Genomic DNA, 55638 nt, shown 5'->3' with positions numbered 1-55638 from the left:
TTTCAGTGCAACTATGGATGAGCCGACAGGGAGTCGGCCCCGCGACGGAGGAGTTCCCCGAAGTGACCACCACCATCGAGCGCATCCACGTCGACCACGCCACCGCCAAGCGCCTGGGCCGCTGGACCGCCACCAGCGCCTTCGAGGTCAAGGCCCGCAGCGGAGCCGTCGTGCTCGACCTGCGCTCCCCCGAACTGCCCGCCGAGCTGGAGATCCGGATCGACCTGCAGCGCGCGATGCTCAAGCTGCTGGTGCCCGATGGGGCCGTGATCGACCACTGGGACGTGGCCTGGCCCGCTCGCGGCCGGGTGAAGGACGGCCAGGGCCCGACCGCCGGCTCCGCCGGCCCGCGGATCCGGCTGGTCGGCACCGCCGACAACAGCGAGGTGCGCGTCCACCGCGGCGGCATCGCGATCCTCTCCGCGATGTGCTCCCGGGAGTACCTGGACGACCTGCGCCAGGCCCACCGCACCGGCACCACCCCCACCATCGACGACCCGACCCGGGCCTGACCCCGCCACGACGGAACCCGCAACCGCAGAAGGAGAACCCGGACATGTCCCACCACATCAACACCGCCCTGGTCATCGGCGGCGGCGTCGCCGGCCCGGTCACCGCGATGGCCCTGCAGCAGGCCGGAATAGAGGCCACCATCCACGAGGCGTACCAGGGCACCGCCGACGGCGTCGGCGCCGGGCTCGGCCTGGCGCCCAACGGCCTGGCCGCGCTGGACGCGATCGGCGCCGGCGATCTGGTCCGAGGGCTCGGCGATCCGATGAAGTCGATCGTGCTGCAGAGCTGGAACGGCAAGCAGCTCGCCGAGATCGGCAACCCCGGCACCCTGGAGCCCACCCGGCTGGTCATGCGCAGCGACCTCTACCAGGCGCTCTACGCCGAGGCCCGCCGCCGTGGCATCCGGATCGAGCACGGCAAGCGACTGGTCGGAGTCCGGGAAAGCAGGGACTCCGTCACCGCGCAGTTCGCCGACGGCAGCACCGCCACCGGCGACTTGCTGATCGGCGCCGACGGGATCCGTTCCACGGTGCGGAGCTTGATCGACCCGGGCGCACCGCAGCCGCGGTACGCCGGACTGCAGGGCTTCGGCTCGGTGAGCGCCGCGGCCGGGGCAGTGCCGGACACCAACGGCAAGATGTTCATGACCTTCGGCAAGCGGGCCTTCTTCGGCTTGCAGGTGATCGGCGGCAAGGCGGTCTGGTTCATCAACCTGCCGCACCCGGAGCCGTTGACGCTGGCCGAGGCGGTCGCCCGCGGCGCCGGGCACTGGCTGGAGGTGCTGGCCGAGGCCTGCGCCGAGGACCACACGCCGGCGCTGGACCTGATCCGGCGCACCGATCCGGCCGAGCTGCTGATGACCGGGCCGATGGAGAGCATGCCCCGGGTGCCGCACTGGAACCGCGGCCGGATGGTGCTGGTCGGGGACGCGGCCCACGCGCCCTCCTCCAGCTCCGGCCAGGGCGCCTCACTGGCGATCGAGAGCTCGGTGGAACTCGCCCGGTGCCTGCGGGACCTGCCCCTGCCGCAGGCGCTCGCGCAGTACGAGGCGCTGCGCCGCCCGCGCGTCGAGCGGATCATCAAGCAGACCGAGCGCACCAACAGCAACAAGGCGGCCGGCCCGGTCGGGCGGGTGCTGCGCGACGCCCTGATGCCGATCGGAATGAAGCTGATGAACCCGGAGAAGTTCTCCGCGCACCTCCACCACCGGATCGACTGGGCCGCCCCGGCAGCCTGATGGCCAATCAGAAGCGGTTCAGCGGACGGAGCTTCGGCGCCACCGCCGAGTTCAGTTGGAGCAGCACCAGCAGCGCCACGCTCAGATATGTGCTCACCACACCGAGCAGCACCACGCCCGCGTACAGCAGTTGCGCCACCACGATGCGCCGCCGGGCCGACTCCACCAGCCCGTCCGGCGCATCGGCTCGCACCAGCCCGGCATCTCGCGCGTAGCGCAGGCTGGCGAGGAGCAGCAGTCCCAGCACCAGCAGGTGCAGCCAGTACACCAGCAGTGCCACCCGATAGGCCTCGTACTCGGCCAGCAGCGAGGTGGAGAACGGCATCAGCGAGATGCCACCGAGGAACGCCAGGTGCAGCCAGGTCAATTGGCGGTCGCTGCGGACGAAGTGGTCCAACTGGGCCTGCTGGCCCAGCCAGAACATCCCCAGGGTCAGGAAACCCAGCAGGTAGACCCCGAGCCGGGCGGCCAACGGCATCAGGGCGTGCAGCAGTTGGCCCTCGCCGTGCAGCGAGCCGGGCACCCAGAGCGGCTCGCCGGCGCGGAGCCGGCCGAGCTCAGGGACGTGCAGGTCCAGCACCAGCAAGGTCATCGCCACCGCGAAGATCCCGTCGCTGATCGCGGCCAGCCGGTGGACGCTTCCGCCGGCAATCCGGTGGTAGATCGTGGACATGATGGCTTCTCCCCCGGTACGTGGTGCAGGAGATCATCTGCACCGCCGCGGAGGATGATACGGAGGAAGGGGGAAGTCGGCCGAGCCGACTTCCCCCTCCGCGCACCTGGCAGGCCTCAGGCGTTCTCAACCTCCGCCGGCCGCTTGAACATCCGGGTCGCCGTGATCTCGCCGTGGATCACCGGACCGTCCGGATCCGGCTCCGGCGGCAGGCCCGGGCGCAGGTGCTCCTCGACCGAGATGTACTTCAACCCGGCGCGCAGGTCGGCGTCATTGCGCAGCCGGATCACCAGCGGGAACTCGGCGAGCGCGGTGGTGTCGAACAGGCCGGTGGTGTAGATCAGTTGGACGCCGAGCGCGTCGGCCACCGCGCGCTGGAGCTCCAACAGGTAGGTGGCGTTGGCGCGGCCGATCGGGTTGTCCAGGAAGAGCGTGCCGGCATGCCGCAGCTGCGACTGACCGCGGTCGTTGGCGCGCAGCGCGGCCATCGTGCAGTAGAGCGCGATGGCGGCCGTGAGCAGCTGGCCGCCGGAGAAGACGTCGGACATCTGCCCCACGCTGACCCGCTCGGCGCGCAGCACCGCGTCGGGCTTGAGGATCTCGACACTGACGCCCTTGGGGCCGATCGCCGCCGCCACCGCGCGCAGCAGCAGCGACATGCCGTCGCGGCGCAGGTCCGAGTTCTTCTTGACGGCGGACCGGGTGGCCTCGTCGATCACCTCGCCGAGCCGCTCGGAGAGCACCGCCTGGTCCGGGTCCTCGAAGCGGATCCGCAGGAACTCCTGGCCGGACCACTCTCCGAGACCCTCGGGCAGTCGGGAGAGCCGCTGGGCGGCGCGCAGGGTGGCGAGCGAGGACTCCACCAGCCCGCGCAGCCGGTCCACGATCGAGCCGCGGTTGCGCTCCAGCTGCGTCAACTCGTCGGTGAGCACGCGCAGTCGGGGTGCGAAGGCCTCCGCCCAGGCGGCCGCGTGCTCGGGCAGCGAGGCGGCCGGGAGCTCGCGGATCTGCTGCCGGGCCGGAGTGCGGACCGCCTCGTAGCGGGCGGCGTTGGCGTGCCGGACCAGCGCGTCCGAGGCGTCCCGGACGGCGAGGTCGGCGGCCGACAACTCGGCGGCGGCCAGGCGCAGCGCCCGGCGGGACTCGGTGGCGGCGGTGCGGGCCTCGGCCAACGAATCCAGGTACGGCTCGGTCGGGGCCTCGCCCTCCTCCGGAGCGTGGTCGCGCAGGCCGTCGCGCAGCTGGGCAGCCGCCTCGTCGAAGTCCGCGGCCGCCGACTGCGCGGCCTGCAGGGTGCGCAGCAGCTCGGTGTGCTCGATCCGGGCGTTCTCCAACAGGTCGCGCTTCTCGGCGAGTTCACCGGTGGCGATGCGCAGCAGCTGCTGGGCGTGCTCGGGATCGGCCGGCACCAGCTCCTCGGGCAGCTCGGTGTGCGCCTCGCCGCCGGCCGGGGCCGATCGCTCGACCTCGCCGCGCAGCCGGCCGAGCAGCTCGCTGGCCGCCTGGGAGCGGGTCTCGATGGTGGCCACCAGTTCCTCGGCGCGGGCCGCGGCGGCCTGCCGGGCCGGGCCGTCGGCGCCGTCGGGACTGGCCAGCAGCTCCTCGGCGCGAACGCGCACCTTGTTGGTGAGCCGGTCGAGTTCGGCCCGGGCCGCGGTCTCGTCGCTCTCCGCGCGGGCCTGCTCGGCGCGCAGGTCGGCGCCGACCCCCACCTTCTCGTAGAGCTGGGCGGCGGCCCGGTAGGCCTCGCGCAGCGCGGGCAGCGAAGCGGTGGGCAGCTCGTCGGTGACGGCCTCGGTGCCGGACAGTTCGGCCCGCTCGGCGCGCAGGGTACGGGCGGTGCGGCGGGCGTCGTCGGCGGCGCGCTGGGCGGCCCGGCGGTCCTCGTCGCAGGCCTGGGCGCGCTCGGCGCAGGCGGCCTGGCGGCGGTCGCACTCGGCGGCGTCCTCGGTGAGTTCGCGCACCGAGCGGTGCCAGGCCGGTCGCTCGCGCAGCCGGAAGGCGAGACCGGCCAGGGCGTCGGCGCGGCGCCGGGTCTGCTGGGCGGCCTCGCGGCGCTCCTCGTGGATCGCGGCGGCGGCGGCCCGCTCCTGCTCGGCCTCGGCGTGCGCGGCGCGGGCCGAGGCCAGCTGAGCGGTGGCGGTCTCGGCCTGCTCGGCGGCTGCTGACGCCGCGTCAGCCAGCTCGGCCAGGGTGCCGGGCGGGCAGGAGGAGCGCCAGGAGGAGAGCCGGGCGGCCAGCGCGCGGTCACCACCGAGCCGGGCGGCCAGCGTGCGGATCTGCTCCTCCCGGGCGCCGGCCCGCTCGCGCAGCTCGCGGCGCTCCTGGTCGGCGGCGCTCTCGTCGTGCATCGCGGGGTTCGGCGGGACCAGGAAGAAGGCCGGCTCGTCGGTGATCGGGGCGATCAGTGCGGCGGCCGCGCCGACCGCGACGGTGGAGCGCGGCAGCAGGGCGGCGGACTGCAGCGCCTCGCGGGCCCGGTCCAGCGAGTTCGGGTCGGTGATCACCACGCCGTCGACCAGTTCGGGGCGGGCGGCCAGGATCCGGTCGTGGTCCTGCGGGTCGACGGACTGCGCCAGGTAGCGCCAGCCGGGCAGCGCCGGGATGCCGTGCTCGCCCAGGTACTCCACGGCGGCCAGCACGTCCGGGCCGGGTGGCAGCAGGCCGCCGTCGCCGAGTGCCGCCAGGATCCGGGAGTCGTCGGCGGCGGCGGTGCGCAGCTCGAACAGGGTGCGCTCGGCGCTGGAGATCGCGCTCTCCAGCAGCTCGGCCAGGTCGTCGGCGGCCCGGTCCAGCACGTCGGGGGTGAGGCGGTTCTCCTCGTCCTCCTCGTGGTAGCCGGCGAGCCCGAGGAGCTCGGCCAGGCGCGGTTCGGCGGCGAGCTGGACGGCGGTGCGCTGCTCGGCGGCCAGCGTGCGCTGGGCGGCGGCGCGGGCGTCGGCGGCGCGGGCGGCGGCGAGTTCGGCGCGGCCCTCGGCGGCGGCGGCCTCACGGGTGCGGGCTGCCGCCTGCTCCGCGGCGGCGCGGGCCTGCTCCAGGCCGGCGGTGGCGGCCTGCTCGGTGTCGGCGGCGTGCAGGGCGGCGCGGGCCGGGTCGATGTCGCCGGTCGAGTCGATCCAGCCGGCGGCGACCGCGGCGTTCAACTCCTGCTCCACCTCGGCCAGTCGCTGGCGCAGGTGGTCGGCGTCGGAACGGGCCTTCTGCCCGGCGGTGGCGGCGGCCAGGCCGTCGGCCTGGGCCCGGGCGCCGTCCTGCTGCAGGTCGGCGGCGCGGGCCTCCTCGGCCTCGGCGCGCTCCTCCGCGGTGCCGGCGGCGGCCTCCAGGGCGTGGGCCAGGGCGCCGGCCGCCTTGGCCCGGGCGGCCAGCGCCGGTGCGGCGTCCAGCTCGGCCTCGCGGATCGCGGCGGCCACCCGGGCGGCGCGGTCGGCGGCGGCGCGGTGGCGCAGCACGGCCTCGGCGGCCTGCCAGGCGGAGTACAGGGTGCGGGCGTCGAGCAGTTCGCGGCGCAGCGCGGCGGCCTCGGTGGTGGCGGCGGCCAGGCTGAGGGTGGCGTGGCGGTGGGTGAGCTCGGCGGTGATCAGCGAGTGGCGGGTGCGGTCGGCCTCGGCCGCGGTGACGGCGGAGGCCGCCGCGGCCACCTCGATCGCCAGGTCCTGGGCCCGCTCGCGCTCCGCGCCGGCCCGGCCGGCCAGCGCATGGGCGAGCCGGCGGGTGCGGCGCTCGGCGGTGCGGTGGGCTTCGCGGACCGACTCGCGGGCACCGGTGGCCTCGACGATTCGCTCCAGCAGCTCCAACGATCCGGCGGTGAAGTCGCGTTCGGCGGTCAGCTCGGCGCGCCGACCGAGCTTGGCGGCGAAGCCGTGCACCAGGTCGGCCAGGCCGTCGGTGTCCCGGGTGTCGGTGACGGCGCGCAGCAGCAGGTCGGTGAAGTCGGCATCGTGCTTGACGGCGAACAGGCCGGCCGCCTCGCCCTCGTCGGCGTTCATCTCGCGCTGGTAGCGGAACAGTTCGGGGTCGAGGCCGAGTTCGCCCAGGTGCTCGGTCCAGCGGTCGTGGCCGTCCTCGAAGGTGAGGTCCAGGTGCGGATGGGCCTTGGCGGCCTCGGTCATCGCGTCCCGGAAGCCCTTCATGGTGCGGCGGCGGCCGCGTGGGCGGGGGGTGGGGTCGCCGAGGTTGGCGCGCTCGGCGACCGGCAGGGCATCCAGGGTCAGCCCCGGGCCGGGCCGGAACGAGTACCAGGTCTCGGCGAACTTGCGCGGGTCGGAAGAGACTTGGCGGCCGCGCCACTCGCTGACCTTGCCAACCACGATCAGCTCACCGGTCACCGTGTGCTGCCACTCCAGCGCGACGTGCCCGCAGTCGTCGGCCAGTAGGAACTTGCGCAGCACGCCGGAGCTGGCGCCGCCGAGGGTGTTGCGGTGGCCGGGCAGCATCACCGAGAAGATCAGCTTGAGCAGCACCGACTTGCCGCCGCCGTTCTCCAGGAAGAGCACGCCGGCCGGGGCGGGGCGGCGCTGCGGGCCGGCCGGCTCCTCGCCGAACATGCCCAGCTGGAGCGGCGCGGGGTTGGCCACCGGCTCACCGACGCCCCGCAGGTCCAGCACGGTGTCGGCGTAGCGGGCGCCTGCTGGACCGATGGAGTAGAGGCGGATCCGGTTGAGCTCGTACATGTGCGGCCTTCGAGAAGTCTTCGAGAAGTGACGAGGGTTCGGGCGGTCAGTAGTCGGACGGTCGGGCGATCAGCTGGTCGGGCGGTCAGTAGTCAGGCGGTCAGGCGGTCAGGCGGTCAGGCGGTCAGGCGGTCAGGCGGTCAGGCGGTCAGGCGGTCGGGCGGTCAGAGGGAGTGGAACGGCAGGCCGGCGTCCGCGACCAGTTCCTCGCTGTGGTCGGCGGGCAGCAAGGTGGCGGTGCCGTCGCTGACCGGGACCACGCCCAGTTCCAGCAGTTCGGACATGGCGGCGCCGGCGGCCAGCTCGCGGACCTGCAGCTGGTAGCGGGCGGTGGTGCGGTAGGTGCCGCCGGCGTCGTCGGAGGCCTTCTGCAGGAAGCCGGAGTCGACCAGGAAAGCCACCGCCTTGCCGGTGATGCCGATGGTGGAGCCGGCCAGGCGGCGGGCGTCCTTGGTGGCGCCGGTGGTGGAGCGGCGGGCCCAGACCCGCCAGGCAGCCTCCAGACCGGGGGCGTCGCTGGTGGGATCGGTGTTGTCACCGGCGGCCTCGGCGCGCTCCTCCAGGCGGCGGCAGGCCTGGCGGACGAACGCGTCCACGCCGTTGACGGTGATCCGGCCGAGGTAGCCGTCGTCGGCCAGGTCCTCGGGGCGCGGGAAGGCCATCGCGGCGACCGCGAGGTGGGCCAGGCCGTGCAGGAACCGGTCGGTGGTCTCGGAGGCGGCACGGCGCGAGTAGTCGCCCATCTTGACGGCGAACACCGAGTCCTCGGCGCCGGCCAGCGCCATTCCGGCGCGCGGCGAGACCTCCAGCACCACCAGTCCGAGGCCGGTGGCCACGGCGTCGGCGAGCCGGGCGAACGGCGGGTCCTCCCGGTAGCGCCGGACCAGCTCGGTGTACTCGGTGTCTCGGGCCGGCAGCAGTTTCGCCTGCAGGCCGAAGGAGACCAGCCGGGCGGCGTCGGCGACATCGGCCGCGGTCACCGTCGGGGTGGCCGACGTGTCCTGGGGGGTGGTCATTCCTGGGGCTCCACTTGCGTACTGACGGGCGGTCAATGCAGGCGATTAATGCAGGCAATTAATCGCGATGATTAATGGCGGCGATCAACGGGCTCGGTCGTGCAACAGGTCCGATCAGAGCGCTGCGAACTGTTAATGCTAGCGATTAATGGAACCGATTACCGCCGGTCCGCAGCCATCCCCGCCGCATCCAGCAGGGCGCTGCCGACGATCAGGTCGGCCCCGCCGAACTCCGGATCGCGCAGCTGGGTGCCGTCGTCGACGGCGAACAGCAGCCGCTCCTCGCCCTGCCGGTAGGCCGTGCCGACCGGCGGACTGGCCGCGTGCACCGCGAGCAGGGCGACCAGATAGGGCAGTTCGGGATCCTGCTTGCGGGCGTCGGCCAGCAGACCCGAGAGCCGCCGCGGCGCGTCGGCGGGCAGGTCGAGCAGTTGCAGGGCCGCCTCCAGCTGGACCTCGGAGAACCGGCTGTCGTCCGGAGTGGCGATCAGGTCCGGATCGGGCAGCTCCACACCCAGGTGCTCGCGTTCCACCGGCGGGGTGAGCAGCAGGTCCACCAGGTCCGTCAGCCGCACCACGGCGGGGCTGCGCAGCCCCGTGCCGCGGCCGAAGAAGGCGTCGGTGGGCCGGATCGCCCGCTCGACCGGCAGTTCGAGCACCGGGGCGAGCAGCTGGCCGTAGAGGTCGATGCCGGAGCGGGCGGAGGGCGCGGCGAAGGCCTGCCGGTCCTGTTCGGCGCGGAACAGCGGCCCGGCTTCCAGCAGCCTGGTCTGCAGCTGGGTGTGCCGGCGGATGCAGTCCTTGACGATGTCGACCAACTCGGCGGCCTGGCGCTTGTGGTCGGCGCCCTCGGCCTCGTCCCGGGCCCGGCGGATGTTGGTGAGGATCGCGTTCTCGTGCCGGTACCGGTCGGCGATGTGCTCCAGCGCCTCGTCGATCAGGTCGGGGACGGTCTGCATCCAGTCGACGGCGCGGACGTTGCGACGGGTGGCCTCCAGGGCACGGCGCAGCGTCTCGGCGTACTGCACGGTGCGGTAGCGGGCCTGCTCGGCGGCGAGCTGGGCGTCGGCCAGCCGGCCGCGCCGGATCAGCACCTCCAGCTTGACCTCGGCGGCGATCTGAGCGGAGGTCACATCGGTGTCCAGAGCGCCGACCAGGACGTTGACCGCCTCGTCGGTGGTGCGCAGGTAGACGCCGCCGTCCGGGCCCGGCACCTCCTCGATCAGCTTGAAGTCGTAGTCGCGGCGCACATAGGCACCGTCGGGGCCGAAGGTGCCGTAGACCGCGCGGAAGCCGCGGTCCACGCTGCCGACGTTGATCAGCGACTCCAGCACCCAGCGGACCACCCGCTGGTGCTCGGCGGCCGGGCGCTCGGGGTGCTGGGCGGCCACCCGGGGCAGCAGGCGGGAGAGCACGGCCTCCCGGTCGGCGCCGGTGTCGAAGTCCATGTGCAGGGTGACCAGGTCGATGGCGGCGAGCCCGACTTCGGCCATGGCGTACCCGCCGTACTCGCCGGCCAGGTTGACCTTGCGGCTGTCCAGGTCGTGCAGCGGGGCGGTGCAGGCCAGCGCCTTGAGGCGGCGGGCCAGTCCCTCGTCGGCCGCGGGCCCCGGCGCGGGGCGGGCGGCCACGGCGGGCCTGAGCTCGGGCTCGGCGGGCTGGGCGGCGATGACAGTCACGGAGGACAAGCCTAGGGCCAGCCGGGGACAGTGTCCGAAACGGGGGTTCTGTACCGGTTCACCCAGGGGCCATGCGGAGTTGAACGTGTTCAAATTCAGGTCTAGGGTGCCGAGTGTCCACTCGGAGGGGTGGTCATCGACGGAGGGGGCTTGTGATGGGTGGGACGGCGGACGACGAGCTGCGGCGGGTGCGGCGCTGGTTGTGGATCTTCATCGTCTGCTTGGTGCTGAGCGGCCTGACCGCGTTCCCGCTGCACGCCGAGAGCACCCTGCTGGTCGACGCCGCGCACCGACTGCCCACGCCCCGGCCGGTGCTCGACTGGCTGCAGCGGATCCACTCCGGGATCACCGAGACCGACCGGCGCTACCCGTTCCTCGCGTACGGCACCGACTGGCTGGCGTTCGCCCACCTGGTGATCGCCGGTGCGTTCTGGGGGCCGCTGCGCGATCCGGTGCGCAATGTGTTCGTGGTGCGGTGGGCCCTCGGGGCCTGCGCCGGGATCGTGCCGCTGGCACTCATCTGCGGGCCGGTGCGCGGCATCCCGTTCTTCTGGAGCTGCGTCGACATGTCGTTCGGGGCCGTCGGGGCGGTGCCGCTGCTGCTCGTGCTGCGCGGCATCCGGCGCCTCGAAGTCGGGCGGACGGCCTCCGGCGCCGCGACCGCCTGACAGACTTGCCGGCCCGACGGACTGCCGGCCTGACGGACTGCTGGCCTGACGGACTTGCCGGCCCGACGGGCTGCCGGCCCGACGGACTTGCCGACCCGACAGGCTTGCGGCCCGAGAAGCTTGCGCGCCTGACGGGCCGTCGGCCGACGGTCCGCCAAGGGAGTGGCCGCGGCGGTCCGGGAGCCCCGGGAAGCCCTACGATCCCCTCAGGCGATCCGCAGCAGCTCTGACAGTGGGAGGCAGTCGGCGTGACCGGTGCGGTGATCGATCTCAACGCGGACCTCGGTGAGGGGTTCGGACGCTGGACGCTGACCGACGACGAAGCCCTGCTGTCGGTGGTCACCAGCGCCAACGTGGCCTGCGGCTTCCATGCCGGCGACCCGTCCACGATGCGCCGGGTCTGCGCGCTGGCCGCCGAACGCGGGGTGCGGATCGGCGCCCAGGTCTCCTATCGCGATCTGGCCGGCTTCGGTCGCCGCGCGATGGAGGTGCCCCCGGATGAACTGGCCGACGAGGTCGCCTACCAGATCGGGGCACTCCAGGTGTTCGCCCGGGCCGCCGGCTCCCGGGTCAGCTACGTCAAGCCGCACGGCGCCCTCTACAACCGGGTGGTGGCCGACGGCGATCAGGCCGAGGCCGTGGTGGCCGGCGTGCTGCGGGCCGGAGCGGTCTGCGACGGCCCGCTGCCGGTGCTCGGGCTGCCGGGATCCCGACTGCTGGAGGTCGCCGAGGGAGTCGGCCTGCCGGTGGTCACCGAGGCCTTCGCCGACCGCGCCTACTCGTGGTCGGGCACCCTGGTGCCGCGCAGGGAGCCGGATGCCGTGGTGCACGACCCGGAGGCGGTGATCGCCCGCGCGGTCGGGATGGCCAGGGACGGCCTGGTGACGGCTATCGGCGGCGAGCCGGTGGCGATCGACGCCCGCTCGCTCTGCGTGCACGGCGACACTCCCGGGGCTGCCCAGCTGGCCTGGCGGGTGCGCGGCGCGCTGGCCTCCGCCGGGATCCGGGTGGAGCCGTTCGCGTAATGAGGACCATTAATGGCTGACATTAATGGCGAAAATTAATGACCGCCATTAGCAGCGCCCGCTACCAGCATGAGCGGCAAGGACTCATGGCGGCGGCCCTAATGTCCGCCATTATTAATGGCCACGATTATGAATGGGGGGCATCATCGGAGCCCAGGACCTGACCATTCGCCGGATGGGCGAGCACGCCCTGCTCCTGGAGGTCGACGACCCCGAACAGGTCGGCGCGCTCTACACCCGGCTGCTGGCGGCCCGGGCGGACGGCACACTGGGCGGCGGGCCGACGGAGATCGTGCCGGCCGCGCGCACGGTGCTGCTCGACGGAGTGCCACAGCCGGCCGCGCTCGCCGAACTGCTGGCCGGCTGGTCGGTGGCGGCGGCCACGCCGACCGACGGCCCACTGGTGGAGCTGCCCACCGTGTACGACGGCGCCGATCTGGTCGGCGTCGCCGCCCACTGGGGCGTCAGCCCTGCGGACGTCGTGCGCCTGCACAGCGCCATCGAGTACCGGGTGGCGATCTGCGGCTTCGCGCCGGGGTTCGGCTACCTCACCGGCCTGCCGCCCGAGCGCGCGGTGCCCCGCCGCGCGACCCCGCGCCCCTCGGTGCCCGCCGGCTCGGTGGCGATCGCGGGACGCTACACGGGGGTGTACCCGGGCGCCTCACCAGGCGGCTGGCAACTGCTCGGGCGCACCGACGCCAGGCTCTGGGACCCCGCCCGAGTGCCCGCCGCCCTGCTGGCCCCGGGCACTCGGGTGCGCTTCGTCCCCCGGAAGGGGTCCACCCGTGCCTGAACTGCTGGTCGCCCGCGCCGGCCCGCTCACCACCGTCCAAGACCACGGCCGCCACGGCACCGCCCACCTCGGCGTCCCCCGCGCCGGCGCCCTCGACCGTCCCGCCTACCTGGCCGCCAACCGGCTGGTAGGCAACGCCCCCGAGGCCGCCGTCCTGGAGACCACCGTCGGCGGGGTGGCGGTCACCGCGAACGGCGGTCCGCTGCTGCTCGCCGTCACCGGCGCCCCCGCCCGGATCACCGTCGACGGCCGACCCGCCGCCTGGGGCGCGCCGGTCTTCCTCCCGGCCGGTGCGACCCTGGACGTCGGCCCCGCCGACGCGGGCGTCCGCAGCTACCTGTCGGTCGCCGGCGGCCTGCTCCCGCCACCGGTGCTCGGCAGCCGCTCCACCGACCTGCTGGCGCACCTCGGCCCGCCACCACTGCGCGACGGCGACCGGCTGCCGGTCGGCACCACCCACGGCCCGCCCGCCACCGAGCTGGTGCCACTGCCCGCGATGCCCACCGAGCTGGTGCTGCGGCTACTGCCCGGTCCCCGGGCCGACTGGCTGCGGCCGGGCTCGCTGGTCGCGCTGGCCCGGTCCCGCTACCGGGTGGCCGGCGCCAGCAACCGGATCGCGCTGCGCACCGAGGGGCCGGCCCTGATCCGGTCGCGCCACGGCGAGTTGGAGAGCGAGGGCATGGTGCTCGGGGCGGTACAGGTGCCGCCGGACGGTCAGCCCGTGGTCTTCCTGGCCGACCATCCGACCACCGGCGGCTACCCGGTGATCGGCGTGGTGCCGGAGGCCGACCTGCCGGCCGCCGCGCAGGCCCGGCCGGGCACCCCGGTACGGTTCGTGCCGACCACCGGTTGACCCTCCCCCAGGGTGAGGGTTCAGCATGGGCGGCAGCTGAAAGGGGGGAACGGGTGGCGGAGCTGACCATCGGGGCGTTCGCGCGGGCCTGCGGGCTGTCCACGAAGGCGCTGCGGCTCTACGACGAGCTGGAGCTGCTGCGGCCGGACCGGGTCGACCGGGTCTCCGGCTACCGCTACTACCGGCCCGAGCAGCTCGAAACCGCCCGGCTGGTCGCCCACCTGCGGCGGATCGGCGTGCCCCTGGCCCGGATCCGCCGACTGCTGGAGCTGGCACCGGAGCGGGCCGCCGACGACCTGGCGGACTACTGGCGGCAGGTGCTGGTCGAGACCACCGCCCGCCAGGACTTGGTGACCCACCTGGTCGACCACCTGCGCGGCCGCCCTCCGGTGCTGACCGGCGACCTGACGCTGCGTTGCGCCGCCCGGAGCGACCCGGGCCGGGTCCGCGAGCGCAACGACGACACCGCTTACGCCGGCCCCGGCCTGCTCGCGGTCGCCGACGGCTACGGCGGCCCGGGCGCGGGCGGCGCCGCGATCGCCGCCCTGCGCGCCGTCGACCCGGCGGCCCTCGGCCCGGGCGGGCTGCTGAACGCACTGGACCAGGCGGTACGGGCGAGCGTCGCCGGCACTCCCGAGGACATCGGCACCACCCTGACCGCGCTGCTGGCCTGCGGCGACCGGCTGGCGCTGGTGCACATCGGCGACTCCCGCGCCTACCTGCTGCGGGAAGGCGAGCTGTTCCGGGTCACCCACGACCACACCCTGGTGCAGAGCATGGTGGACGAGGGCCGGCTCACCCCGGCCGAGGCCGCCTCGCACCCGCAGCGCACCCTGCTGCTGCGCGCGCTGACCAGGACCGCGCCGGGCAAGCCGGACCTGACGCTGCTCACCGCGCGGGCCGGCGACCGGTACCTGCTCTGCTCTGACGGCTTGAGCGCGGTGGTCCGCGAAGAGCACCTGCACACCGTGCTCAGCACGGTCGCCGACCCGGAGCGGGCCGTGCAGCAGCTGGTCGACCTGGCGAATCGGGCGGGCGGACCGGACAACATCGCCTGTGCCCTGGCCGATGTGCTCCCCGGCGCTCAGGAACACGAGCCGCCCACGGACCGACATGCCTCCCAACGCCCCGGAACACCAGTCGCCCACGGGCCGACGTGCTCCCCGGCCCGGAACATCGGCCGCCCGCAGGCCGACGTGCTCCCCGGCGCCCCGGGCTACCCGCCACTCCCGGGCCCCGCCCCGCGGCTGCACCGCGCCGAGCGCTCCGGCCGGCCGGAGCCGGTGCTCAGGGTCAGCGAGGGGTGAGGAGGCAGAACTCGTTGCCTTCCGGGTCGGACAGGACCCTCCAGGGGAGTGCGGACTGGTCGATACCGGGGTCGGTGGCACCCAGGGCGCGCAGTCGGGCCTCCTCCGCTGCCAGGTCGTCGCCCGGGTAGGGGCGGACGTCCAGGTGGACGCGGTTCCACCCGCTCTTGGTGTCAGGGGTGCGGATGAACTCCAGGTAGGGACCGACGCCCTTGGCGGAGCGCATGGCCGCGCGGTCGTCGGTGACCTCGTGCAGCGTCCAGTCCATCGCCTCGCCCCAGAACCGGGCCATCGCTCGTGGATCGGTGCAGTCGACCACCACCGCGGCGATCGGCCCGGTGCCCTGGTAGATCGGGCGGGGCTCCAGGACGCAGAACTCGTTGCCCTCCGGGTCGGCCATGACCGTCCAGGGGACGTCGCCCTGACCCACGTCGGCGAGCGTCGCACCGAGATCCGTCAGGCGTCCGACCAACTCCGCCTGATGGGCGGTCGAGCTGGTGGCCAGATCGAGGTGCACCCGGTTCTTCACCGTTTTGGGTTCCGGGTGGGCGACGATGTCGATGCAGACGGCCACCGGGTCGGGGTAGTCGAAGCCCACGGGTTCGAGGTTGGTCACGCCGGGGCCCTCGCTGTCGACGCCCCAACCGAGTGCCTCCGCCCAGAACCGGCCGAGCGCGGAGTCGTCCCGGGCCTTCATGTTGATCTGCACAAGTCGTGTTGCCATGCCGCAGATCCTAGGAGCCGCCGCCGGCCCGGGCCGCCGCGATCAGGTGGGCCTTCCGGGTGGTCGGGCGCCACGTCTCCGCTGGGAGTCGGCACGCCGGATCTTCGGCGGGCTCGGGCGCCACTTGGCGTGATGGGGCGTGAGATGCCAACGGACGCTGCTCAAGCAGCGCGCCGCCGGCCGGCCGGCTCGGCGAGCGGCCGGCTCAGGAGCCCCCGGGCCCACCGGCGACTCCACCACGGAGCCACCGACGGCGCTCGCTAGCGGTCCCGGGCCGTGAGGCGCCCTCGTACCGCGGCGTGCACTTCGGCCTCCTCGGCCGGGTCGGCGGCCAGCCGGCGCAGGCGCTCCAGCACCCGGGCGTCCCCGGTGGTCACCACGTGGCGGGCGGCCAGCTCACGGGTCGCCTCCTCGCAGTCCCACAGGCACTCCACGGCGGGGCCGCAGGCGAAGTAGGGGTCGGTGAGGGCCAGCGCCTGGGCGGCCCGACCGCGCAGGTCCGAGGAGGCGGCCTCCCCGTAGACGTGCCGCAGCGCGGGCACGGCGTCGGCGGCGGCCAGCCGCCCCGCACCGTCGACCAGCGAGGCCAGCCCCGCGCCGCGCACCCCGTGCGCCTGGAGCCAGCGTCGCAGCCCGTTGACCACCGCGTGCGCGACGCACGCCACGCCGATGTCGGCGAGCAGCAGCACCGCGGCCTCGCTGAGCGCGCTGTCCGCGCCGCCGGTGGCCGGGTCGGCCCAGCGGCGGGCGGCCGGCAGCGCCTGCGCGCCGCGCATCCGGCCCACGGTGTCCAGTGCCGCGGCGACCACCCGCTGGTCGGCGGCGGCCACGGCGGCCTCGATCAGCGCGGGCAGCGCGGGGTCGTCCTGGTCGGCCAGGTAGCGCAGGGCGGCTCGGCGCGGGCCCTCGGCACCGTCGCGGGCGGCGGTGTGCAGCAGTTCGCGGTCCTCGGGTCGGGCGACGGCGGCCAGGCAGCGGGCCGCGGCGGCGGCCCGGCGCTCCACGGCGCCCGGCTCCGGTTCGCACTGCTCGGCCCAGGCGAGCACGTCGGCCACGCTCCAGCCGGGCGTCACCGCCGGGCGCTGGAACTGCCGCTGCCACACGTCGAACGGGGACTGCTCACTGGCGGCGGCGACCCGGGGGTGGTGGCCGGCCCAGAGCCGCCAGGGCCGCGGTTCGTAGGCGCCGCGGATCGCGGCCCGCAGCTCGGCGTCGCCCTGCGGGTCGGCGGGGAACCGCCGCAGCACGGCGGGGGCCAGCGCGAGCAGTGCCGCGTCGTCGTCGCGCAGCGCCAGCTCGTCGAGCGCCCAGGTCCAGTTGCTGCCGGTGGCCGCGTACTGGCGCAGCAGCAGCAGCGCGTCCCGGCGGCCGTAGCCGGCCAGGTGGCCGAGGACCGAGAGGGCCAGGCCGGTGCGGTGCTCGTCGGGGTCGGTGAGGTCGTCGGGGCAGGTGAGATGCCGCTCGATGCCGCCGAGCGGAGCTTCCAGGTCCATGTAGACCCGGGCGTAGTAGAGGGAGCGGTTCTCGACCTGCCAGTCGGTGCGCGGGTCGCTGGTGACACACTCCTCGAGGGCGGCGATCGCTTCGTCACGGTCGGCTGCGAGCGCATGCAGCTGCCCGTCGCCGCGTCCTCTTTGGAGCAAGCCGAGGAGGCTGGCACTGGGGGCTATCACGGGCTCGAACATGAGGTCAGCATCCGTTGCGGCGGTCGTCGTGGCAACGGGATTTCCGTCGCCGGGGTCTGTTTGGTCTGGTCGTGCGGGCGCCCGGGCGCCGGAAGCACCGTAGGTTACCGCCTGCCTGCCCGGTATGCACACAGTGCCGCGCGCAGTCGGATCCGGGACGTTTGGCATATGCCAGATGAGTTTTCCAATCAGCTCTGTCATTCTGTCCACACGCTGCGTGATCTTGTGAGACAGTCGTCTCACGGCAATCCGCGATCCGAACCTCACCGACGGGACGGCTGATGAGCCACCATCCGCTGCGTACAGCGGCCGCACCGGCCCCGGTCCAGGAGACGGCGGCCGTCGAATGGGACCTGGTCCGGGACGCCGTGCGGTGGTCCCCGGCCGCCTACCGGCTGCTGGCCAGGGACCCGGCGCTCGGCCCGCTCACCCTTGACGAGCTGCCCGGTCAGCTGCTGGCCGAGGACCGCCCGGTGCTGCGCCGGATGGTCACCGAGGCCCTGGTGCACGGGCGCCCGGTGGCGGGTGTGCTGCGGATCGCCGACTCCCCGAGCGCCCGGGCCGTGGCCTGCACCGGCCGGGCCGACCGAGGCGCGGACGGCCAGGTGGTCGCGCTGCGCATGGTGCTGGGCGCGGTCTGACCGAGACGCCCCGCGAAGCGGGCGGCACGGTGCCGCGCACCCGTCGGATCCGTGTGCCGCACCTCCTCGAACGCCTGCCGCGCCTCCGCCGCGTCCCTGCCGCCAACCCCCTCGAACGCCTGCCCACGCCTCCGCCGCATCCCTGCACCGCACCCCCTCGAACGCCTGCCCGCGCCCCCGCGCAATGCTTGCCGAACAGCGCACATATGCTGTCGGCCGCAGTGTCGGCAACAGGGCGGACCTGCACCAAGGGAGGACCGTTCCGATGGACAAGCAGATTCTTCACAAGGCCGCGTTCCTGCTGCACGAGTGCCACGAGCCGGAGAACGTCGTGGTCGAGCGGCTGAAGGAGTACTTCCCGGCCCTGTCCCTGGTGGAGCGCGAGCGCTACGTCCAGGAGGCCTGGGACCAGGTGCACACCGCGGGTGTCGACAGTCTCTGAAGCCCGGGGGCTATTCGGCAGGGCGGCGGCTCGGCGGAACCGCCGCCCTGATCTGTGCCCGCAGCTCGGCCACCGGCCGCTCCCCCGCGTACCGTTCGGAGAGCCGGTACATCTGGCGCAGCCGGTCCCAGGTGCGGCGTGACGAGGTGTCACCGATCTTGGCCAGCGCGGTGGTGGCCGTCTCCCGGGCCGCGTCCGGCTCCCCGGCGAGCCACTGCACGGAGGCCAGCGTCACCAGGTCGAGCAGGGTGGACCGCTCCTGCCCTTCGGTGGCCCGCAGGCCCATCGCCGCCGCGGCGTGGGTGAGCGCCGGCCGCACCGCGCGCGGGTCGTGCTCCGCCAGGGTGCGGTGGACGAGGAACTCCATCCCGTGCAGCTCGGACTCGTTGAAGGACTGCATCCAGACCGGCTGCGGCTCGTCCGAGTCGAGCACGAAGTACTCCTCGGCCTCACCGAGGAGCCGCGCCACCTCCTCGCGGTTGCCCAGGGTGGCCTGGGCCCAGGCCTCCACGGTGTTGAGCATCGCCCGGGTGCGCGGTGCCATGCCGTCGCCGGCGGTCCGGGCCAGCCGCATCAGCTCCAGCGCCTCGGCGCCCCGGCCGTGGTGCAGCAGTTGGCGCGCGGTGCGGGAGATCGCCTCAGCGGCCCGCGGGCGGTCGCCGGCCTCCTTGGCGGCCTGGGCGGCGATCACGAAGTACCGCTGGGCGGTGCGCTCCAGACCGACGTCGTGCGACATCCAGCCGGCCAGCACCGCGAAGTTGGCGGCCACCAGCCAGAGCCGGCGGGCCAGCTCGGGCGGGTGATGGTGGGTCAGCAGGCCGCCGACCTCGTTGAGTTGGCCGATCACGGCCTTGCGCTGCAGGCCGCCGCCGCGTGCGGCGTCCCAGGCCCGGAACACCTCGTAGGAGTGCTCCAGCGCCGCGACCTCCTCCGGTCCGGCTGGGCCGGGTTCGTAGACGTCGGCGATCAGGCGGGTGGCGGTGGGGGTGATCAGCTGCCGCGGTCCGGGGCGCGCGGCGACCCAGGCGACGGAGGCTCCGGAGAGCCAGGAGTAGAGCGAGTCGGGGATGACGCCGGTGCCCGGCAACTCCGGGCCCGCTTCGATGTGTCCGCGTCGATTGAGCATGAGATCCATTCCGGTGTACTCGGTGAGGATCTCCGCCGTGCGATCCGGCTCAGGGGTCGCGCCCCCGGGTGCGGGGGTCGCAGTGGTCCGCTGCCGCCGGGCCAGGCCGAGGTCCTCGATGGAGACGACACGGCCGAGTCGCTCGGTGAACACGGCGGCCAACAGCATCGGTACCGGATCGCGCGGGACCTCGCCCCGTTCGATCCAGCGCCGCACCCGCGAGGTGTCGGTGGACAGTTGCTGCTGTCCGATCGCCGCACCGCGCCGGTTGACCAGCCGAGCCAGTTCACCCTTGGACCATCCGGTCAGTTCGAACAGATCGGCGAGTCGGGTGTTGGGTCCCTTGCCCACTCTCAAGCCCCCAGGGTCTCGGCTGAGGCCGAGCCTAACGAGCTGTCATGTGCCACGCGAGCATTCGCCAGGCTTCGCCAGGCCGCGCCAACTGGCAAGCCAGCCCTCCCTGGGTGTCAGGTAGGAATGCGCCACCACGCACCGGGTCAACTGGCCCGGGAATGCGGGCCCCACGGCCTCTCGGGGTCGCCCGCGGACCGCTTCGGCGGCCCGGGGGCAGGGGTGGCGCACAGGGGTGGCGCGCCTGGCGCCGCTCCCGGCCGACCGGTCCGACCGGCGCATTTCCCCAGGGTGCGCCGAGCGGTCCGGCCGGCCGGGGTCGACCCGGGTGCCCGCCCCGGCGCGGTCGCCCGCCCACCCCACCCAGCGCGGGTGGCGACCGCTCGGATCCGCACTCCTTGGTGCGCCGGCACACTCCCCTGTGGCCCCGGCGTACGCCGCCAGTCGACCTCGCCAGGGCCCCCGCCTTGGCTGTCATATGCCATCGGCAAGGAAGGGAAATCCGCCCCCTCATGTACTCCTCAGCGACTTCCCCCACCGCGTCCCGGGTCGGCACCGCGCCACGGCCGCCGGCCGCCGGGACGGTGCGCCGGCCCGGACTGAGGCCCGCACTCCCCCCGGCCCGCCCAGTGGGGCGCATCGAGGCACCGGGATTCGTCCCGCGCGCCGGTGAGCGCCTGCTGCGCCCCCGTACGCCCCAGTCCGTTCCGGTGTCCGAGGGGTGGGGCCGGGTCGACAACGCCGCACTGGCGGCGCCGTCGGTGCGGTCCGCGCTGGCCCACGTCACGCGGATATGTCCCGCGTTCTCGGCGCGTCAGGTGCTGCGCGAGGACGCCGCGCACATCCTGATCACCGGGCTCATCGGGCGGACCCCCGTGGTCGCCAAGTGCCTCTCCCCGCAGGCCGTGCAGGGCGACAACCGGGCGCTCCTGGTGGAGCGGTTCCGCCGCGAGGTCGCCGTCTACCGCGCCTTCGTGCGGCACCGCCCGCCGGTCCGGATGCCCCGCCTGGTGGCCGCCGACCACGACCGCTGCGTGCTGGTGATCGAGCGGATCCCCGGCCGGATCGCGGCACTCGAACGGCACCCGGCCGACGCGCCGACCCCGGGCGAGGTGCGGGCCGTACTGGGCGCGGTGCGGGCGTTCAACCTGTGGCGCCCGCCGACCGACGTCTTCCAGCAGCCGCTGGACTACCAGTTCGAGATCGGCCGCTACCACTCGGTCGGCCAGCTGACCGACCGGGACGCCGGCGATCTGCGCCAACTGCTGCACGGCCTGTCGCACACCGGCTGGCAGCTCTGCCACGGCGACGCCCTGCTGAGCAACATCATGCTGGCGCCGTCGGGCCCGGTCCTGCTCGACTGGGAGCAGGCCGGCTGGTACCTGCCGGGCTACGACCTGGCGGTGCTGTGGAGCGTGCTCTCCGCGGACACCGCCGCCCGCCGGCAGATCAGCCAGCTGGCCCAGTCCGGCGGCACCCTGGCCCGGGACGCGTTCCTGGTCAACCTGGTGCTGGTGCTGATGCGCGAGCTGCGGATCTACGACGTGCCGGGCGCCGGTGAGGAGCAGCGGCTGATGATCCGCCGGCTGTACGACGACGCGGCGCTGGCGCGGCGCGCGGTCCGGGCCGCGGTGGGGACCCGCTGACCGGTCCGGTCAGGAGCGCGCCCGTGCGCGGTCCAGCGCGGCGCGCCCGGCGGTCTCCAGCACGGTCTGCGGGGGGCGACCGTGCATCGGGCCGCTGAGCGCGTCGCGCAGCTGGCGTTCCAGCGGCTGACGGCGGCTCAGGCCGGTGCTGCCGGTCAGCTCCACGGCCGACCGGACGGCGTCGACCACCGCGCGGCAGACCAGCAGGTGGGCCGGGCCGCTGCGGGCCACTGCCGCCTGGTCACCGGCGTCGATCCGACCGGCAAGCCCGGCCACCATCTCCTCCGCGCCGATCAGCGCGCCCTCCAGCTCGCCCAGTGCGGCCTGGTAGCGCGGCAGCGCGCCCAGGGGCTCGGCGGAGCCGTCCGGCGTGCGCCGGTTCAGGAAGCCGACCAGCCAGTCCCGGGCCGCCCGGCCCACGCCGATCTGCACGGCGGCCAGCGCCAGCTCCCGCCAGGCGGTGGTGGTCGCGGAGTCGGCGTCGTCCGGGCCCGTTCCGGTCACCAGCTCGGCGGGCACCGACACCTCGGTGAAGAGCAGTTGGTGGCAGGTGGCGGCGCGCAGCCCGAGCTGGTCGCCGACCGGGTCGACCTCCAGGCCGGGGCTGTCGGCGCGGACCAGGAAGGTGCCGGTGCGCGGCTGCGGCTCGGCGGTGCGGGCCCGGACCACCAGCCAGGCCAGCGCTTCGGCGCCGGGGCAGCCGGCCAGTCGGCCGCTGAGCCGCCAGCCTCCCCCGGTCTTCGGCCGGAGCGCCCCTGGCGGACCGGGTCGGGCGATCAGCGGTGCCGCGGTGGCGTCCACCGCGGCCAGCAGGGCCGGGCCGCGGCGCGATTCGGCCAGCAGGCGTCGGTAGACGGGATCCGGCCACCCGCCGGTGCGGGCCTGCTCGGCGTGGTGCAGCAGGGTGTTGGCGGCGAGCAGGGCCACCGAGGCGTCGCCGCGGCCGAGTTCGGCCAGCACCTCGACGACCTCGGCCAGGCCGGCCCCGGGACCGCCGTACTGCTGACCGACCGTCAAGGTCAGCAGGCCTATCTCGTGCACCGCCTCGACGCCCTGGTACGGGAAGGTCGCGTCCCGGTCGTGCTCCTCCGCGCGGGCCGCCAGCAGGTCGACCACCCGCGGCAGTCCGTGGAGCGTCACCGGCAGGGTGGCCGGGGGGCGGGTGTCGGTCTGGGGGTTGGTCATCGCTCGCTGCCTCCGGGGGCCGGCTGGGGCGCGACGACCGACCCGGGGGCGCGCCGCGCGGTGGTGGGCGTACGCATGACGGGGGCGTGCGGAATGGCCGAAAGGCGCGCAGCGGCCCCCCGACCCCGACTCGTCCCCGCCGTCAGCCCTGCTGGAAGAGATCTGCCGGCAGCGGCTTGAGCAGCTGGTACAGATCGTCCGCGATCGGGCGGTCCCAGGAGGCGATGGTGACCTGCACCTGGTCGCTGCGGTCGAACTGGGCGCAGAACACCCGCTCCTCGGAGACCTTGATCTTCTTCACGATCAGCAGGTCGTCCCGGAGCATCACCGGGAAGTCCTCCGCCGAGACGAAGTCCACCGGCTCCTCGACCTCCAGCGCCGCGAGCAGCTGTCTGACCTCGAACGGGACGCCGTCGGGGGTGTCCCGGGCCGGCGAGCCCTCCGGCAGGTTGCCGATGAACATCGCGGGACCGCGGCCGCCGAACAGGTCGTAGCGCAGGAAGATCCCCTGGCAGGAACCGTCCGGGCCGGACATCACCGCGGCACCGAAGAGCCCCGGCCAGTCACCCGGGTCCATGGCGAGCACGTCGAAGTCCGGGCCCGCGGGGGTGCCGGAACGTCGGCGGAGAAAAGACATGCCGCCATGGTACGTGCCCGCTCGGCGCGCGCTGCACCGGGCGGGCCGAACCGGCTTGTTCGAACCACGTTCGAAGACGGTTCACCCATGGGTTGGCTCCACGCTCCGAGACGAATGTTGACGCTGAGCAACCGTCCGGGCTACGGTCGCGATGTACGGCAGCTGCTGTGGACCTGTCCATGTGGGGGTGGCCTGCTGTGGCGCATTCGCGTGCGCCCACGTCCCCCCGCTATGGCACATCGTCGTGCGAAGGCTGCAAGTTCAGCACACCATTCACCTGAAGCACCCTTCACCCAAAGCCTGGTTCGTGGGTTCCCCGACTCCGTCGCACCTGCGGACCACGCCCGGGACACCGACGCGTGGGGGCGTTCGGATCCCGAGCACCGGCGGCCCCGGGCTCTGCCCCGCCGCCACCTCCCGGCGACGGTCGGCTGCGCGCGCAGCCGACCCGGGGAACCGCGGGAGAACGCCCGGTATCGCGAACCGGGCCGCACAGCAGACGCCGTGCACGACCGCGTGGGGGCGGTCGGCACGGCGTCTGCCTGTCCCACCCACCAGGAGCCGGGCGCCTGCTCGTCTCGCCCGCTCGGGCAACTGTCTCGCCCGCTCGGGCACCCGTTTCAGCGGCTCGGGCACCCGTCTCGCCCGCTCGGGGTCAGCCGACCGCCGGACGCACCTGCCCGGACCGGCGGCTGCCGCAGGCCGACTGACGGGGTGTCAGCCGGCCCGGGCCCACCTCAGCCGGCCCGGGCCAACCGGGGTCAGTCCAGGTCGAACTCGCCGTCCCGGGCGCCGAGCACGAAGGCGTCCCACTCCGCCTGGGTGAAGACCAGCACCGGGCCGTCCGGGAACCGCCCGTCCCGCATCGCGATGTAGCCGTCCACGAAGGCGATCTGCACGTCGCCCGGCGAGCCGTCCTCCTGCCTGGCGGAGAGCCACTCCGCGCCCGTGGTGTCCAACTTGGGCTTGGCGGACGGGGCGACGGCCCCGGTACCCGCCGCGGTCGCGCCGCTACCCGTTTCCGTTGCCACTGGTGATGCTCCTCCCGCGCGGTGTTCAGGACCGCCAGGGTATCGGCCGATCACCGGCCGGCGTGCGGATTCCCGGCGCTCCGGCGCGGGCGCGGGATCGGGCGGGTCCGGTTTGGGAGAGTGGCCCTGGCATAACTGGTCGGCAGACGCGGCGGAACTGGACGCGGCAGAACTGGGAGCAGCCGATGGGGCAGATCTCCCCGCGAGGCGGGGCCGGTGCGGACGTGATCCCGATCGGGGAGGCGCCGTCGGCGACCCGGGTGCCGAGCCAGGCCCCGATCCGCTCGGCGGCCCTGGGCCGGGTCGGCGTGGTGCTGGTCTCGCACAGCCGCGAGCTGGCCCAGGAGACCGCCGACCTGGCCCGCGCGCTGACCCGCACCGACGACCCGTCAGCGGTGGTCGCCACCGGCGGGCAGCCGGGCGACGGGCTGGGCAGCAGCGCGCTGCTGATCGCCGCCGCGGCCCGCCGGGTGGACCAGGGGCACGGGGTGGCGGTGCTGGCCGACCTCCCCGGGGCGGTGCGCACGGTGCTGGCGCTGCTGGCCCGGGCGGACGAGCACGGGCTGCCCTTCCCGGTGCGGTTCGCCAACGCGCCGTTCGTGGAGGGTGCGGTCGCGGCGGTCGCCACGGCCTCGGCCGGCGGCGACCTCGCGGCGGTGGTCGACGCGGCCGAGGAGATGTACCGGCAGCGCAAGGTCTGAGACTGCCGAAAATGTCCGCCCCGGCGCGTACAACCATCCGCGAGGCGCAGGAGTCAGCACTGCGTCGAGGGATCACCCGCCGGGTCAGCCCGGCCTCGCCTGGGGAGCAACGTGCCGCGATCGGACACCACCACTCCGGACCTGACGTCCTCCGCGCCGCGTGGCAGCGCGCTCATGCCGCTGCCCGCGCCCGCCCGCACCGGCGTGCCGGCCGCCGACCGCCTGGTGCACTGGCTGCGCCACTCCCCCGCCCATCCGCTGTTCCGCGCGCACGCCGCCCGCCGGCTGGCCGTGCTCGCCTACAGCCGGGTCACCGACCAGCGGGCCTTCGGCGCCCAGCTGGACCGGATCTGTCAGGTCGCCGTGCCGATCTCGCTGCCGGCCCTGGAGCAGGCGGTGGCGGTCGGGCGGCCGCTGCCGCCGCGCAGCGTGCTGATCACCTTCGACGACGCCGACCGGAGCGTGCTGGAGCACGCCCTGCCCGCCCTGGCCGCCCGCGGACTGCCGGCGGTGGCCTTCGTGGTGACCGAGCTGGTCGGCACCGACCGGCCGTCCTGGCGTGACGAGGCGGTCTTCCTGCTGGCCCACCGCGGCCAGGCCCGGGCGCTGGCGCCGGACGCCCGGTACAGCCGGCTGGAGCAGTTGGCCGCACTGCCGGACCCGGACCGCCGGCGCAGCCTGCACGAACTGCGGATCAGCGCGACCGCGCAGGCCCCGCGCCGCCAGCGCCTGACCCCGCAGGACCTGCGGCGACTGCTGGCGGGGCGGGTGGCGGTCGGCAGCCAGAGCCTGGGGGCGCCGGAGCTGGGCCGGTGCGACGACGAGACGGTGGCGACCGAGCTGCGCAGCGCGCACCGGGAGCTGACGGCCTGGCTGGGCGCGGCGCCCACCGCGTTCGCCTATCCGGGTGGTGGGCACGAGCCGCGGGCCGCCCGGGTGCTGTCCGAGCTGGGCTACCGCGCGGCGTTCCTGACCGACCATCGGCTGAGTCGGCGGCTGCCCAGGGAGGCGCTGCGGGTGAGCCGGTTGTCGGTGGACACCAGCTGTCCCCGGGAGCACTTCGAGGCGGTGCTGTCGGGGCTGCAACCGGCCGTCAGGCGCTGGCGCGGCATGTAGGCGCCCGCCGCCCGCCTGCGAGCCAAGCACCGGCGCGCACCCCTGCGGGTAGGCGCCCGCGCCCGGCCGCTGGGTCAGCGCACCGGGACGGCGAGGAGCGCCCGTCCCTCGGGGTAGGCGGCGGCCGCGGCCGGCAGGGTGCCGGGACGACCGCTGCGCAGCACCGTCAGGGTGCCGCCGCCGGTGCCGGCCAGCGTCTCGGCCGGCAGCCGGCGAAGGGTCTGGGCGGCCACCGCGGCGGCCGAGCCGTGCATCACCAGGTCGGGCACGGCGATGCCGGCCAGCGCGGTGCGGATCCGGTCGGCGACCAGCTCGTAGTGGGTGCAGCCGAGCACCAGGGTGGTGGTGCCGACCGGGGTGAGCGCGGCGGCGGCGGCGATCGTCCGGTCCATGGCGGCCTCGTCGGCCGTCTCGACCGCGTCCGCCAGCCCGGGGCAGGGCACCTCGGTGATGTCCGCGGTGCCGCCGAACTCGGCGATCAGGCCGCGCTGGTAGGCGCTGCCGGTGGTCGCGGGGGTGGCCCAGATCGCCACCGCGCCGCCGGACGCGGCGGCCGGCTTGATCGCCGGGACCGTCCCGATCACCGGAATCCGCGGCTCCAGTTCGGCGCGCAGGGCGTCCAGCGCGTGCACCGAGGCGGTGTTGCAGGCGACCACCAGCGCATCGGGCTCGAGCGCGGCGGCCGCGCGGGCGCACAACAGCGCGTGCTCCGTCAGGTCCTCCGACGTGCGCAGGCCCCAGGGCATGCCTTCCGGGTCGTTGGTGATCACCAGGTCGGCGTCAGGGCGAAGCTCACGAATGGCGGCAGTGGCGGGCAGCAGCCCGATTCCGGAGTCCAGCAGTGCGATCTTCACAGTGGTTGACCCTAGCCGATCCCGCGATGTGCCCCGTCCGGGCCGCGCCGCTGCGGCAGACTGCGGGGATGACGCTGTTCTGGATCACCCTGTCCCTGCTGTCCGCCGCCTGCTGGTGCTGGCTGACCCTCGGCCAAGGCTTCTTCTGGCGCACCGACCAGCGCCTGCCGCCGCACCGGATCGACCCCGACAGATGGCCGGAGGTGGCCGTGGTGGTCCCGGCCCGCGACGAGGCCGCGGTGCTGCCGCACAGCCTGCCAGGCCTGCTGGCCCAGAAGTACCCGGGCCGGGCCCGGGTGATCCTCGTCGACGACCACAGCGGCGACGGCACCGCGGAGACGGCCCGCCGGCTGGCCGGGGCGGGCGGCCTGCCGCTGACCGTGACCACACCGCCGCCGCTGCCGTCCGGCTGGACCGGCAAGCTCTGGGCGGTGCGGCACGGGGTGGAGCTGGCCGGCGAGGCGGAGCTGCTCCTCCTCACCGACGCCGACATCGCGCACGGCCCCGGCGTGCTGGCGGCCCTGGTGGCCGGCGCCGAGACCGCGAGGCTCGACCTGGTCTCGCAGATGGCCCGGCTGCGCACGGAGACCGGCTGGGAGCGGCTGATCGTGCCGGCCTTCGTCTACTTCTTCGCCCAGCTCTACCCGTTCCGCCGGAGCAACCGGCCCGGCTCCCGGACCGCCGCGGCGGCCGGCGGCTGCTCGCTGGTCCGCCGCGACGCGCTGGAGCGGGCCGGCGGGGTGGCGGCGATCCGCGGTGCGGTGATCGACGACGTGTCGCTGGCCCGGGCGGTCAAGGGCTCCGGCGGCCGCACCTGGCTGGGGCTGGCCGAGCGCGACCCGGAGCTGACGGTCCGCAGCGTGCGGCCCTACGTCGGGCTGGGGCCGCTGTGGCGGATGGTCTCCCGCAGCGCCTACGCCCAGCTGCGGCACTCGCCGGCCCTGCTGCTGGGCACGGTGCTGGGCCTGGCGCTGGTCTACCTGGTCCCGCCGGTCGCCACCGTGGCCGGGCTGGCCACCGGCCGGCTGCCGGTGCTGCTCGCCGGTGCCGCCGCCTGGCTGCTGATGACCGCCACGTACCTGCCGATGACCCGCTACTACGACCGGCCGGCCCCGGCCGCGCTGCTGCTGCCGTTCACCGCCCTGCTCTACCTGCTGATGACGGTGGACTCGGCGGTGCAGCACTACCGCGGCCGTGGCGCGGCCTGGAAGGGGCGCACCTACTGACGGGCCGTCAGCGGGGCAGCCGGTCCAGGAAGGCGGCGACCAGCGGGGCGATCTCGGGCAGCTTCTCCTCGAGCGCGAAGTGGCCGGTGTCCAGCAGGTGCAGCTCGGCGTCCGGGAGGTCCCGCAGGTAGGCGCGGGCCCCCGCCTCGACGGAGAACGGGTCCCCCAGGCCCCAGACGATCAGCACCGGCGGGCGGTCGGCGCGCAGCCACCGCTGCCATTCGGGGTACCGGGCCAGGTTGGCGTGGTAGTCCAGGGCCGGCTCGACCTGGTTCTCCTTGCGGCCGGGCAGGTCGAGGAAGTGCTGGTCGACGGTCCAGCCATCGGGGCTGGACCAGGCTGGGATCGCCGGTGCCGCCGTCGTACTGCTCGCGGGTGGCCGCCGCGGTGAGGATCTGCCGCACCGCCTGCTCCGCCCCGGGCGTGCCGGGGCGGATGGCGGTCATGGCCCGGGCGGCGGGCGACAGGCCCTCCAGGTAGGCGTTGCCGTTCTGCACCACCAGGCCGGTGATCCACTCGGGGTGCCGGACGGCCGGCCGGAAGCCGACCGGCGCCCCGAAGTCGAAGGCGTAGAGGGCGAACCGGTCCAGGTCGAGGGCCTTGCAGAAGCCCTCGATCGCGTCCGCCAGGCTGTCGAAGCGGTAGTCGAACACCGCCGCGGGTCCGGGCAGTCGCTGTGCCCGAAGCCCGGGCAGTCGGGGGCGACCAGGTGGTGGTCCGCCGCCCCCTGGACTCGAAGCGTCGTTCCGACACCTCGAAGCTAACCACTGAAACTCACTTGGGCGGTAGGCCCGACTTCATCGGCACCTGGTGCTTCTGGGACTGCGTCGACAGCTGGGACACCAGCTGGTCGACGACGGGCACCATCTGCTCGGCGCCACCGGCCCGGCTCGGGGTGGTCTGGTTGGCGCCCTGCACGATGGCGGCCGGGATCTCGTTGACCTCGTACCGGGCCATCTCCTGCGGCGCCCGGTCGACCTCCTGGGCCACCTCGGGCGACTCGTAGGCGGCGGCGAACCGGCCGCGGTCCACCTGGTGCTGCTCGGCCCACTGGGCGGCCGCGTCCTCGGTGGTCAGGTCCGCGCCCTGGTCGCGCACCGCCTGGAAGACCGCCAGCTGCAGCCGGTCCACCTGGCCGAGGCGTTCGAGTGTGTAGTACAGGCGGGCGTGCGCACGCTCGACGTCCTGGTCGGGCGCGCCCGACCAGACGACCGGGATCCGGCGCAGCACCACGTCCTTGGGCTGCTTGGCGATCCAGTCCTCCAGCGGCTGCTCCAGCGCCTGGGAGTGGCTGCAGCCGTACCAGAAGAACTCGACGACCTCACGGGTGTCGGTCTGGGTCACGGGTTGGGGGTGCTTCAGCGGGGCGTAGGTGCCGTCGGCGGCGGCCTGGGCCGGAACCCCGGCGAGACCGATGACCGCGGTGGCCAGCAGGGCGGCGGCACGAGCAACAGGAGTCATGGCCGCACGGTGCCAAACCGCCCGCCGGGCCTCCAGGCGACATTCCGGCGTTCGCCCGAACGGGGCAGCCGATCCGCCCGACCGCCGGACGGCGGCGGCACCGGTGGCCGGTCCGGCGCGTGCGTGTCCGAAGCATCCGACGCGCCGTCAACTACGGCGCGCGGAAACCACTGGCACGGGTGACACGAGGTGGACCGGCGCCCCGGCCGTGGCCAGGATGGCCGCTGCAGAGCGGGCGGCCAGTCGCCCCGCACAGACTCCTGGAGGGCGCCGTGCTGAAAGGCTTCCGCAGTTTCCTGCTGCGTGGGAACGTGGTCGACCTGGCGGTCGGCATCGTCATCGGGGCGGCCTTCACCGCCGTGGTCACCGGGTTCGTCACCGCGTTCCTGACCCCGCTGGTCGGTGTGGCCTCCGGCGCCGTGGGCGACTTCTCGAAGGAGTCCTTCACGGTGGCCGGCACCACCTTCCCGTACGGCGCCTTCCTCAACGCGGTGATCAGCTTCGTGCTGGTCGCGGCGGTCATCTACTTCGTGGTGGTGGTGCCGGTGACCAAGCTTCAGGCGAAGCTGGAGAGGCCCAAGGCGCCCGCACCGGCGAAGGTGGACTGCCCGCAGTGCCTGAGTCGGATTCCGGCCGCGGCGGTGCGCTGCTCGTTCTGCACCTCCGAGCTGGCGGGGCTGCCGGGCTTCCCTGCTCAGACCGCTCAGCGCGGCTGATCGCGCGCCGGTGTGCGCTCCGGAAGCGCGGGGCGCGCACTCCCAGGAAATTCATAGAATGTCCGGAAAGCGCTGACGATATGTCCGATCTTGGACCATACGGGAGCTTTGCACTGGCGAAGAGTGCGTAAACATCTCGAACTACCACCCCTCCCAGTCTCCTCAGGGGCGCTTTCTGGGCTTACGGTATGCCCCATGACCTCGCCCCGCTCCTACGACGGAAGCGGCTACTACCCTCCGTCCTTCTCGTCGGGCACGCCCATCTACGACAGTCTGGTCGCAGAGCGCGGAGTCCCTCAGATCGCGCCGATCAACGTGCCGGCCGCGCTGCCGCCGGCACCGGCCGCGACCCCCTCCTACGCCCCGGCGATGGAGTCCACCAGCCTGCTGCCGGCGCTGCCGCCGGCCCGGCTCGCGCTCGGCCCGGGCACCGGTGGCGGCTACCAGCCCGCCCCGCCCATGCCCGGCTACCCCGGCCAGTCCTATGTGCCCGCGCCGCGGGTGCCGGGTGCACCGCTGCCGCCCGGCTATCCGCAGCCGGCCGCGCCGCAGGGCTGGGAGCAGCAGCCCGGCCAGTTCCGTCCGGCCATGCCCGGCGGCCCGGCGCCGATGGCCCCGGTCCGGCCGATGCCGCCGCAGCAGTACTTCCAGCAGCCCGGCCAGCAGCAGCCCCAACCGCCGCAGCCGACCATGCAGTTCGGCCAGCAGCAGCCCTATCCGCAGCAGCAGCAATACCCGGGGCAGGTCTACTGACCGACGACACGGTCAGCTGACCGAGGGGGACGGTCATCGAGGGACCGCCCGGCGCGCCGCACAGGCCTGCCGGGCGGTCCTCGCATCTGGGGCCTCACCCGTGGAGAGCACGCCGGGCGTCCTGTTCCACGGGTGAGGCCCCGGGCACTGCTGCCGGACCCGCTACGCGCGTCACCCGGCGACGACTCGACGAGCCTAGCCTGGCAGGATGTCGACATGCCCGCACTTCTCGAACTCCACCGATACCCCGTCAAGTCCATGTACCGGCTGAGTCCTCGGGAAGCGGTGGTCGAGCCGTGGGGCCTGCGCGGCGACCGCCGCTGGATGCTGGCCCGGCCGTCCGGCGCCGCCGTCACCCAGCGGGACCAGCCCGCGCTGGCCGGCTTTCGCCCCGAGCTCGCCGAGGACGGCAGCCTGCTGGTCACCGCCCCCGACGGCGCGACCCTGCGGGTGCCCGCACCCCGCACCCCGTCGGTCCGCGGGGAGGTCTTCGGCTGGACCTTCGCCGCCGCCGAAGCCGAGGAGAAGGCCCAACTCTGGTTCCGGGAGCGGCTCGACGACCCCGAGCTGCGCCTGCTGCACCTGCCCGACCCGCGGGCCCGGGAGATCGATCCGGCGTTCGGCGAGCCGGGCGAGACCGTGAGCCTGGCCGACGGCTACCCCCTGCTGGCCGTCACCACCGCCTCCATCGCCGCGCTCAACGACTGGCTGGTCGCCGGCGGCGGCGAGGCGCTGCCCGTCTCCCGGTTCCGGCCCAGCGTGGTGATCGACGGTACCGAGCCCTGGGAGGAGGACCACTGGCGTCGCCTGCGGATCGGCGAAGTGACCTTCCGTGCCGTCAAGTTGTGCGGCCGATGCGTGGTCACCACCACCGACCAGGAGGCCGGCGAGCGGCGCGGTGCCGAACCGCTGCGGACCTTGCAGAAGCGCCGCCGGTTCGACAAGAAGGCGGCCTTCGGCGTCAACCTGATCCCCGAGCGACCCGACGGGGTGACGGGCGACGCACTCGGCACCCTCCGGCTGGGCGACGAGGTGACCGTGCTCTCCCGCGGCGAGCGATTGCCGGCGGCATAGCCGACTCAGCCGAGCACGCTACGGTGGGCCGGACGAAAGCACAGGTCGAGCAGCGGGAAGGCGGTACGACCGAGCGTCATGAGTGAGAACCGGGTCCGGGTCACGCAGGACAGCGGCTCCCGCTGGCGGCGGCGCGCCGGGGAATACGCCACGCTGACCGAGGCGCTGGCGGTCGCCGAACCGGGTGACACGATCACCGTGCGGCGGGGTGTGTTCCGCGAGAACGTGGTGGTCGACAAGCCGGTGCACCTGGTCACGGCCGAAGGCCCCGGCACCGTGCGGATCGACCCGCCCTCCGGCACCGCGCTCACCGTCACCGCCGGCGCCACCGTGCGCGACCTGGTGGTCGAGGGCTGCGACAGCTCCGCACCCGCGGTGCGGATCGCCGGGCCGAGGGCCACCGCGAGCCTGGTCGGCTGCCGGGTGGACGGGCATGCCGCGGTCGGCATCGAGGTGACCGACCGGGCCGAGGTGCTGCTCACCGGCTGCACCGTGGCCAACCCCTCGGGCCTGGGACTGCGGCTGCGCGGCGAGGCGGTGGCGCGGTTCGAGGACTGCGAGGTGTCGGCGGCCGGGCAGGCCGGGCTCGCCGTGCTGGAGGGCTCCGCAGCCCGGCTGCACCGCTGCCGGCTGCACCACGCGGCCGGGGCCGGCGTGCTGCTCAGCGACGCGGGCAGCCTGGCGGAGCTGACGGGCTGTGAGGTCTTCGAGATCCGCGGCAGCGGTGTGCAGGCGGAGTCCCGGGCGGTGGGGCGGCTGACGGACTGCGAGGTCCACCGGGTCACCGGCAACGGGCTCACCCTGGACACCGAGGCCGAGCTGCAGCTGACCGAGTGCCGGCTGCACGACCTTCCGGAGAACGCCGCCGACCTGCGCGGCCGGTCCGTGCTGACCCTGGAGCGCAGCACCGTGCGGGCCTTCGGGCGCGGCGCGCTGTCGATCTGGGACCCGGGCACCCGGGTGACGGCCACCGGCTGCGAGATCGAGGACAGCACCGGTGACTACCCGGCGATCTGGGTCAGCGACGGCGCCCAGCTGACCCTGACCGACTGCACGCTGCACGACCTGCCGGACGCGCTCTTCGTGCTCGACCGGGACTCCCGGGCCACCGTCACCGACACCTCGTTCAGCCGGATCCGCAGCTCGGCGGTGTCGGTCAGTTCCGGCGCCACGGTGGAGCTGGCCCGCTGCCGGGTGCGGGAGGCCGGGACGGGGCTCTGGTTCCGCGACCACGGCAGCGGCGGGCAGCTCACCGACTGCGAGATCGCCGAGGTGGCCACCGGCGTGATCGTCACCAAGGGAGCCGACCCGGTGCTGCGCGGCTGCGTGGTGCGCGGCAGCGCGGAGGCCGCGGTCTACGTCTCGGCGCAGGGCCGGGGCAGTTTCGAGGAGTGCCGGGCCCTCCAGGGCCGGGGCTTCGGGTTCCACGTCATCGACGGCTGCCGGACCGTGCTCACCCGCTGCCGGGCCGAGCAGAACCGGCGGGCCGGCTTCGAGTTCTCCGAGCCGGGCCCGATCGCCGAGGGGTGCACCTCCGATGACGTGGCCCCGGCGCCGCCCGCCGAGCTGCCGACCCAGCGCGTCACCCAACTGGCCCCGGCCGGACCGCCGTTGGTCGCCCCGGCGCAGATCGCGCCGATCCCGGACTGCCGTCCGGCCGACGAGGCGCTGGCCGAACTGGACGCGCTGATCGGCCTGGCCACCGTGAAGCAGGAGGTGCGCACGCTGATCGACCTGATCTCGGTGGGGCGGCGGCGGATGCAGGCCGGGCTCAAGGCGCCGTCACTGCGCCGGCACCTGGTCTTCACCGGCTCCCCGGGCACCGGCAAGACCACGGTGGCCCGGCTGTACGGCGAGATCCTGGCCTCCCTGGGGGTGCTGCAGCGCGGGCACCTGGTCGAGGTGGCCCGGGTGGACCTGGTCGGCGAGCACATCGGCTCCACCGCGATCCGCACCCAAGCCGCGTTCGACCAGGCCAGGGGCGGGGTGCTGTTCATCGACGAGGCCTACACGCTGGCACCGGAGGACGGCGCCCGGGACTTCGGTCGGGAGGCGATCGACACCCTGGTGAAGCTGATGGAGGACCACCGCGACGAGGTGGTGGTGATCGTGGCCGGCTACACCGCCGAGATGGAGCGCTTCCTGGCCGCCAACCCGGGCCTGTCCTCGCGGTTCTCCCGCACCATCGCGTTCCCCGACTACACCGACGCCGAACTGCTGGAGATCGCCCGCACCCAGTGCCTGGAGCACGAGTACCAGCTGGCCGAGGCGACCGCCGCGGCGCTGCTCAAGCACTTCGCCACCCTGGACCGCGGGCCGACCTTCGGCAACGGGCGGACCGCCCGGCAGGTCTTCGAGACCATGGTGGAGCGGCACGCCATGCGGGTGGCGCAGCTGCCCGACCCGTCCACCGAGGACCTCCAGCTGCTGGTCCCGGCCGACCTCCCGCTCCCGCACCCGCACCCGGCGTGAGCCGTGGCAGGATGATCCCATTGAAAGATCTACGAGGCGGGGCGATCGGACGTGGCCGACAACAACAACCTGCTGGCCGAGCAGCGCCGGGCTCTGATCCTGGACGAGGTTCGCCGGCGTGGTGGAGTCCGGGTCAATGAGCTGACCCGGCGGCTGAACGTCTCCGACATGACGATCCGCCGGGACCTCGACGCCCTGGCCAAGGTCGGCGCGATCGAGAAGGTGCACGGCGGCGCGGTTCCGGTGGAGGAGGCCCGCACCCATGAGCCGGGCTTCGAGGCGAAGTCCTCGCTGGAGCTGTCCGCCAAGGAGGAGATCGCCCGGGCCGCCGCCGCGCTGGTGACCCCCGGCAGCGCGATCGCGCTCTCCGGCGGGACCACCACCTTCGCGCTGGCCCAACACCTGGTGGCGGTGGGCCAGTTGACGGTGGTGACCAACTCGGTGCGGGTCGCGGACGTCTTCGAGCGGGCCCAGCGGCAGGGCGAGGCGGGCGGCACCACGGTGGTGCTGACCGGCGGGGTGCGCACGCCCTCGGACTCGCTGGTCGGGCCGATCGCCGACCGGGCGATCCGCTCGCTCCACTTCGACCTGCTCTTCCTCGGCACCCACGGGCTCGCCCCGGAGGCCGGGCTCTCCACGCCGAACCTGGCGGAGGCCGAGACCAACCGCAACTTCGTGGCCTCGGCCCGGCGGGTGGTGGCGGTCGCCGACCACACCAAGTGGGGTGTGGTCGGGCTCTCCACCTTCGCCGAACTGGCCGAGGTGGACACCTGGGTGACCGACTCGGAGCTGCCCGAAGCGGCGGCGGAGTCGGCCCGCGAGTACATCCGGGACCTGGTCATCGCCTGAACGGCCTCGACCGCGGCCCGGATCGGGTCACTCCGACCAGGCGGCGCCGGCCAGGAAGCGGTCCAGTGCCTCCTGGTGGGGCGTGATGTCCAGGCCCTGCTCGGCGAGCCAGGCGTCGGAGTAGTACTTGTCGAGGTAGCGGTCGCCCGGGTCGCAGATCAGGGTGACCACGCTGCCCCGCTCGCCGCGCTCGCGCAGTTCGGCGACGATCCGCAGGGCGCTCCACAGACCGGTGCCGGTGGAGGCGCCGGCCCGCTTGCCGAGCACCCGCTCCAGCACCCGGATGGTCGCGATCGACGCGGCGTCGGGCACCTTCATCATCCGGTCGATCGCGCCGGGCACGAAGCTGGGCTCCATCCGGGGCCGGCCGATGCCCTCGATCCGCGATCCGGTGGCCACGCAGGCGTCCGGGTCGTTGTTGACCCAGCCGTCGAAGAAGCAGGAGTTCTCCGGGTCGGCGACGCAGATCCGGGTGTCGAACTGCTGGTAGTGCACATACCGGGCGATGGTCGCCGAGGTGCCGCCGGTCCCGGCGGTGGCGACGATCCAGCTGGGCTCGGGGTGGGGTTCCAGCTGCAGCTGGGCGAAGATCGACTCGGCGATGTTGTTGTTGCCCCGCCAGTCGGTGGCCCGCTCGGCGTAGGTGAACTGGTCCATGTAGTGGCCGCCGGTCTCGGCGGCCAGTCGGGCCGAGACCTCGTAGACCTCGCCCGGGTTGTCGACCAGGTGGCAGCTGCCGCCGTGGAACTCGATCAGCTCGATCTTGGCACGGCTGGTGCTGCGGGCCATCACCGCGATGAAGGGAACGCCGATCAGCTTGGCGAAGTACGCCTCGGAGACGGCGGTGGAGCCGCTGGACGCCTCGATCACCGGCTTGCCGGGCCTGATCCAGCCGTTGCACAGCCCGTAGAGGAAGAGCGAGCGGGCCAGCCGGTGCTTGAGACTGCCGGTGGGGTGGGTGGACTCGTCCTTGAGGTAGAGGTCGATGCCCCAGGCAGCCGGGAGCGGGAAGCGCAGCAGGTGCGTGTCGGCCGAGCGGTTGGCGTCGGCCTGCACCCTGCGCACCGCCTCCTTGAGCCAGCGGCGGTAGGCGGCGTCGGAGCGGTCCACGTCCAGGGCGTTGCCCAGGGTCTCTGTCATGGCATCGATTGTAACGGAAAGTAATCATTGCGAGAGGTCGTGGTTCCGCTTATGGCCCAGGGAGGACGGGGAGGGGGCGACGGGGCGCTGCCCGTCGCCCCCGGCTTCACCGCTCCCCTCCGCCCTCCCTCGGCCGTTCGCTGATCACGGCCCGGCGGGCCCGGTACTCCTCCTCGTCGATCTCACCGCGGGCGTAGCGCTCACCGAGCACCGCCAGCGGGCCCTGCCGGCCGGCCTGGTGCGGCCCCCAGCAGCCGCCCCGGCGCCACACGGTGCGGCGCAGCACCACGAAGACGACCAGCAGGAGCAGCAGCCAGAAGAACGGGAAGAACAGGAACCACGGGTGCCAGGCGTGGGCGGCCAGCACCGCGGCTGTGGCGGTCGTGTGCATGGGGATCCATCTCCTCGGGGTCGGGCGAGCTGTCCCCTTGAGCCTCCCGCCGCCGGGCCGCCGGCGCGTCGCCCCGGCGGCGGCACCGCGCCTACCACCCGGGGAGTACGCGGGCCGGCGCCCGGCTACTCCGCCAGGACCTCCTGGGGGTTGCGCAGATAGGGATCCCAGGCCAGCTCCGCCGCGCCGAGCAGCCCCGCATGGCACAACTCCCCTCCGACCACCGGCACTTGATCGCAGCGCCCCCAAAGGCTGTGCCGGATCACCGCCTCGGGCAACCGCTCGGGGGCCGCGGCGAGCAGATCCTGGTGGAGTCGGCCGAGCACGATCCGGTCCGGGTTGAGGATGTTGGCCAGCCCGGCGAGACCGAGCCCCAGCCGGTCCACCACGCGGTCCACGGCGGCCCGCGCGACCGGGTCCCGGTCGGCCGAGCGGGCCAGCGCGCGGGCCTGGTCGAGCAGGGGCAGCGCCGGGTCCGGCGTGCGCCCCGCCGCGGCGAGCAGCGCCTCCGGGTCGGTCTCGACGTTGAGGCAGCCCCGGTTGCCGCACGGGCACGGCCGACCGAGCGGATCCACCGTCAAGTGGCCCACCTCCAGGGCGAGTCCGGCGCTGCCGGTGTGCAGCCGCCCGTCCACCACCAGGGCGCCGCCGACGCCGCGGTGGCCGGAGGTGACCAGCAGCAGGTGGCGGGCGTCCCGCCCGGCGCCGTGCCGGTGCTCGGCGAGCGCGGCCAGGTTGGCGTCGTTGCCCACCGCGGTGGGCAGCGGATGGCGCGCCGCCGGGCCCAGCCGCTGCGCGTTGACCGCCGCGGCGAACAGCTCGGCCACCGGGGTGCCGCCGGGCCAGCCGAAGGTCAGCGCGGCCAGCGCGGTGCCCTCGGGCTCGCGGACCGGGTTGGGCAGGGCGAGGGCGGCACCCAGACAGCGGCGGCGGTCGGCGCGGACCAGTTCGGCACCGGCGGCGGCGATCGCGCCGAGCACCGGCTCCGGGTCGGTGCGGTCGGGCAGCGGGCGGAAGACGGCCTCGCCGAGCGCGCCGCCCAGTCCGCAGAGCGCGAGCGTCAGCCCGTCGGCGTGCACCTGGGCGGCCAGCACCACCGGTCCGTCGGGCGCCGGGGCCAGCCGGTGCGAGGGGCGGCCGCGCCCGGTGCCGACCGGGTGGGAGTCCACCGCGACCAGGCCGAGCGCGGCCAGCTCGGCGGCGACCGCCCCGGCGGTGGCGCGGGTGACGTCGAGCGCGGCGGTGAGCGCCGACCGGGTGGGGGCCCGGCCGGTGTGGATCAGCTCCAGGGCCGGTCCGAGCAGGCTGCGGCCACGGTCCGGAGTGATGCGGCGGGCCGGCTCGAATCGGCTTGTCGAGGTGTTCTGCACTCCTCTATTCTGACTTTGTGCCGCTCCTAAACAAAAAGACCACCCAGTCCCGCGCCCTCGGATCTCACCCGGACAGCTCAGCCGCACCCACCGCCCGGACCGCCCGGTGGCTCGCCCTCACCGCCTTCCTCGCCTCCCGCCGGGACAGCGCGAGCCGGTCGTGGACCGCCTCCCGGCTCGCCCTCACCGCTTTCTTCGCCGTCGACGGCTTCCTGTTCGCCGCCTGGGTGGTGCGCATCCCCGACGTGCGCGCCCAGGTGCACGCCTCGCACTCCGCCCTCGGCCTGGCCCTGCTCTGCGTGTCGGCCGGCGCGGTGGCGACCATGCCGCTGGTCGGCCGGCTCTGCCTGCGGTTCGGCACCCGGCCGACCACCGTGGCCTCGCTGGTGCTGCTCAGCGCCTCGGTGGTGCTGCCGCCGCACGCCCACTCCGTCCCGGTGCTCGGTGCCGTGCTGCTGCTGTTCGGCGCGGGCTACGGCGCGGCCAACGTCGCGATGAACAGTGCCGCCGTGGAGCTGGTCACCGAGCTCCGACGGCCCGTCATGCCCAGCTTCCACGCCGGCTACAGCCTCGGCGGGCTGCTCGGCGCGGCGGTCGGCGGCCTGCTCGCCGGCCCGCTGACGGCCGGTTGGGCGCTGACGCTGAGCGGTCTGCTGGGGTTGCTGGTCACCGGGTTCGCCGGGGTGGCCCTGCTGCGCGGGGAACCGCGCGGCGCCGTTGCCGTCCCGAACCCGGCGTCACCGGAAGTCGGCCGGGTCGACGTCAGCGCCCGGGTGCCGCACGCCCGCCTGCTGGTGCTGCTGCTCGGTCTCACCGCGCTCTGCAGCTCCTACGGCGAGGGCTCGCTGGCGGACTGGGCCACCCTGCACCTGACCGACGACGTCCACGCGAGTGCCGCCGTCGCCGCGTTCGGCTACGCCACCTACGCGTTCGCGATGACCGCCGGTCGGCTGGCCGGGACTTGGCTGTCCGTCAGGTTCGGGCCGGCCAGGCTGATGGTCGCGGGCGGCCTGCTCGCCGGGACGGGGATGCTGGTGGCCGCCCTCACCCCGTCGGTGCCGGTGGTGCTGGCGGGCTTCGTGCTGGTCGGCCTCGGCCTGTCCAACCTCTTCCCGCTCGCCATCGGCCGGGCCGGCGAAACCGGCGGCCCGCGCGGCGTGGCCACCGCGTCCGTGCTCGGCTACGGGGGCATGCTGATCGGCCCGCCGGTGATCGGGTTCCTCGCCGACGCCGTCGGCCTGCCGGTCGCTCTCACCACCGTGGCCGCCGCCGGCGCGGGCGCGGCCGCGCTGTCGGTCATCGTCCACCGCCCGGCCAGGAACCCGGCCGCCCGCTGAGGAGTTGACCGGGCATGAGCGACGTGCTGCCTGACCTCATCGTCCTCGGGGCGCTGCTCGCCGTGGCGGCCGTGCTGACCCGTCTCCGGGGTGCGGTCCGCCGGCGCGGCAGCGCGGCCTCGGCGCTCCAGGGTGCGCTGACCGCCTACGAGCACGCGGTGCGCGTCACCTCCTACGAGGCCCACCAGGAGATCCGGGCCCAGGCGCAGCGCCAGGTGCCGGTCCTCTCGCCCGACGACCCCCGCTGGAACGGCCTCGCCGTACTGCGCGGCGCAGGTGCCCGGCCGGCCCGGCTGCGTCCCGTCGCCCGCCTGCGCCGTTGGTGGCGGCGGTAGCCGGTTAAGGTGCCCGCTATGCCTGTTGAACACCTGCTCGCGGCCGACCGTCACCCCACCCCTTGGCGCAACGGCGGCGGGGTGACGCGAGAAGTCGTCAGCACCGGCTTCTCACGCGTCAGCCTCGCGGAGATCGCCGCCGACGGCCCGTTCTCCGCATTCCCCGGCCGGCAGCGGATCCTCACGGTGGTCTCCGGGGAGGGTATCGAGCTCACCGTCGGCGACGCCCCGCCGGTCGTGGTGCCGCCGCTGCGGCCGTTCGCCTTCCCCGGCGGGGCGGCCACCAGCTGCCGGCTGCTCGGCGGCCCGGTCACCGCGCTCAACCTGATCACCCGCCACCCGGACCCCGCCGTCACCCTGCACCCGGCCGCCACCCTGCGCCCCACTCCCGGCCGCCCGCAGCTCGCCATCGACCTGGCCACCCTCGACGCCGTCCTGGTCGCCCACCCCAGCGCCGCCCCGGGCCCGGCCGCCCCCTGCGTGGTCCTCACCCTGTGACGGCGGGTCAGCCGCGCACCATGAACACGTCGACCGCGTCCTCGCTGTCCGGTACGAACCCGAAGCGCTCGTAGAGCCGGCGGGCCGGGCTGCCCTGGAGGACGTCGAGGCGGACCGACCCGCCGCCCACACCGGCCAGGACCCGCCGCAGCACGACCGTCCCGATGCCGCGCCCCTGGAGCGCCGGGTCGAGGTAGAAGTGCTCCAGCCAGTGCCCGTCGTCGGCCGGACGCAGCGCGACGCACCCCGCGAAGGCACCGTCCACCACGATCACCTCGGTGTGCTCGGGGCGGAAGGCGTCGCGCAGTCGCTGCCGGACCCGGTCCGGGTCGTAGCGGCCCAGGCGCTCCAGGTCGGCGCGCATCACCACGGCCCGCAGCTCGGCGATCGGCTCCAGATCGCCCGGCGCGGCGGGCCGCAGCTCGACGTTGATCGTCACCGTGTCACTCCCCCGTCGGCGGCCGCAGGTCCCAGCCGACCAGGGCGCGCAGTTGCTCGGCGGTGATGCCGTCCGGCAGCGGCGTGGGCGCGGCGTGCCGGAACGGCGGCTGCCAGCCGTCGACTTGGGAGAAGCTGCGGACCACCCTGGCGGGGGCACCGGCCACCACGCTGAAGTCGGGCACCTCGCCCCGCACCACCGAGCCGGCCGCCACCACCACGTTGCGGCCCAGCCGGGCACCGGGCAGGATCACCGCGCCGGTGCCGATCCAGCTGCCGGCCCCGATCTCCACCGGCTCGTTGCGCGGCCACTGCTTGCCGATCGGCAGCGTGGTGTCCCGGTACTCGTGCGCCTGGTCGCTGATGTAGACGTTGGGCCCGGTCCAGACGTCGTCGCCGAGCACGATCGACTGATGGCCCACCAGGTGGCTGCCCCGGCCGATCACGCAGCCGCCGCCGATCGTGATCACCGGCTCCGGACCGAGGTCCAGGCCCGGCAGGAAGCCCGCCGACAGGGTGACCCGCTCGCCGATGATGCAGAACGGGCCGATCCTGATCGAGCCCTCGTTGAATATGGTGCCGGTCGGGAAGGCCAGGGTGCTGCCGTCGCCCAGTGCGCCGAACCGGTACGGGCCCGGGCTGGAGTTGCTGACCGCGCCGCGGCTCTGCACCCAGCGCCAGCCCCGGTGCACGGCCCGCCCGGTGGCGCGGCGAGCCCGGGTGCGGACGGTGGCGAGCAGGCTGGCGGCAAAGGGCATGCGCACACCGTAGCCGTCCCCGGCATCCGTCCGGGTGCCGGGGGACGAACGTCACACCAGGTCACAGGGTCAGGCGCCGGGCACGGCCGACAGCTCACGGGTTCAGGCGCCGGGCACGGCCGACGGCTCACAGGGTCAGGCGCCGGGCACGGCCCACGGCGCGGGGCGGCGCTCCAGGAAGGCCCGCATCCCCTCCTGGGCCTCGGCCGAGCCGAACAGCCGCGCCGACTGCTGCACCCGGGCCTCGGTGTCGGCCTCGAACGAGGCCAGCACCTCGGCACTGACCAGGCGCTTGGTCTCGGCGAGCCCCTGCGGCGAGGCCAGCCGCAGCGCGTCCAGCACCTGGGCGAGCGCCTGCTCGGGCTCGTCGGTGGCGATCGTCACCAGGCCCATCCGAGCCGCCTCGGCGCCGTCGAACGTCTCTCCGGTCAGGTAGTAGCGGGCCGCCGCACGCGGCTCCAGCTTGGGCCGCAGCGGCAGCGAGATCACCGCGGGGGCCAGGCCGAGGCGCACCTCGGTGAAGGCGAAGGTGCAGGCCGGTCCGGCGATCGCCAGGTCCGCCGCGCCGACCAGGCCCAGGCCGCCGGCCCGCACGTGGCCGTTGGCGTAGGCGATCACCGGCTTGGGGCACTCCACGATGGCGCGCTGGAGGTCGACCAGGCCGCGCGGCCCGACCGTCGGATCGTCACCGGTCGCCTCCGACAGGTCGGCACCCGCGCAGAACACCTTGCCGGTGTGGCCGAGCACCACGGCCCGCACCTGCGGATCCTTGGCGGCCTGGAGCAGGCCCTCGGTGAGTTCGGCCATCAACCGGGTGGAGAGCGCGTTGCGGTTGTGCGGCGAGTCGAGCTCCAGGGTGGTGACGGAACCGGCGGTGCTGACGCGGACGAGCGGGCCTGCGGGTGCGCTGGTCATCGGGGTGGGACCTGCCTTCCAGGAATCCGATGTGAGGGTGGGTCGGATGGAACTGGAAAGACTCTGGCACGCCCAGGCCCGGAAAACCACGGTCGGCCGGATGGCACCGGTCTCACAGCGCCACGGCCGACCCGACCGCACCGTCGTTCAGCACGCCACGGCCCCGAGGAGCCGGCGCCCGGCCCGCACCACCGGCTGCTGCAGCGTCGGCCCGGCGTTGGCCAGCACCAGTGCACCGGCCTCCGCCTCCGGGCTGAACCCCATGGTGGCCGTGAAGCCGCGGGTGCCACCGGTGTGCCAGAGCAGGGTCCGCCCGTCCGTCTCCCGCCGGTTCCAGACCAGCCCCAGCTGGTTGGCGCCGTGCTCCGGCCGCACCCACTCCTGCTGGCCGGCCATCAGCGCCGCGGTCAGCTCCGGCACCGACTCGGGCCTCAACTGGGCCTGCAGGTAGCGCAGCAGGTCGGGGCCGCTGGCGTAGACCGCGCCGGCGCCGACCAGGGCGTCGAAGGTCCAGTGCTCGACCGCGCGGCCGTGGTGGTAGCCGGTGGCCGCGCCGGGCAGCAGCTCGTGCGGCCTGGCGACCAGGGTGTCCCGCATGCCCAGCGGCCGCAGCACCCGTTCGGTCAGCAGGGTCGGGTAGTCGGTGCGGGCGGCGTTGGCGAGCAGCTGCCCGAGCAGGCCCACTCCGAAGGTGGAGTACCGGACCCGTCCGCGCCGCCCGGGGTGCAGCCGGGCGGTGTCGTGGTAGAGGTCCTGCGGGCGGTAGCGGCGGTAGGGGTTGCTCAGCCAGTGCCGCGCACCGCGCCGGAAGACGCCGGGCGGCAGCTTGGGCAGGCCACCGGTGTGGGTGGCCAGTTCCAGCAGGGTGACCGGTCCGGCGGGCGCCGCGTAGCCGGGCAGGTGGGCGGCGATCGAGTCCTGGTAGCGGACCTCGCCGCGCTGGACCATGTCGGCCAGCAGCAGCCCGGTGAAGGTCTTGGTGAGCGAGCCGAGGGCGAAGGTGGTGCCGGGGCCGACCAGCCGCCCGGGACCTGCCCAGCCGGCGGTCAGCAGCTCCTGCTCGGGACCCTGCACCAAGGCCGCGGCCAGGCCGGGCACGTGCCGTTCGGCGAGCAGCGCGGCGGTCTCGTCGGCCAGCAGGCCTGCCAGGTCGGTACCGGTGGCGGCGGTCATGACGCCACCGCCAGGGCCCGGGAGACCGTCAGGGTGCCGGCGACGGCGGCCACGATGGTCGGGTGGTTGTGGTTGTGGAAGGCCTGCCCGGGGTCGTCGGGGGGCCGGGTGACGCCGTTGGGCACCATCCCGTCCTCGCGCTGCGCGGCGGCCAGGCGTTCCCAGGCCTGCGGGTACCACTCCGGCTCGGAGAGGCAGACGTCGACGATCAGCAGCTCGCCCAGCAGGTCCCAGGAGCGGGTCTCGGCGAACACCTCCACCCAGACCGGCAGCCAGCGGTGCAGGTAGTCCTGCAGCCGTGGCTCGAGTGCCTCCGGCTTGCCGCCCCAGTCGGTGAGGTGGAAGACGGTGTGGGTGACCCCGTAGGCGTTGAAGGTGTCGAGCATCCACGGTTCGGGGGTGCCGCCCAGCCAGGTCTGGGCGATCAGGCCGGGCACGTCCGGCGGGTCCGGCAGGCCGAGTCGGCGCCGGGCCGCCAGCACGGCGAGCCGCCGGTTGGGCACGTGTTCGGTGACCGCGGCCGCTCGCAGGCCCGCCTGATGGGCGGCGAGGCGCTCAAGCGGCGGGTGCCGCAGACCGGCCAGCGTGAAGTGGGAGTAGATCTCGACCGGGTGGGTGGCCGGCGGGGTGTGCCGCAGCAGGGTGTAGAGCAGTTCACCGGCGTCGAACTCACGCCAGGCGAAGTCGATCAGCTCCTCGGCGGTCTGCGCGCTGCGCGGTCCGGCCACCGCCTCGCGACGGACGATGGCCGCGGCCAGCGTCACTTCGGCGAGGCCCTTGAGGGCGTCTCCGGTGAGTTCCCAGTGCTGCACGTCCCGGGGCAGCGCGAAGTTCGTCCGCATCTGCCCCAGCCAGGCCAGTGCCTGGTCGGCGACCTGCTGGGCCCGGCGCACCATGGTGACGTCCATTCAGCTCTCCGCTCCGGCGAGGACGAACCGTCGGGCCAGCGCGACGTCCAGCTTGGTGCGCGGCTGGTCGGCGGCGAGGAACTCCAGGTGCTCCAGGACGGGGGCGAGCAACGGCTCGCATGCCTGCCGCTCGTCCAGGGCCAGCCAGCGGGCCAGCTTGGCCGCGCTCGGGTAGTCGCGGCGCAGCAGTGCGCGGCTGACACCGCGCATCAGGTCGAGTCGGCGGCGGCGGGCCTGCTCGCGCAGCGGACTGGCCAGCGGGGGCAGCGCCAGCGAGGAGCAGCGGACCAGCTCGGCGGACCAGGCGGCCCAGTGCGGCGCCTCGGTGGGCTCCGCCGCGGTGCCGGCCAGACCGGGCCAGCCGGCGGCGACCACGCCGAGTTCGGCCAGCGCCGCGGTCAGCGCCTGGTCGCGCAGCGCCCAGAGGGCGGCGTCGGGCGCGGTGCCGGGTGGTGCGGGGAAGGCGCCGACGGCGGCGTGCACCAGTTCGGCGTCAGCGGTCGGGAAGGCGTGGCCGGCCAGCAGGTAGGCGCTGAGCACATCGGCGCCGAGCACCCGGATGGCTGCCAGCGCCGGCACCGGCTCGTCCTGTTGGGCGACCTTGCGGTGCAGGCTGAACGAGCGAGCCGTACCGCTGATGGCCGCGACCAGTTCGTCGGCCAGTGCCTGGGCGGCCGAGTCGACCGCACCAGACACCGTCTCGTGGTTGATGGACACGGGTTCGTGGCCCTCTAGAACGCCGCCGCACAGGCGAGGTTCTGGACCATGCCGACGTAGGCGTCCTCGACCGGCTCGTCCTTGCGCGGGTCGGCCGACAGCAGGACCGCGCCGGCCAGCAGCAGGAGCGCGGCACCCTGGGCGGAGCCGGGACCGGTGGACGTGGCGGATTCGCCGGTGGCGATCAGGTGGCGCACCGCGTCCTGGTCTTCTTCACCGGGGACCACGAAGCCGTAGGTTTCCAGAACAGACATACCGTTTACCTCCCTGGGTAAAGTCGGGTCCGGTACTTCCACGCTGCGACGGACCAGCCGGGAGCGGGCGCTCCTACTACGCCGTTCGGGTGAGCTTGCCGAGAGGCCGCCCGAGTGGGAAGTCGACTTGTGCGGCCGTCGGGCCCCGGGTGCCGACCGCGTGGCGTTCGGCGCGTGCTCAGCGCCGACGGCGCGGTGACGGCGCCGGCCGGACCACCCACCGACCCGCCGTCACCTGCCCCGCGCGGGGCGCCGCCGGTCGGTGGGCCGACCCGCTGGCCCTGGACGCCGGTCCGGGCGGCCGCGGCGCCGGCGCTGCTGCTCGGGGCGGGCTGGGCCTGCCTGCCGGCCGGGCCGGTGGGGGGCCTCGCGGCCAGTGGGCCTGGGCCGACTTCGCGGCCCGGCACCGCGGCGCGGCCTACGACTTCGGCTGGTACGGCGGCGCGCATCCGGTCTCCTACAGCGCGCTGACCCCGTACCTGATGGCGGCCCTCGGGGTGCCGGCGGTCGGCGTGGCCGCCGCGGTCGCGGCGGCGGCGCTGCCGGCCGTGCCGGTGCTGCGGATGCCCGCGCTGTGCCGGCCGCTGCCGGTGGCGCTCCGGGAGCCTTCGCGATGCCGGCGGACGTCATCGCCGGGCGAGTCACCTTCGCGGTGGGGCCGGCGTTCGCGCTGACCGCGGCGGCATCCCGCGGTGCGCCGCCCGCGGGCCGGGCCGACGGGCTGCTCGCCGGGCTGCGCGCGCTGCACGCGGACCGGGCCCGGGTGGAGTCGGTGCCCGTGGTGGACCACCGGGAGTCCTGGCGCCTGCTTCCCACCGTGGAGCCGGCGCGCGGTCCACCGACGCCCAGCCCGATGGTGCCGGCCCCGGCCGCGGTCGAGCACGCCGACGACGGCGGGATGGTGCTGACGGTGCCTGCGGCCGGCTCGGTCGCGGCGCGGATCCCCTGGTCACCGTGGCTGGTCGTGCACGGCCCGGCCGGGGCCTGCCTGCGGCAGGACGGTGACTGGACCGCGCTGACCAGCACCGCGCCCGGGCGGTACCGGATCGACGGCCGCCACGACCGGCCGCGCGGCTCGCGGCCTGCTCAGCCGGCCGCCCGGGGGCGTCGGCTCCCCGCCCACAGGGGGGAGGCGGGGGGCCGACGGACCCTCAGACGGCCGGGCCGTCGTCGTCGGCGGCGCCCTCCGAGGGGCGGCGGGCCGCGTCGAGGTCACCCGCACCGAGGCCGCCCGCTTCGAGCTGCCTGGTGTCGACGTCGGCCGTGTCGACGTCCAATGCGTCGACGTCCAGCGGGTCGACGTCATCCGCGTCGGCGTCGGTGGGATCGACGACGAAGGTGTAGGTGCCCTCGATCACTCTTGGGACCTTCTTGCGCTCCATAAGTGCTCTCCTTCAGCAGGGCTGCCGCGGCAGAGTCCTCCGGCGATCGCAGACCCGACACTACCTTCCGTCGCCAGACATGTACATGGCGTTCTGGCGCAAAGCCCGCGAAACCCGCCCCTCAGCCGAGCCAGCCCGGCCTGACCAGGCCCGACTCATAGGCGCGGACCACCAGTTGGGCCCGGTCCCGGGCGGCCAGCTTGACCATGGTGCGGCTGACATGGGTCTTGGCGGTGAGCGGGCTGACCACCAACCGGCGGGCGATCTCGTCATTGGAGAGCCCCATCCCGACCAGGGTGAGCACCTCCCGCTCGCGGTCCGTCAACACGTCCAGCGAAGGCCCCGCGCTCGCCGCCGGCGCCTTGGAACGGGCCGCGAACTCGCCGATCAGCCGCCGCGTGACACCCGGCGAGAGCAGCGCGTCGCCCGCCGCGACCACCCGCACCGCTCGCAGCAGGTCGGCCGGCTCGGTGTCCTTCACCAGGAAGCCGGCCGCGCCACCGCGCAGCGCCTCGAAGACGTACTCGTCCAACTCGAAGGTGGTCAGCACCACCACCTTGACCGCGGCCAGCTCGGGTCGACCGGTGATCTGCCGGGTGGCCTCCAGGCCGTCCGTCCCGGGCATCCGGATGTCCATCAGCACCACGTCGGGTCGCAGCTCGGCGGTCAGCCGCACCGCCGCCTCGCCGTCGTCGGCCTCGCCGACCACGGTGAGGTCGCGCTGGGCGTCCAGCAGCGCGCGAAAGCCCGCCCGGACCAGCACCTGGTCGTCCGCCAGCAGCACCCTGATCATCGGTCAGCCCCGTTCCGTCAGCCGTCAGCCGTCATCCGGTGCCCCGGCCCCCGGGTGCCCGGCCCGGTCGGCAGCCGGGCCAGCACCCGGAAGCCGCCCCGGTGCGGCCCCGCCGCCAGGGTGCCGCCCAGTGCCTCGGCCCGCTCCCGCATCCCGGCCAGTCCGTTGCCGCCGCCCGGCGGTTCGGCCGGCTCGGGCTTCGCGGCCGGGCCCGGATCGTCGACCCGCACGGTCAGCCCCGCGGGCTGCGTCCAGTCGAGCAGCACCTCGGCCCGGCGGGCGGCCGAGTGCCGGATCACATTGGTCAGCGCCTCCTGGACGATCCGGAACGCCGCCAGTCCCGCCCCGGCCGGCAGCGCCCGCGCCGTGCCGCTGGTGGTCACCGTGACGGTCAGTCCCGCGTGCGCCGCCTGCTCGACCAGCTCCGGCAGCCGGTCCAGCCCCGGTGCCGGCCGGCGGGGTGCGGCGGTGCCGGGCCCGCGCAGCTCGCCGAGCACCTGGCGCACCTCGCCCAGCGCCTCCTTGCTGGCCGCCTTGATGGTGACCAGCGCCGAGCGGGCCTGCTCCGGCCGCTCGTCGATCAGCTCCAGTGCCACCCCTGCCTGCACGTGGATCAGCGAGATGCTGTGCGCCAGGATGTCGTGCAGTTCCCGGGCCATCCGCAGCCGCTCCTCGTCGGCCCGGCGCCGCGCGGCGGCCTCCTCGGCGGCCCGGTGGGCCGCGATCCGCTCGTACCGGAACCGCAGCAGCTCGGCCACGGCCGCGAGCAGCAGCGCCATCGCGGTGACGCCGAGCTCCTGCCACCAGCCGCCGTGCCCGCTGCCGCGCAGCCGGCCCGCCGGCACGGCGAAGGTCAGCAGCAGGTGCCCGAGGTAGACACCGCCCAAGGCCGCCCAGGCCGCCCGCCGGTGGCCGAGCCGGACCGCGACGCAGTAGGCCACCGCGAAGCTCAGGAAGACGGGGCCGTACGGATACCCGGCCGCCAGGTAGACCAGCAGCACCACCGCGGTGCCGACCACCGCGGCCACCGGCCGGCTCCGGCGCAGCACCAGCAGCGCGGGCCCGGCCAGCAGCAGCAGGTACCCGACGGCGTCCAGCGCGTGGCGCGGCGGCACCTGGTGGCGCGCGGCGGCCCCGCTGCCCACCACCTGGATCAGGGCGATGACCACCGAGGAGGCCACCGGCGGGGCCGCCCGGAGCCACGGCGGCCACCATGGGACGCGGCCGTGCCGGGGCTGCTCGCCGCTCATCCGGCCCGGTCCTGGTCGCTCGGGTCGCGGCCGACCGGGGTGCTCGCTCCTGCCGGGGTGCTCATGTCCGCAGGCTAGGCGAGATCACCCCGGCGCGGCATCAGCCCGCCGGGGTGGCCGTGCGTACTCCCCGGGGAGTACGCACGGTGTCCGGGACCGGTCAACGCGCCGCCCATGCCGACAGCCGCCGCGCGGCCCGGTACTGGCGCAGGATCTGGGCGAAGGTGGTGTGGCCCTGGGTGGTCTGGGCGAACGCCCGCCAGGCCGGACCGATGAGGCAGATCGCCAGGTGGAACAGGTGGGGCCGGCGCTCGAAGGCGGCCAGCATCACCTTGCCGGCCCGCATCTCCACGCCCAGCCCGGCCTTCACCGCGAACGCGTAGTTGAGCGCCTGCCGGCGCACCTCCTGCGGCGTGCCCGCCTCGGCCACCTGCACCGCCCACTCCCCGGCCAACCGCCCGGAGCGCAGCGCGTAGGAGATGCCCTCCCTGGTCCACGGCTCCAGCAGTCCGGCCGCGTCCCCGGCGACCAGCACCCGGCCGCGGGAGAGCGGCGAGTCCTCGGCCCGGCAGCGGGTCAGGTGCCCGGACTCCACGGCGGGCCGGAACTCGGCCAGGCCCAGTCGGCGGATGTAGTCGGCCAGGTAGCGCTTGGTCAGCTCGCCGTCGCCGCGCGCCGAGATGACGCCGACGGTCAGCGTGCCGGAGTCGGTCTTGGGGAAGACCCAGCCGTACGAGCCGGGCAGCGGCCCCCAGTCCAGGTGGATCCGGCCCTCCCAGGCGCGGGCCACCCGCTCGGGCACCGGGATCTCGGCCTCCAGGCCCAGGTCGATCTGGTCGAAGGTCACGCCGACGTGCCGTCCGATCCGGCTGGCGCTGCCGTCCGCGCCGACCACCGCGCGGGCCCGCACCGAGCGGCCGTCGGCGAGCGTCACGGCGACGGTGCGCCGGTCCGGGCCGCCCTGCTCGACGCCGGTCACCGTCACCCCGGTGACCAGCACCGCGCCCGCCTGCTCGGCCGCCTCGGCCAGCCGCTGGTCGAACTCGGTGCGGTTGACCAGCCCGAAGAGCATCCGCCGGGAGCGCCGGGTGCGGTGGTAGCGGCCGTTCAGCGCGAAGGTGACGGCGTTCACCCGGTCCTGGAACGGGATCTTGAAGTCGTCGGGCAGGCTGTCCCGGGACGGTCCGATGATCCCACCGCCGCAGGTCTTGTACCGCGGGTGCTCGGCCTTGTCGAGCAGCAGCACGCGGCGGCCCTGGCCGGCGGCCGCGTACGCCGCCGAGGAGCCGGCCGGCCCCGACCCGACCACCACCACGTCCCAGACGCCGTCCAGCGGATCGGGCCCGGTGTCGCCGGCCGCGCTCCGGTCGTCGCCGGTCTGATCGACGGGCGTGCTCTGCTCTGGCTCGGGCGGGTAACCGGAATCTCTCACGTCGAGTCATCCTATGCGCCGACACGTCAGTTCACCCACCACCGCCCGCGCGCCCGGGTGCGGCCACCTATGCTCGACGGGCAGGTGGACCCCCATCCCTTCCGGAGACCTTGATGACCGAGCCCGATCTCGCCGCAGCCGTCCGTGCCCTGATGCCCAGAGCCCGCCAGGAGCTGGCCGAGCTGGTCGCCTTCCCGTCGATCGCCGACCCCGAGCTCGGGCTGGAGGCGGAGTGCCGGGCTGCCGCCGAGTGGGTGGCCGACGCGCTGCGGGCCGAGGGCCTGACGAACGTTCGGCTGCTGGACACCCCGGACGGCACCGCGTCCGTCTACGGCGAGCTGCTCGCCTCCCCGGGCGCTCCGACGGTGCTGCTCTACTCCCACTACGACGTGCAGCCGGAGCTGGACGCCGCCGGCTGGGCCAGTCCGCCGTTCGAGCTGACCGAGCGTGACGGCCGCTGGTACGGGCGCGGCGCGGCCGACTGCAAGGGCAACATCCTGATGCACCTGACGGCCATTCGGGCGCTGCGCCAGACCGGCGGGTCGCTGCCGGTCAACCTGAAGGTGATCGTGGAGGGCTCCGAGGAGCAGGGCACCGGCGGGATGGAGGAGTACGCGCTGGCCCACCCGGAGCTGCTGACCGCCGATGCGATCATCATCGGCGACGTGGGCAACTTCGCGGCCGGGCAGCCCACCGCCACCGCCTCGCTGCGCGGTGTCTGCGACGTCACGGTGGAGGTCCGCGCGCTGGCCGGCAACCTGCACTCCGGGCAGTTCGGCGGCGCCGCGCCGGACCCGCTGGCCGCGCTGGTCCGGATGCTCGACTCGCTCTACGACGAGCACGGCGGCACCGCGATCAAGGGTCTGCCCTGCGACCAGACCTGGTCGGGCGTCAGCTACCCGGAGGACCGCTTCCGGGCCGACGCCAACGTGCTGGACGGCGTCGAACTGATCGGCACCGGCGAGATCGGCGACCGACTCTGGGCCCGCCCGGCGGTCACCGTGCTCGGCATCGACGTGCCGCCGGTGGTCGGCTCCACCAGCTCGGTGCAGGCCGGTGTCCGGGCCAAGATCAGCCTGCGGGTGCCGCCGGGCATGGACGTGAAGGCGGCGCAGGACGCGCTGATCGCCCACCTGGAGTCGGCCGCCCCCTGGCAGGTCCAGCTGACCGTCACCGCCGGCTCGATCGGCTCCGCGTTCAGCGCCCGCACCTCCGGGCCCGCCTACGAGGCACTGAAGGGCGCGGCGCGCGAGTCCTACGGCACGGAACTGGCGCTGGCCGGCATGGGCGGCTCGATCCCGCTGTGCAGCACCCTGGCCGACCTCTACCCCGACGCGGAGATCGTGCTGATCGGCGTGGAGGAGCCGACCACCCAGATCCACGCGCTCAACGAGAGCCTGGACCCGGCCGAGTTGGAGCAGATGACCCTGGTCGAGGCGCTCTTCCTGCGCGACTACCCGAAGGTCTGGGGCAAGTAGGGCCGGTCCCGGGTGGGACGCGGCTAGCCGAACGCCCGCGGCACGTACCGGCCGCGCCCCACCCGGTCGACCGCGCCCAGCACCACGGCGCCGGCCACCGCCCCGGCGCCGCCGCCGAAGCAGAGGTCCGACACCAGGTCGTCGAGGCCCCTCCGACCGTCGTGCCGCCGCCCGGTCAGCACCCGGTGTCCGGCGCCCAGCGCGGTGAACGCGCCGAGCAGGGCGCGGCGCCGCCGGCCGCCGGCGGGGGGCGGCAGCTGCTCGGCGGGCGGCACGGCACGCAGTTCGCGGGCCAGGTGGCGGCCGAGGCAGGCCAGGGCGGCGGCGGAACCGGCGTACTGGGCGATCGTGCAGAGCGGCACGCCCGCCACCGGTCGGGTCAGCGCGGGCAGCAGGCGCACGCCGGCCCGCCCGGGGTGGGTGAAGGCGTCCCAGCCGACGTGGCTGGCGGCGCCGACGGCTGCCGAGAGGGCGAACGCCCAGGGCCGCAGCGGCTCACCGCGATCAGCGGTGGCGGCCGTGGCGGCGGCCGCCCAGGGCGGCGGCAGGGCGCCGAGCAGCGGGCGGCGCAGTGCGGTCCGCCAGCCGAGCACCATGGCACCGGCCAGCGCGACGTCCACCGTGGGGACGGCCCACCAGCGGTGGGTCACGGCGCCGTGCCGGAACAGCCCGGGGTGGCAGGAGGCGGCGAAGAACGGCACGTCCGGCGCCATCGATCCGGCGACCAGGCCGGAGGCGATCAGCGGTCCGCGCCCCCGCAGCCCGCGCAGCAGGGGCAGCACGGCCGCCGGATGGCTGAAGGTGAACGGCACCTTCCCCATGGTGGCCCACCGCACCGCCGGACGCACCCGCCTCACGTATTCGCCGGACGCACCCCACACGGACCTACGCCTCATGCTGCCGGACGCACCCCCGCACGGACCTTGCCCCACGCCGCCGGACGCACCCCGCACGCCGCCGTCAGACGCCTGGCCGCCGAACAGAGCGGATCTCGCCGCCGCCCCGCACCCTCGCCTCAGACCCCCGCGTCCTCGGCCCCGCGCCCTCCCCTCAGCCCGCCGCCCGCGCCTCGGCCCCGCGCCCTCCCCTCAGCCCGCCGCCGTCCCGGCGGGCAGGCCGAGCGCGGCCGGCCGCCCGGCTTCCAGGTACTGCGGCGCGTCCCCGTTGCGCGCGGCCAGGGCCGCCAGCAGCCGGCGGTGCCGGTTCGGCGGCAGCAGCTCGGCCGCCTCCTCCGCGCTGACCAGCCGCCAGGCCCGCAGCTCGTCGGGCGGCAGCCGGAGCGCGGCCCGCCGACCGGGCGTCAGCCGACCCCCGTCGTAGACCAGTCGCAGACCGCCGCGCCGCCCCTCGGTGGCCGGCTCCCAGTCCACCGCGAGCAGCCGCAGGGCTGCGGGCTCCAGCTCCAGGCCGAGTTCCTCGGCAACCTCGCGCACGCCGGCGTCGGTGGGTGCCTCGCCGAGCTCCACCACGCCGCCGGGGAACTCCCAAGCGGGCTTGTACACCGGGTCGACCAACAGCACCCGGTCCTGCTCGTCGAAGAGCAGCACCGCGGCGGCCACCGTGTCGCCGCGGGCCGTGGAGCTGCGCACGATCGGGCAGCGGGCGGTGCCGTCCTTGACCACCGCGGCCAGTGTCTCGGCGACCTGGCGCGGCGTCAGCTCGGCGGTGTCCACGACGTGGGCGTCGCGGTGCATCCAGTGCTGGGCCGTGCGGTAGTCGGACAGGTGGTCCAGGCGCCAGCGGCGGGTGCGGGCGCTGGCCTCCGGGTTGTCCCGGTACTCCTCGCAGGCCGTGATCCGGCTGCGCAGGATCGTTTCCTCAGCATGCAGCACGAAGTGGTGCACGCTGATCCCCCGGGCCGCCAGGGCACCGAAGATCTCGTCACGGTAGGCCTCGCGCAACAGGGTCATCGGCACCACCAGGGTGCCCGGGACCTCGTCCAGCATGGCCGCGGCCACCTCGGGCACCAGGCGGCGCCAGGCCGGCAGGTCCTGGAAGTCGGTGACCTCGGCCAGCCGCTGGGCCGGCAGCCACTGGCGCAGCGCGTAGCCGACCTCCTCGGGATCGAAGAGCGTGCCGCCGGGCAGCAGTTCCACCAGCTCCCGGCAAGCACTGGTCTTGCCCGCACCGAACGTCCCGTTGACCCAGACGATCACGACATCCCCTGCTCTCGGCCCAGCCCGGTCCCCCTGCTGGGCAGCCCGGCACCCGTTCGGGTGGTACCCCCACCGCCCGACTTCTCATACCTGACGATTCGATGCTCGGTCACACCGGAGTGGCACACGTACGCCCTCCGCCGCCTCGCACGCGGGCGCACACCCCGGCGTGCCGCATCTGAGCGAGCACCCTATCTGACAACCCATCACCCAGTCCGTCCGTGGCGACTCGTGCTCCGGCGCGCCGCACGACGGCCCCTCCTTCCGCCACGCGGCCGTGCTCGGGGACTACGGACCGAAACCGGCGGCACGCCACCCCGACACCACGAGGCCACAGCCCAGGAGCTGAAGCCTCGTCACGGTGAGCACCGTTGCAGTGCTAACCCTCCAGCAGTCGCTTCTTGAGCACCTTGCCCATGGCGTTGCGCGGCAGCTCGTCCACCAGCACCACCCGGCGCGGCCGCTTGTGCGCCGAGAGCCGCTCGGCGACGAAGGCGGTGAGCTGATCGCCCGTCACCGGCCCGGCGGGGATGACGAAGGCGACCACCGCCTGGCCCAGGTCCGGGTCGGGTGCCCCGACCACGGCGGCGTCGGCGACCCCCGGGTGGTCCCGCAGCGCCGCCTCCACCTCGCCCGCGCCGATCTTGAACCCGCCGCTCTTGATCAGGTCCACCGAGGCGCGGCCGACGATCCGGTGGAACCCGTCCGGGCCGATGACGGCGACGTCCCCGGTGCGGAACCAGCCGTCGGCGGTGCGCACCTCGGCGTCGGCCGCCGGCCGGTTGAGGTAGCCGTCGAACAGCGTCGGTCCGCTGACCTGCAGCTCGCCGACGCTCTCCCCGTCGGCCGGCAGCGGTGCGCCGTCCTCGCCGACCAGGCGGGTGGCCACGCCGGGCAGCGGCAGGCCGACGCTGCCCGGCCGGCGTTCGCCGTCCGAGCGGGTGGAGACGGTGATCAGGGTCTCGGTCATGCCGTAGCGCTCGATCGGCCGCAGCCCGGTCAGCTCGGTCAACCGGGTGAAGACCGGCACCGGCAGCGGCGCACTGCCCGAGACCAGCAGTCGGGCACCGGCCAGCGCCCGGGCCGACGCCTCGTCAGCGGCGATCCTGGACCAGACCGTCGGCACCCCGAAGTAGAGGCTGCCGGCCGCCTCGGCGTAGGCCGTCGGCGTCGGGCGGCCGGTGTGCACCAGGCGGCTGCCGATCCGCAGCGCGCCCAGCACGCCGAGCACCAGGCCGTGCACGTGGAACAGCGGCAGACCGTGCACCAGGGTGTCGTCCGGGGTCCAGGCCCAGGCCTCGGCCAGGGCGTCCAGGTCGGCCGCGACCGCCGCCCTGGAGAGCAGGGCGCCCTTCGGCGGGCCGGTGGTCCCGGAGGTGTAGAGCACGAACGCGGGGCGCTCCGGCTCGGGCTCGGGGCCGCCGAACTCGTGCCGTTCACCGAGGTCCACCGGCAGCGCCTCGGTCCCCGGCGCCGACTCGTCGGCACCGGCGAACAGCTCGGCGCCGGAGTCACGCAGGATGTGCGCCCGCTCCACCGGCCCGGCGTCCGGCGGGACGGGCACCACCGGCACCCCCGCCAGCAGCCCGCCGACCACCGCCGCCACGGTCTCCGCGCCGGGCCGGGCGAGCACCGCCAGCGCCCTCGCGCCGCCCACCCGGGCCGCGACCGCTCCGGCCGCACCGAGCAGCTGCTCGCGACTGAGCGCCCTGCCGTCGATCCGCAGGGCGTCGGCGGAGTCGTCCTGGCCGTCCTGAAGTGCCGTCAAGAGGTTCACAACGGCACTCTA

General features: G+C 74.6%; 53 protein-coding genes and 2 pseudogenes. 24 read left to right on the top strand and 31 right to left on the bottom strand.

Features of this window, described 5'->3' with window-relative positions:
- The first annotated feature begins 62 nt into the window (after positions 1–62).
- Positions 63–512 carry a hypothetical protein gene (locus tag LN042_RS24470; RefSeq protein ID WP_230053485.1) on the top strand — a complete coding sequence of 150 codons (450 nt, stop codon included), beginning with the start codon at positions 63–65 and terminating at the stop codon, positions 510–512.
- A gap of 44 nt (positions 513–556) precedes the next feature.
- Positions 557–1750, top strand: coding sequence for an FAD-dependent oxidoreductase (locus LN042_RS24465; protein WP_230053484.1), 1194 nt, complete (start codon positions 557–559; stop codon positions 1748–1750).
- Between the two features lie 7 nt (positions 1751–1757).
- On the opposite strand, the gene LN042_RS24460 is transcribed toward LN042_RS24465, so the two are convergent.
- From LN042_RS24460 to LN042_RS24445, 4 genes are all read right to left on the bottom strand, one after another.
- Complete coding sequence (locus LN042_RS24460) at positions 1758–2423, bottom strand: TMEM175 family protein (protein WP_230053483.1); 666 nt, start codon at positions 2421–2423, stop codon at positions 1758–1760.
- 116 nt (positions 2424–2539) lie between these two features.
- Positions 2540–7093: a hypothetical protein gene (locus tag LN042_RS24455; RefSeq protein ID WP_230053482.1), complete on the bottom strand. Its 4554-nt coding sequence runs from the start codon at positions 7091–7093 to the stop codon at positions 2540–2542.
- A gap of 164 nt (positions 7094–7257) precedes the next feature.
- Positions 7258–8109 carry a hypothetical protein gene (locus LN042_RS24450; RefSeq protein ID WP_230053481.1) on the bottom strand — a complete coding sequence of 284 codons (852 nt, stop codon included), beginning with the start codon at positions 8107–8109 and terminating at the stop codon, positions 7258–7260.
- Between the two features lie 158 nt (positions 8110–8267).
- Complete coding sequence (locus LN042_RS24445) at positions 8268–9788, bottom strand: hypothetical protein (RefSeq protein ID WP_230053480.1); 1521 nt, start codon at positions 9786–9788, stop codon at positions 8268–8270.
- A gap of 155 nt (positions 9789–9943) precedes the next feature.
- Here LN042_RS24445 and LN042_RS24440 point away from each other — a divergent pair, with 155 nt between their 5' ends.
- The 5 genes from LN042_RS24440 (at position 9944) to LN042_RS24420 (ending at position 14434) form a co-directional block, all read left to right on the top strand.
- Positions 9944–10456 (top strand): hypothetical protein, encoded by a 513-nt coding sequence (locus tag LN042_RS24440; protein ID WP_230053479.1) that lies wholly within the window; start codon positions 9944–9946, stop codon positions 10454–10456.
- 248 nt (positions 10457–10704) lie between these two features.
- A complete protein-coding gene (locus LN042_RS24435; protein ID WP_230053478.1) occupies positions 10705–11481 on the top strand; it encodes a LamB/YcsF family protein in 777 nt (258 codons plus the stop codon).
- 175 nt (positions 11482–11656) lie between these two features.
- Positions 11657–12274 carry a 5-oxoprolinase subunit B family protein gene (locus LN042_RS24430; protein WP_230053477.1) on the top strand — a complete coding sequence of 206 codons (618 nt, stop codon included), beginning with the start codon at positions 11657–11659 and terminating at the stop codon, positions 12272–12274.
- Positions 12267–13127, top strand: a complete 861-nt coding sequence (locus LN042_RS24425) for a 5-oxoprolinase subunit C family protein (protein WP_230053476.1) — start codon at positions 12267–12269, stop codon at positions 13125–13127. Before LN042_RS24430 ends, LN042_RS24425 begins: the two co-directional genes overlap by 8 nt.
- A gap of 53 nt (positions 13128–13180) precedes the next feature.
- The gene (locus LN042_RS24420) at positions 13181–14434 is read left to right on the top strand and encodes a MerR family transcriptional regulator (protein WP_372495808.1); all 1254 of its coding nucleotides are present in this window, start codon (positions 13181–13183) and stop codon (positions 14432–14434) included.
- Here the strand turns inward: LN042_RS24420 and LN042_RS24415 are convergent.
- On the bottom strand, positions 14421–15158 hold the full coding sequence (locus LN042_RS24415; protein ID WP_230053475.1) for a VOC family protein: 738 nt from the start codon (positions 15156–15158) through the stop codon (positions 14421–14423). The two genes, LN042_RS24420 and LN042_RS24415, sit on opposite strands and share 14 nt — an antisense overlap.
- A gap of 260 nt (positions 15159–15418) precedes the next feature.
- A complete protein-coding gene (locus LN042_RS24410) occupies positions 15419–16843 on the bottom strand; it encodes a HEAT repeat domain-containing protein (protein ID WP_230053474.1) in 1425 nt (474 codons plus the stop codon).
- Positions 16844–17124: 281 nt separating this feature from the next.
- Between LN042_RS24410 and LN042_RS24405 the strand changes: the two genes are divergently transcribed.
- Both LN042_RS24405 and LN042_RS24400 read left to right on the top strand, forming a co-directional pair.
- On the top strand, positions 17125–17484 hold the full coding sequence (locus tag LN042_RS24405; protein ID WP_230053473.1) for a hypothetical protein: 360 nt from the start codon (positions 17125–17127) through the stop codon (positions 17482–17484).
- Positions 17485–17749: 265 nt separating this feature from the next.
- Positions 17750–17926 (top strand): hypothetical protein, encoded by a 177-nt coding sequence (locus LN042_RS24400; protein WP_230053472.1) that lies wholly within the window; start codon positions 17750–17752, stop codon positions 17924–17926.
- A gap of 10 nt (positions 17927–17936) precedes the next feature.
- On the opposite strand, the gene LN042_RS24395 is transcribed toward LN042_RS24400, so the two are convergent.
- Positions 17937–19403, bottom strand: coding sequence for a DNA-binding protein NsdB (locus LN042_RS24395; RefSeq protein WP_230053512.1), 1467 nt, complete (start codon positions 19401–19403; stop codon positions 17937–17939).
- 512 nt (positions 19404–19915) lie between these two features.
- On the opposite strand from LN042_RS24395, the gene LN042_RS24390 reads away from it, so the two are divergent.
- Positions 19916–21049, top strand: coding sequence for an aminoglycoside phosphotransferase family protein (locus LN042_RS24390; protein WP_372495807.1), 1134 nt, complete (start codon positions 19916–19918; stop codon positions 21047–21049).
- Between the two features lie 9 nt (positions 21050–21058).
- Here LN042_RS24390 and LN042_RS24385 read toward each other — a convergent pair whose 3' ends face one another.
- The 3 genes from LN042_RS24385 to LN042_RS24375 all read right to left on the bottom strand — a co-directional run bounded on the left by LN042_RS24385 (position 21059) and on the right by LN042_RS24375 (position 23902).
- On the bottom strand, positions 21059–22234 hold the full coding sequence (locus tag LN042_RS24385) for an acyl-CoA dehydrogenase family protein (RefSeq protein WP_230053471.1): 1176 nt from the start codon (positions 22232–22234) through the stop codon (positions 21059–21061).
- A 142-nt stretch (positions 22235–22376) separates the two neighbouring features.
- Positions 22377–22871, bottom strand: coding sequence for a hypothetical protein (locus LN042_RS24380; RefSeq protein WP_230053470.1), 495 nt, complete (start codon positions 22869–22871; stop codon positions 22377–22379).
- A 761-nt stretch (positions 22872–23632) separates the two neighbouring features.
- Entirely contained in the window at positions 23633–23902 is a 270-nt protein-coding gene (locus LN042_RS24375; protein WP_372495806.1) for a DUF397 domain-containing protein, read from the bottom strand.
- 185 nt (positions 23903–24087) lie between these two features.
- Here LN042_RS24375 and LN042_RS24370 point away from each other — a divergent pair, with 185 nt between their 5' ends.
- Together LN042_RS24370 and LN042_RS24365 are read left to right on the top strand one after the other, a co-directional pair.
- Positions 24088–24603: a PTS-dependent dihydroxyacetone kinase phosphotransferase subunit DhaM gene (locus LN042_RS24370; protein ID WP_230053469.1), complete on the top strand. Its 516-nt coding sequence runs from the start codon at positions 24088–24090 to the stop codon at positions 24601–24603.
- A 111-nt stretch (positions 24604–24714) separates the two neighbouring features.
- Entirely contained in the window at positions 24715–25719 is a 1005-nt protein-coding gene (locus LN042_RS24365; protein WP_230053468.1) for a polysaccharide deacetylase family protein, read from the top strand.
- A 74-nt stretch (positions 25720–25793) separates the two neighbouring features.
- Here LN042_RS24365 and LN042_RS24360 read toward each other — a convergent pair whose 3' ends face one another.
- Positions 25794–26573: a glutamate racemase gene (locus tag LN042_RS24360; protein ID WP_230053467.1), complete on the bottom strand. Its 780-nt coding sequence runs from the start codon at positions 26571–26573 to the stop codon at positions 25794–25796.
- A 68-nt stretch (positions 26574–26641) separates the two neighbouring features.
- On the opposite strand from LN042_RS24360, the gene LN042_RS24355 reads away from it, so the two are divergent.
- On the top strand, positions 26642–27799 hold the full coding sequence (locus tag LN042_RS24355) for a glycosyltransferase (RefSeq protein WP_230053466.1): 1158 nt from the start codon (positions 26642–26644) through the stop codon (positions 27797–27799).
- 7 nt (positions 27800–27806) lie between these two features.
- On the opposite strand, the gene LN042_RS24350 is transcribed toward LN042_RS24355, so the two are convergent.
- From LN042_RS24350 to LN042_RS24345, 3 genes and pseudogenes are all read right to left on the bottom strand, one after another.
- Positions 27807–28037, bottom strand: coding sequence for an alpha/beta fold hydrolase (locus tag LN042_RS24350; protein WP_372495810.1), 231 nt, complete (start codon positions 28035–28037; stop codon positions 27807–27809).
- Between the two features lie 295 nt (positions 28038–28332).
- Positions 28333–28452: pseudogene (locus tag LN042_RS38075) on the bottom strand (alpha/beta fold hydrolase); the annotation flags it as partial.
- Positions 28453–28573: 121 nt separating this feature from the next.
- Positions 28574–29260, bottom strand: coding sequence for a thiol:disulfide interchange protein DsbA/DsbL (locus tag LN042_RS24345; protein ID WP_230053464.1), 687 nt, complete (start codon positions 29258–29260; stop codon positions 28574–28576).
- Positions 29261–29532: 272 nt separating this feature from the next.
- On the opposite strand from LN042_RS24345, the gene mscL reads away from it, so the two are divergent.
- The 5 genes from mscL to LN042_RS24320 all read left to right on the top strand — a co-directional run bounded on the left by mscL (position 29533) and on the right by LN042_RS24320 (position 35124).
- Positions 29533–29976 (top strand): large conductance mechanosensitive channel protein MscL, encoded by a 444-nt coding sequence (mscL, locus tag LN042_RS24340; RefSeq protein WP_230053463.1) that lies wholly within the window; start codon positions 29533–29535, stop codon positions 29974–29976.
- 195 nt (positions 29977–30171) lie between these two features.
- Positions 30172–30729 carry a DUF6643 family protein gene (locus LN042_RS24335; RefSeq protein ID WP_230053462.1) on the top strand — a complete coding sequence of 186 codons (558 nt, stop codon included), beginning with the start codon at positions 30172–30174 and terminating at the stop codon, positions 30727–30729.
- A gap of 216 nt (positions 30730–30945) precedes the next feature.
- Positions 30946–31803 carry an MOSC domain-containing protein gene (locus tag LN042_RS24330; RefSeq protein WP_230053461.1) on the top strand — a complete coding sequence of 286 codons (858 nt, stop codon included), beginning with the start codon at positions 30946–30948 and terminating at the stop codon, positions 31801–31803.
- 78 nt (positions 31804–31881) lie between these two features.
- Positions 31882–34275 (top strand): right-handed parallel beta-helix repeat-containing protein, encoded by a 2394-nt coding sequence (locus LN042_RS24325; RefSeq protein ID WP_230053460.1) that lies wholly within the window; start codon positions 31882–31884, stop codon positions 34273–34275.
- A gap of 51 nt (positions 34276–34326) precedes the next feature.
- Positions 34327–35124 carry a DeoR/GlpR family DNA-binding transcription regulator gene (locus LN042_RS24320; RefSeq protein ID WP_230053459.1) on the top strand — a complete coding sequence of 266 codons (798 nt, stop codon included), beginning with the start codon at positions 34327–34329 and terminating at the stop codon, positions 35122–35124.
- Positions 35125–35151: 27 nt separating this feature from the next.
- Here LN042_RS24320 and LN042_RS24315 read toward each other — a convergent pair whose 3' ends face one another.
- The 3 genes from LN042_RS24315 to LN042_RS24305 form a co-directional block, all read right to left on the bottom strand.
- The gene (locus LN042_RS24315; protein WP_230053458.1) at positions 35152–36264 is read right to left on the bottom strand and encodes a PLP-dependent cysteine synthase family protein; all 1113 of its coding nucleotides are present in this window, start codon (positions 36262–36264) and stop codon (positions 35152–35154) included.
- Positions 36265–36370: 106 nt separating this feature from the next.
- On the bottom strand, positions 36371–36655 hold the full coding sequence (locus LN042_RS24310) for an SHOCT domain-containing protein (RefSeq protein WP_230053457.1): 285 nt from the start codon (positions 36653–36655) through the stop codon (positions 36371–36373).
- A gap of 125 nt (positions 36656–36780) precedes the next feature.
- The gene (locus LN042_RS24305; protein ID WP_230053456.1) at positions 36781–38025 is read right to left on the bottom strand and encodes an ROK family protein; all 1245 of its coding nucleotides are present in this window, start codon (positions 38023–38025) and stop codon (positions 36781–36783) included.
- A gap of 17 nt (positions 38026–38042) precedes the next feature.
- On the opposite strand from LN042_RS24305, the gene LN042_RS24300 reads away from it, so the two are divergent.
- The 3 genes from LN042_RS24300 to LN042_RS24290 are packed head-to-tail and all read left to right on the top strand — an operon-like array spanning position 38043 to position 40195.
- On the top strand, positions 38043–39362 hold the full coding sequence (locus LN042_RS24300; RefSeq protein ID WP_230053455.1) for an MFS transporter: 1320 nt from the start codon (positions 38043–38045) through the stop codon (positions 39360–39362).
- A gap of 14 nt (positions 39363–39376) precedes the next feature.
- Positions 39377–39697 (top strand): hypothetical protein, encoded by a 321-nt coding sequence (locus LN042_RS24295; RefSeq protein ID WP_230053454.1) that lies wholly within the window; start codon positions 39377–39379, stop codon positions 39695–39697.
- 18 nt (positions 39698–39715) lie between these two features.
- A complete protein-coding gene (locus tag LN042_RS24290; protein WP_230053453.1) occupies positions 39716–40195 on the top strand; it encodes a HutD/Ves family protein in 480 nt (159 codons plus the stop codon).
- Positions 40196–40202: 7 nt separating this feature from the next.
- Here LN042_RS24290 and LN042_RS24285 read toward each other — a convergent pair whose 3' ends face one another.
- The 7 genes from LN042_RS24285 to LN042_RS24255 all read right to left on the bottom strand — a co-directional run bounded on the left by LN042_RS24285 (position 40203) and on the right by LN042_RS24255 (position 45358).
- A complete protein-coding gene (locus LN042_RS24285) occupies positions 40203–40559 on the bottom strand; it encodes a GNAT family N-acetyltransferase (protein WP_230053509.1) in 357 nt (118 codons plus the stop codon).
- A gap of 79 nt (positions 40560–40638) precedes the next feature.
- A complete protein-coding gene (locus LN042_RS24280; RefSeq protein ID WP_230053452.1) occupies positions 40639–41391 on the bottom strand; it encodes an acyltransferase in 753 nt (250 codons plus the stop codon).
- 135 nt (positions 41392–41526) lie between these two features.
- Entirely contained in the window at positions 41527–42306 is a 780-nt protein-coding gene (locus LN042_RS24275; RefSeq protein ID WP_230053451.1) for an enoyl-CoA hydratase family protein, read from the bottom strand.
- A gap of 147 nt (positions 42307–42453) precedes the next feature.
- A complete protein-coding gene (locus tag LN042_RS24270) occupies positions 42454–43479 on the bottom strand; it encodes a serine hydrolase domain-containing protein (protein WP_230053450.1) in 1026 nt (341 codons plus the stop codon).
- Positions 43476–44387, bottom strand: coding sequence for a DUF6895 family protein (locus tag LN042_RS24265; protein ID WP_230053449.1), 912 nt, complete (start codon positions 44385–44387; stop codon positions 43476–43478). The genes LN042_RS24270 and LN042_RS24265 overlap by 4 nt, the downstream gene beginning before the upstream one ends.
- Entirely contained in the window at positions 44388–45104 is a 717-nt protein-coding gene (locus LN042_RS24260; protein ID WP_230053448.1) for a hypothetical protein, read from the bottom strand.
- A gap of 14 nt (positions 45105–45118) precedes the next feature.
- Positions 45119–45358 carry a hypothetical protein gene (locus LN042_RS24255; protein WP_230053447.1) on the bottom strand — a complete coding sequence of 80 codons (240 nt, stop codon included), beginning with the start codon at positions 45356–45358 and terminating at the stop codon, positions 45119–45121.
- Between the two features lie 89 nt (positions 45359–45447).
- On the opposite strand from LN042_RS24255, the gene LN042_RS24250 reads away from it, so the two are divergent.
- Together LN042_RS24250 and LN042_RS38305 are read left to right on the top strand one after the other, a co-directional pair.
- The gene (locus LN042_RS24250) at positions 45448–46032 is read left to right on the top strand and encodes a hypothetical protein (RefSeq protein ID WP_230053446.1); all 585 of its coding nucleotides are present in this window, start codon (positions 45448–45450) and stop codon (positions 46030–46032) included.
- Positions 45972–46427: pseudogene (locus LN042_RS38305) on the top strand (DUF8823 domain-containing protein); the annotation flags it as partial. The gene LN042_RS24250 and the pseudogene LN042_RS38305, both read left to right, overlap by 61 nt.
- A gap of 82 nt (positions 46428–46509) precedes the next feature.
- On the opposite strand, the gene LN042_RS24245 reads toward LN042_RS38305, so the two are convergent.
- The 4 genes from LN042_RS24245 to LN042_RS24230 form a co-directional block, all read right to left on the bottom strand.
- Entirely contained in the window at positions 46510–46740 is a 231-nt protein-coding gene (locus LN042_RS24245) for a hypothetical protein (protein WP_230053445.1), read from the bottom strand.
- 121 nt (positions 46741–46861) lie between these two features.
- Positions 46862–47533, bottom strand: coding sequence for a response regulator (locus LN042_RS24240; RefSeq protein WP_230053444.1), 672 nt, complete (start codon positions 47531–47533; stop codon positions 46862–46864).
- Positions 47534–47550: 17 nt separating this feature from the next.
- Positions 47551–48783 (bottom strand): sensor histidine kinase, encoded by a 1233-nt coding sequence (locus LN042_RS24235; RefSeq protein ID WP_230053443.1) that lies wholly within the window; start codon positions 48781–48783, stop codon positions 47551–47553.
- Positions 48784–48943: 160 nt separating this feature from the next.
- Complete coding sequence (locus LN042_RS24230; RefSeq protein WP_230053508.1) at positions 48944–50116, bottom strand: geranylgeranyl reductase family protein; 1173 nt, start codon at positions 50114–50116, stop codon at positions 48944–48946.
- A 212-nt stretch (positions 50117–50328) separates the two neighbouring features.
- On the opposite strand from LN042_RS24230, the gene LN042_RS24225 reads away from it, so the two are divergent.
- Positions 50329–51693 carry a dipeptidase gene (locus LN042_RS24225; RefSeq protein ID WP_230053442.1) on the top strand — a complete coding sequence of 455 codons (1365 nt, stop codon included), beginning with the start codon at positions 50329–50331 and terminating at the stop codon, positions 51691–51693.
- A 23-nt stretch (positions 51694–51716) separates the two neighbouring features.
- Here LN042_RS24225 and LN042_RS24220 read toward each other — a convergent pair whose 3' ends face one another.
- From LN042_RS24220 to LN042_RS24210, 3 genes are all read right to left on the bottom strand, one after another.
- Complete coding sequence (locus LN042_RS24220) at positions 51717–52505, bottom strand: DUF4184 family protein (RefSeq protein ID WP_230053441.1); 789 nt, start codon at positions 52503–52505, stop codon at positions 51717–51719.
- Between the two features lie 276 nt (positions 52506–52781).
- On the bottom strand, positions 52782–53849 hold the full coding sequence (locus LN042_RS24215) for an NUDIX hydrolase (protein WP_230053440.1): 1068 nt from the start codon (positions 53847–53849) through the stop codon (positions 52782–52784).
- Positions 53850–54228: 379 nt separating this feature from the next.
- Positions 54229–55626 (bottom strand): acyl-CoA synthetase, encoded by a 1398-nt coding sequence (locus LN042_RS24210; protein ID WP_230053439.1) that lies wholly within the window; start codon positions 55624–55626, stop codon positions 54229–54231.
- Between the last annotated feature and the right edge of the window lie 12 nt (positions 55627–55638).

It is taken from the genome of Kitasatospora humi (assembly GCF_020907985.1).
GTDB classification, from domain to species: Bacteria; Actinomycetota; Actinomycetes; order Streptomycetales; family Streptomycetaceae; genus Kitasatospora; species Kitasatospora humi.
The sequence above is the reverse complement of the archived record's forward strand: the minus strand, read 5'-3'. Positions and strand labels throughout refer to the sequence as shown.

Bases quoted from the DNA above. Each gene is read 5' to 3' on its own strand.
- LN042_RS24465 (WP_230053484.1), top strand. From the start codon at position 557: ATGTCCCACCACATCAACACCGCCCTGGTCATCGGCGGCGGCGTCGCC.
- LN042_RS24460 (WP_230053483.1), bottom strand. From the start codon at position 2,423: ATGTCCACGATCTACCACCGGATTGCCGGCGGAAGCGTCCACCGGCTG.
- LN042_RS24455 (WP_230053482.1), bottom strand. From the start codon at position 7,093: ATGTACGAGCTCAACCGGATCCGCCTCTACTCCATCGGTCCAGCAGGC.
- LN042_RS24450 (WP_230053481.1), bottom strand. From the start codon at position 8,109: ATGACCACCCCCCAGGACACGTCGGCCACCCCGACGGTGACCGCGGCC.
- LN042_RS24440 (WP_230053479.1), top strand. From the start codon at position 9,944: ATGGGTGGGACGGCGGACGACGAGCTGCGGCGGGTGCGGCGCTGGTTG.
- LN042_RS24430 (WP_230053477.1), top strand. From the start codon at position 11,657: ATGGGCGAGCACGCCCTGCTCCTGGAGGTCGACGACCCCGAACAGGTC.
- LN042_RS24415 (WP_230053475.1), bottom strand. From the start codon at position 15,158: ATGGCAACACGACTTGTGCAGATCAACATGAAGGCCCGGGACGACTCC.
- LN042_RS24410 (WP_230053474.1), bottom strand. From the start codon at position 16,843: ATGTTCGAGCCCGTGATAGCCCCCAGTGCCAGCCTCCTCGGCTTGCTC.
- LN042_RS24405 (WP_230053473.1), top strand. From the start codon at position 17,125: ATGAGCCACCATCCGCTGCGTACAGCGGCCGCACCGGCCCCGGTCCAG.
- LN042_RS24400 (WP_230053472.1), top strand. From the start codon at position 17,750: ATGGACAAGCAGATTCTTCACAAGGCCGCGTTCCTGCTGCACGAGTGC.
- LN042_RS24390 (WP_372495807.1), top strand. From the start codon at position 19,916: ATGTACTCCTCAGCGACTTCCCCCACCGCGTCCCGGGTCGGCACCGCG.
- LN042_RS24385 (WP_230053471.1), bottom strand. From the start codon at position 22,234: ATGACCAACCCCCAGACCGACACCCGCCCCCCGGCCACCCTGCCGGTG.
- LN042_RS24380 (WP_230053470.1), bottom strand. From the start codon at position 22,871: ATGTCTTTTCTCCGCCGACGTTCCGGCACCCCCGCGGGCCCGGACTTC.
- LN042_RS24370 (WP_230053469.1), top strand. From the start codon at position 24,088: ATGGGGCAGATCTCCCCGCGAGGCGGGGCCGGTGCGGACGTGATCCCG.
- LN042_RS24355 (WP_230053466.1), top strand. From the start codon at position 26,642: ATGACGCTGTTCTGGATCACCCTGTCCCTGCTGTCCGCCGCCTGCTGG.
- LN042_RS24345 (WP_230053464.1), bottom strand. From the start codon at position 29,260: ATGACTCCTGTTGCTCGTGCCGCCGCCCTGCTGGCCACCGCGGTCATC.
- LN042_RS24335 (WP_230053462.1), top strand. From the start codon at position 30,172: ATGACCTCGCCCCGCTCCTACGACGGAAGCGGCTACTACCCTCCGTCC.
- LN042_RS24330 (WP_230053461.1), top strand. From the start codon at position 30,946: ATGCCCGCACTTCTCGAACTCCACCGATACCCCGTCAAGTCCATGTAC.
- LN042_RS24325 (WP_230053460.1), top strand. From the start codon at position 31,882: ATGAGTGAGAACCGGGTCCGGGTCACGCAGGACAGCGGCTCCCGCTGG.
- LN042_RS24315 (WP_230053458.1), bottom strand. From the start codon at position 36,264: ATGACAGAGACCCTGGGCAACGCCCTGGACGTGGACCGCTCCGACGCC.
- LN042_RS24310 (WP_230053457.1), bottom strand. From the start codon at position 36,655: ATGCACACGACCGCCACAGCCGCGGTGCTGGCCGCCCACGCCTGGCAC.
- LN042_RS24295 (WP_230053454.1), top strand. From the start codon at position 39,377: ATGAGCGACGTGCTGCCTGACCTCATCGTCCTCGGGGCGCTGCTCGCC.
- LN042_RS24290 (WP_230053453.1), top strand. From the start codon at position 39,716: ATGCCTGTTGAACACCTGCTCGCGGCCGACCGTCACCCCACCCCTTGG.
- LN042_RS24285 (WP_230053509.1), bottom strand. From the start codon at position 40,559: ATGCGCGCCGACCTGGAGCGCCTGGGCCGCTACGACCCGGACCGGGTC.
- LN042_RS24280 (WP_230053452.1), bottom strand. From the start codon at position 41,391: ATGCCCTTTGCCGCCAGCCTGCTCGCCACCGTCCGCACCCGGGCTCGC.
- LN042_RS24275 (WP_230053451.1), bottom strand. From the start codon at position 42,306: ATGACCAGCGCACCCGCAGGCCCGCTCGTCCGCGTCAGCACCGCCGGT.
- LN042_RS24270 (WP_230053450.1), bottom strand. From the start codon at position 43,479: ATGACCGCCGCCACCGGTACCGACCTGGCAGGCCTGCTGGCCGACGAG.
- LN042_RS24265 (WP_230053449.1), bottom strand. From the start codon at position 44,387: ATGGACGTCACCATGGTGCGCCGGGCCCAGCAGGTCGCCGACCAGGCA.
- LN042_RS24255 (WP_230053447.1), bottom strand. From the start codon at position 45,358: ATGTCTGTTCTGGAAACCTACGGCTTCGTGGTCCCCGGTGAAGAAGAC.
- LN042_RS24245 (WP_230053445.1), bottom strand. From the start codon at position 46,740: ATGGAGCGCAAGAAGGTCCCAAGAGTGATCGAGGGCACCTACACCTTC.
- LN042_RS24240 (WP_230053444.1), bottom strand. From the start codon at position 47,533: ATGATCAGGGTGCTGCTGGCGGACGACCAGGTGCTGGTCCGGGCGGGC.
- LN042_RS24235 (WP_230053443.1), bottom strand. From the start codon at position 48,783: ATGAGCGGCGAGCAGCCCCGGCACGGCCGCGTCCCATGGTGGCCGCCG.
- LN042_RS24225 (WP_230053442.1), top strand. From the start codon at position 50,329: ATGACCGAGCCCGATCTCGCCGCAGCCGTCCGTGCCCTGATGCCCAGA.